Source organism: Janthinobacterium sp. 78 (assembly GCF_003096775.1).
Lineage (GTDB): Bacteria > Pseudomonadota > Gammaproteobacteria > Burkholderiales > Burkholderiaceae_D > Janthinobacterium > Janthinobacterium tructae.
The window spans coordinates 3,508,113-3,564,032 of record NZ_QENT01000001.1 but is presented as its reverse complement, the minus strand read 5'-3'; the positions used below and the strand labels follow the sequence as shown (position 1 = coordinate 3,564,032).

At 62.0% G+C, this 55,920-nt stretch carries 56 protein-coding genes (2 of these 56 running past the window's edge); 24 read left to right on the top strand and 32 right to left on the bottom strand.

Annotated elements, in window-relative coordinates; genetic code table 11:
* From C8C92_RS15645 to C8C92_RS15630, 4 genes are all read left to right on the top strand, one after another.
* A protein-coding gene (locus tag C8C92_RS15645) for an acetyl-CoA C-acyltransferase (protein WP_116744514.1) crosses the window boundary here: on the top strand, positions 1 to 567 show its 3' portion. 612 nt of this gene lie to the left of the window's left edge; 567 of the gene's 1,179 nt are visible here — the last part of the coding sequence; the start codon falls outside the window, past its left edge; the stop codon is at positions 565 to 567.
* Positions 568 to 807: 240 nt separating this feature from the next.
* Positions 808 to 1,110 (top strand): Dabb family protein, encoded by a 303-nt coding sequence (locus C8C92_RS15640; RefSeq protein ID WP_099763690.1) that lies wholly within the window; start codon positions 808 to 810, stop codon positions 1,108 to 1,110.
* Between the two features lie 99 nt (positions 1,111 to 1,209).
* Positions 1,210 to 2,205, top strand: coding sequence for an NADP-dependent oxidoreductase (locus tag C8C92_RS15635; RefSeq protein WP_116744513.1), 996 nt, complete (start codon positions 1,210 to 1,212; stop codon positions 2,203 to 2,205).
* A 60-nt stretch (positions 2,206 to 2,265) separates the two neighbouring features.
* On the top strand, positions 2,266 to 2,715 hold the full coding sequence (locus C8C92_RS15630) for a GNAT family N-acetyltransferase (protein ID WP_116744512.1): 450 nt from the start codon (positions 2,266 to 2,268) through the stop codon (positions 2,713 to 2,715).
* 73 nt (positions 2,716 to 2,788) lie between these two features.
* On the opposite strand, the gene C8C92_RS15625 is transcribed toward C8C92_RS15630, so the two are convergent.
* The 9 genes from C8C92_RS15625 to C8C92_RS15585 form a co-directional block, all read right to left on the bottom strand.
* Entirely contained in the window at positions 2,789 to 3,796 is a 1,008-nt protein-coding gene (locus C8C92_RS15625; RefSeq protein ID WP_099763693.1) for a ribose ABC transporter permease, read from the bottom strand.
* 26 nt (positions 3,797 to 3,822) lie between these two features.
* Positions 3,823 to 5,322 carry a sugar ABC transporter ATP-binding protein gene (locus C8C92_RS15620; RefSeq protein ID WP_116744511.1) on the bottom strand — a complete coding sequence of 500 codons (1,500 nt, stop codon included), beginning with the start codon at positions 5,320 to 5,322 and terminating at the stop codon, positions 3,823 to 3,825.
* Between the two features lie 77 nt (positions 5,323 to 5,399).
* A complete protein-coding gene (locus C8C92_RS15615) occupies positions 5,400 to 6,335 on the bottom strand; it encodes an ABC transporter substrate-binding protein (protein ID WP_099763695.1) in 936 nt (311 codons plus the stop codon).
* A gap of 56 nt (positions 6,336 to 6,391) precedes the next feature.
* The gene (tal, locus tag C8C92_RS15610) at positions 6,392 to 7,339 is read right to left on the bottom strand and encodes a transaldolase (protein WP_116744510.1); all 948 of its coding nucleotides are present in this window, start codon (positions 7,337 to 7,339) and stop codon (positions 6,392 to 6,394) included.
* On the bottom strand, positions 7,339 to 8,826 hold the full coding sequence (xylB, locus tag C8C92_RS15605; RefSeq protein WP_207781090.1) for a xylulokinase: 1,488 nt from the start codon (positions 8,824 to 8,826) through the stop codon (positions 7,339 to 7,341). Before xylB ends, tal begins: the two co-directional genes overlap by 1 nt.
* Before the next feature lie 30 nt (positions 8,827 to 8,856).
* The gene (locus C8C92_RS15600; protein WP_116744508.1) at positions 8,857 to 9,864 is read right to left on the bottom strand and encodes a LacI family DNA-binding transcriptional regulator; all 1,008 of its coding nucleotides are present in this window, start codon (positions 9,862 to 9,864) and stop codon (positions 8,857 to 8,859) included.
* A 301-nt stretch (positions 9,865 to 10,165) separates the two neighbouring features.
* Positions 10,166 to 10,903 (bottom strand): NRDE family protein, encoded by a 738-nt coding sequence (locus tag C8C92_RS15595; RefSeq protein ID WP_099763699.1) that lies wholly within the window; start codon positions 10,901 to 10,903, stop codon positions 10,166 to 10,168.
* Positions 10,894 to 11,184 carry a DUF4936 family protein gene (locus C8C92_RS15590; protein ID WP_071077248.1) on the bottom strand — a complete coding sequence of 97 codons (291 nt, stop codon included), beginning with the start codon at positions 11,182 to 11,184 and terminating at the stop codon, positions 10,894 to 10,896. The genes C8C92_RS15595 and C8C92_RS15590 overlap by 10 nt, the downstream gene beginning before the upstream one ends.
* 7 nt (positions 11,185 to 11,191) lie before the next feature.
* A complete protein-coding gene (locus C8C92_RS15585) occupies positions 11,192 to 12,307 on the bottom strand; it encodes a folate-binding protein YgfZ (protein ID WP_116744507.1) in 1,116 nt (371 codons plus the stop codon).
* A 176-nt stretch (positions 12,308 to 12,483) separates the two neighbouring features.
* Here C8C92_RS15585 and mltG point away from each other — a divergent pair, with 176 nt between their 5' ends.
* The 3 genes from mltG to C8C92_RS15570 are packed head-to-tail and all read left to right on the top strand — an operon-like array spanning position 12,484 to position 15,182.
* Entirely contained in the window at positions 12,484 to 13,470 is a 987-nt protein-coding gene (mltG, locus tag C8C92_RS15580; RefSeq protein WP_116744506.1) for an endolytic transglycosylase MltG, read from the top strand.
* 24 nt (positions 13,471 to 13,494) lie between these two features.
* On the top strand, positions 13,495 to 14,136 hold the full coding sequence (gene tmk / locus C8C92_RS15575) for a dTMP kinase (RefSeq protein WP_099763702.1): 642 nt from the start codon (positions 13,495 to 13,497) through the stop codon (positions 14,134 to 14,136).
* Positions 14,137 to 14,153: 17 nt separating this feature from the next.
* Positions 14,154 to 15,182 (top strand): DNA polymerase III subunit delta', encoded by a 1,029-nt coding sequence (locus C8C92_RS15570; RefSeq protein WP_116744505.1) that lies wholly within the window; start codon positions 14,154 to 14,156, stop codon positions 15,180 to 15,182.
* A 70-nt stretch (positions 15,183 to 15,252) separates the two neighbouring features.
* Here the strand turns inward: C8C92_RS15570 and C8C92_RS15565 are convergent, their stop codons facing one another.
* A complete protein-coding gene (locus tag C8C92_RS15565) occupies positions 15,253 to 15,612 on the bottom strand; it encodes a hypothetical protein (RefSeq protein ID WP_116744504.1) in 360 nt (119 codons plus the stop codon).
* 154 nt (positions 15,613 to 15,766) lie between these two features.
* Here C8C92_RS15565 and C8C92_RS15560 point away from each other — a divergent pair, with 154 nt between their 5' ends.
* From C8C92_RS15560 to C8C92_RS15530, 7 genes are all read left to right on the top strand, one after another.
* The gene (locus C8C92_RS15560) at positions 15,767 to 16,153 is read left to right on the top strand and encodes a VOC family protein (protein WP_116744503.1); all 387 of its coding nucleotides are present in this window, start codon (positions 15,767 to 15,769) and stop codon (positions 16,151 to 16,153) included.
* A gap of 57 nt (positions 16,154 to 16,210) precedes the next feature.
* Entirely contained in the window at positions 16,211 to 16,843 is a 633-nt protein-coding gene (locus C8C92_RS15555; RefSeq protein WP_096235528.1) for a carbonic anhydrase, read from the top strand.
* Between the two features lie 90 nt (positions 16,844 to 16,933).
* Entirely contained in the window at positions 16,934 to 17,713 is a 780-nt protein-coding gene (locus C8C92_RS15550; RefSeq protein WP_116744502.1) for a TatD family hydrolase, read from the top strand.
* A 16-nt stretch (positions 17,714 to 17,729) separates the two neighbouring features.
* Entirely contained in the window at positions 17,730 to 18,380 is a 651-nt protein-coding gene (locus C8C92_RS15545; RefSeq protein WP_116744501.1) for an ankyrin repeat domain-containing protein, read from the top strand.
* A 267-nt stretch (positions 18,381 to 18,647) separates the two neighbouring features.
* A complete protein-coding gene (locus C8C92_RS15540) occupies positions 18,648 to 19,571 on the top strand; it encodes a methyltransferase domain-containing protein (RefSeq protein WP_116744500.1) in 924 nt (307 codons plus the stop codon).
* A gap of 100 nt (positions 19,572 to 19,671) precedes the next feature.
* Positions 19,672 to 19,920: a hypothetical protein gene (locus C8C92_RS15535; protein ID WP_116744499.1), complete on the top strand. Its 249-nt coding sequence runs from the start codon at positions 19,672 to 19,674 to the stop codon at positions 19,918 to 19,920.
* Positions 19,921 to 20,083: 163 nt separating this feature from the next.
* Positions 20,084 to 20,281 carry a hypothetical protein gene (locus C8C92_RS15530; protein ID WP_096235523.1) on the top strand — a complete coding sequence of 66 codons (198 nt, stop codon included), beginning with the start codon at positions 20,084 to 20,086 and terminating at the stop codon, positions 20,279 to 20,281.
* A gap of 65 nt (positions 20,282 to 20,346) precedes the next feature.
* Here the strand turns inward: C8C92_RS15530 and C8C92_RS15525 are convergent, their stop codons facing one another.
* Entirely contained in the window at positions 20,347 to 21,381 is a 1,035-nt protein-coding gene (locus tag C8C92_RS15525) for a phospholipase A (RefSeq protein WP_243420234.1), read from the bottom strand.
* A gap of 371 nt (positions 21,382 to 21,752) precedes the next feature.
* Between C8C92_RS15525 and fusA the strand changes: the two genes are divergently transcribed.
* The gene (gene fusA / locus C8C92_RS15520) at positions 21,753 to 23,861 is read left to right on the top strand and encodes an elongation factor G (RefSeq protein WP_116744498.1); all 2,109 of its coding nucleotides are present in this window, start codon (positions 21,753 to 21,755) and stop codon (positions 23,859 to 23,861) included.
* 189 nt (positions 23,862 to 24,050) lie between these two features.
* Positions 24,051 to 24,581 carry an SRPBCC domain-containing protein gene (locus C8C92_RS15515; protein WP_116744497.1) on the top strand — a complete coding sequence of 177 codons (531 nt, stop codon included), beginning with the start codon at positions 24,051 to 24,053 and terminating at the stop codon, positions 24,579 to 24,581.
* Between the two features lie 285 nt (positions 24,582 to 24,866).
* Here the strand turns inward: C8C92_RS15515 and C8C92_RS15510 are convergent, their stop codons facing one another.
* The 7 genes from C8C92_RS15510 to C8C92_RS15480 form a co-directional block, all read right to left on the bottom strand.
* Complete coding sequence (locus C8C92_RS15510; RefSeq protein WP_133250768.1) at positions 24,867 to 25,196, bottom strand: hypothetical protein; 330 nt, start codon at positions 25,194 to 25,196, stop codon at positions 24,867 to 24,869.
* 88 nt (positions 25,197 to 25,284) lie between these two features.
* The gene (locus C8C92_RS15505) at positions 25,285 to 25,578 is read right to left on the bottom strand and encodes a YrhB domain-containing protein (RefSeq protein ID WP_116744495.1); all 294 of its coding nucleotides are present in this window, start codon (positions 25,576 to 25,578) and stop codon (positions 25,285 to 25,287) included.
* Positions 25,579 to 25,790: 212 nt separating this feature from the next.
* On the bottom strand, positions 25,791 to 27,032 hold the full coding sequence (locus C8C92_RS15500) for a hypothetical protein (RefSeq protein ID WP_116744494.1): 1,242 nt from the start codon (positions 27,030 to 27,032) through the stop codon (positions 25,791 to 25,793).
* Positions 27,033 to 27,172: 140 nt separating this feature from the next.
* On the bottom strand, positions 27,173 to 27,778 hold the full coding sequence (locus C8C92_RS27255; RefSeq protein WP_133250767.1) for a DUF6624 domain-containing protein: 606 nt from the start codon (positions 27,776 to 27,778) through the stop codon (positions 27,173 to 27,175).
* Between the two features lie 111 nt (positions 27,779 to 27,889).
* Entirely contained in the window at positions 27,890 to 28,060 is a 171-nt protein-coding gene (locus C8C92_RS27485; RefSeq protein WP_165829455.1) for a hypothetical protein, read from the bottom strand.
* A 212-nt stretch (positions 28,061 to 28,272) separates the two neighbouring features.
* Entirely contained in the window at positions 28,273 to 28,782 is a 510-nt protein-coding gene (locus tag C8C92_RS15485; protein ID WP_116744491.1) for a hypothetical protein, read from the bottom strand.
* Positions 28,779 to 29,684 (bottom strand): alpha/beta hydrolase, encoded by a 906-nt coding sequence (locus C8C92_RS15480; RefSeq protein WP_116744490.1) that lies wholly within the window; start codon positions 29,682 to 29,684, stop codon positions 28,779 to 28,781. Before C8C92_RS15480 ends, C8C92_RS15485 begins: the two co-directional genes overlap by 4 nt.
* 139 nt (positions 29,685 to 29,823) lie before the next feature.
* Between C8C92_RS15480 and C8C92_RS15475 the strand changes: the two genes are divergently transcribed.
* A complete protein-coding gene (locus C8C92_RS15475; RefSeq protein ID WP_243420233.1) occupies positions 29,824 to 33,024 on the top strand; it encodes a PAS domain-containing protein in 3,201 nt (1,066 codons plus the stop codon).
* A 3-nt stretch (positions 33,025 to 33,027) separates the two neighbouring features.
* Here C8C92_RS15475 and C8C92_RS15470 read toward each other — a convergent pair whose 3' ends face one another.
* The 6 genes from C8C92_RS15470 to C8C92_RS15445 all read right to left on the bottom strand — a co-directional run bounded on the left by C8C92_RS15470 (position 33,028) and on the right by C8C92_RS15445 (position 43,346).
* Positions 33,028 to 33,327 carry a response regulator gene (locus C8C92_RS15470; protein ID WP_133250766.1) on the bottom strand — a complete coding sequence of 100 codons (300 nt, stop codon included), beginning with the start codon at positions 33,325 to 33,327 and terminating at the stop codon, positions 33,028 to 33,030.
* On the bottom strand, positions 33,324 to 35,936 hold the full coding sequence (locus tag C8C92_RS15465; protein WP_165829454.1) for a PAS domain-containing protein: 2,613 nt from the start codon (positions 35,934 to 35,936) through the stop codon (positions 33,324 to 33,326). The genes C8C92_RS15470 and C8C92_RS15465 overlap by 4 nt, the downstream gene beginning before the upstream one ends.
* Before the next feature lie 7 nt (positions 35,937 to 35,943).
* Entirely contained in the window at positions 35,944 to 37,134 is a 1,191-nt protein-coding gene (locus tag C8C92_RS15460) for a hybrid sensor histidine kinase/response regulator (protein WP_243420232.1), read from the bottom strand.
* Positions 37,124 to 38,005, bottom strand: coding sequence for a CheR family methyltransferase (locus C8C92_RS15455; protein WP_116744485.1), 882 nt, complete (start codon positions 38,003 to 38,005; stop codon positions 37,124 to 37,126). Before C8C92_RS15455 ends, C8C92_RS15460 begins: the two co-directional genes overlap by 11 nt.
* Entirely contained in the window at positions 38,005 to 41,484 is a 3,480-nt protein-coding gene (locus tag C8C92_RS15450; protein ID WP_116745980.1) for a response regulator, read from the bottom strand. The genes C8C92_RS15455 and C8C92_RS15450 overlap by 1 nt, the downstream gene beginning before the upstream one ends.
* A 515-nt stretch (positions 41,485 to 41,999) precedes the next feature.
* The gene (locus C8C92_RS15445) at positions 42,000 to 43,346 is read right to left on the bottom strand and encodes an MFS transporter (RefSeq protein WP_116744484.1); all 1,347 of its coding nucleotides are present in this window, start codon (positions 43,344 to 43,346) and stop codon (positions 42,000 to 42,002) included.
* Between the two features lie 217 nt (positions 43,347 to 43,563).
* Between C8C92_RS15445 and cyoA the strand changes: the two genes are divergently transcribed.
* The 7 genes from cyoA (at position 43,564) to C8C92_RS15410 (ending at position 50,338) form a co-directional block, all read left to right on the top strand.
* Complete coding sequence (cyoA, locus tag C8C92_RS15440; protein WP_243420231.1) at positions 43,564 to 44,547, top strand: ubiquinol oxidase subunit II; 984 nt, start codon at positions 43,564 to 43,566, stop codon at positions 44,545 to 44,547.
* A gap of 84 nt (positions 44,548 to 44,631) precedes the next feature.
* A complete protein-coding gene (gene cyoB, locus C8C92_RS15435) occupies positions 44,632 to 46,635 on the top strand; it encodes a cytochrome o ubiquinol oxidase subunit I (RefSeq protein WP_099763721.1) in 2,004 nt (667 codons plus the stop codon).
* Positions 46,628 to 47,266, top strand: coding sequence for a cytochrome o ubiquinol oxidase subunit III (gene cyoC, locus C8C92_RS15430; RefSeq protein WP_071077269.1), 639 nt, complete (start codon positions 46,628 to 46,630; stop codon positions 47,264 to 47,266). The genes cyoB and cyoC overlap by 8 nt, the downstream gene beginning before the upstream one ends.
* On the top strand, positions 47,263 to 47,649 hold the full coding sequence (gene cyoD, locus C8C92_RS15425) for a cytochrome o ubiquinol oxidase subunit IV (protein WP_099763722.1): 387 nt from the start codon (positions 47,263 to 47,265) through the stop codon (positions 47,647 to 47,649). Before cyoC ends, cyoD begins: the two co-directional genes overlap by 4 nt.
* A gap of 77 nt (positions 47,650 to 47,726) precedes the next feature.
* On the top strand, positions 47,727 to 48,479 hold the full coding sequence (locus tag C8C92_RS15420) for an SURF1 family protein (protein ID WP_243420230.1): 753 nt from the start codon (positions 47,727 to 47,729) through the stop codon (positions 48,477 to 48,479).
* Positions 48,463 to 49,812, top strand: a complete 1,350-nt coding sequence (locus tag C8C92_RS15415) for an ATP-binding protein (protein ID WP_099763724.1) — start codon at positions 48,463 to 48,465, stop codon at positions 49,810 to 49,812. The genes C8C92_RS15420 and C8C92_RS15415 overlap by 17 nt, the downstream gene beginning before the upstream one ends.
* On the top strand, positions 49,802 to 50,338 hold the full coding sequence (locus C8C92_RS15410) for a response regulator transcription factor (RefSeq protein ID WP_099763725.1): 537 nt from the start codon (positions 49,802 to 49,804) through the stop codon (positions 50,336 to 50,338). The genes C8C92_RS15415 and C8C92_RS15410 overlap by 11 nt, the downstream gene beginning before the upstream one ends.
* Here the strand turns inward: C8C92_RS15410 and C8C92_RS15405 are convergent, their stop codons facing one another.
* From C8C92_RS15405 to selD, 8 genes are all read right to left on the bottom strand, one after another.
* Complete coding sequence (locus tag C8C92_RS15405; RefSeq protein WP_133250765.1) at positions 50,339 to 51,253, bottom strand: hypothetical protein; 915 nt, start codon at positions 51,251 to 51,253, stop codon at positions 50,339 to 50,341. It lies immediately after the preceding gene.
* Positions 51,229 to 51,729 (bottom strand): GNAT family N-acetyltransferase, encoded by a 501-nt coding sequence (locus C8C92_RS15400; RefSeq protein WP_116744481.1) that lies wholly within the window; start codon positions 51,727 to 51,729, stop codon positions 51,229 to 51,231. The genes C8C92_RS15405 and C8C92_RS15400 overlap by 25 nt, the downstream gene beginning before the upstream one ends.
* A 97-nt stretch (positions 51,730 to 51,826) precedes the next feature.
* Positions 51,827 to 52,192, bottom strand: coding sequence for a hypothetical protein (locus C8C92_RS15395; protein WP_099763728.1), 366 nt, complete (start codon positions 52,190 to 52,192; stop codon positions 51,827 to 51,829).
* A gap of 27 nt (positions 52,193 to 52,219) precedes the next feature.
* Complete coding sequence (gene phnE / locus C8C92_RS15390) at positions 52,220 to 53,020, bottom strand: phosphonate ABC transporter, permease protein PhnE (protein WP_116744480.1); 801 nt, start codon at positions 53,018 to 53,020, stop codon at positions 52,220 to 52,222.
* Entirely contained in the window at positions 53,017 to 53,847 is an 831-nt protein-coding gene (locus C8C92_RS15385; protein ID WP_116744479.1) for an ABC transporter permease, read from the bottom strand. The genes phnE and C8C92_RS15385 overlap by 4 nt, the downstream gene beginning before the upstream one ends.
* Positions 53,841 to 54,653 (bottom strand): ATP-binding cassette domain-containing protein, encoded by an 813-nt coding sequence (locus tag C8C92_RS15380; protein WP_116744478.1) that lies wholly within the window; start codon positions 54,651 to 54,653, stop codon positions 53,841 to 53,843. The genes C8C92_RS15385 and C8C92_RS15380 overlap by 7 nt, the downstream gene beginning before the upstream one ends.
* Positions 54,654 to 54,817: 164 nt before the next feature.
* The gene (locus C8C92_RS15375; RefSeq protein WP_116745979.1) at positions 54,818 to 55,684 is read right to left on the bottom strand and encodes a putative selenate ABC transporter substrate-binding protein; all 867 of its coding nucleotides are present in this window, start codon (positions 55,682 to 55,684) and stop codon (positions 54,818 to 54,820) included.
* A gap of 26 nt (positions 55,685 to 55,710) precedes the next feature.
* Positions 55,711 to 55,920, bottom strand: partial view of a selenide, water dikinase SelD gene (gene selD, locus C8C92_RS15370; protein WP_116744477.1) — the final stretch only. Its footprint extends 855 nt past the window's final position; the window shows 210 of its 1,065 coding nt (coding positions 856–1,065); the start codon falls outside the window, past its right edge; its stop codon occupies positions 55,711 to 55,713.

The following is a 55,920-nucleotide window of genomic DNA, read 5'->3' as shown; positions in this document are numbered from 1 at the left end:
GGCATGCTGGTGTCGCGCGAAGTGACGATCTCCAGCGACGAAGGCATCCGCTTTGATACCACCTACGAAGGCGTAGCCAAGATCCGTTCCGCCATGCCCGGTGGCGTCATCAGCGCCGGCAATGCCAGCCAGTTTTCCGACGGCGCTTCGATGGCCATCGTCATGAATGCGAAAGTGGCCGAAGCAAAAGGCTTGCAGCCGCTGGGCATTTTCCGCGGCTTCGCCGTGGCCGGCTGTGAACCCGATGAAATGGGCATCGGCCCCGTCTACGCGATTCCGAAACTGCTGAAAAAGGCGGGCTTGACGGTGGCTGACGTCGGCCTGTGGGAACTCAACGAAGCGTTTGCCGTGCAAGTGCTGTATTGCGCCGACACCCTGGGCATCCCCATGGAGCGCCTGAATGTGAACGGTGGCGCGATTGCCGTTGGCCATCCGTACGGCGTGTCGGGCGCGCGCCTGACGGGCCACGCCTTGATCGAAGGCAAGCGCCGTGGCGTCAAATATGTGGTGGTGACCATGTGCATCGGCGGCGGGCAGGGTGCGGCCGGGCTGTTCGAAGTCGTCTAAGTAATCCTCAGGAAATTATTGTGAATTTATGACGAACAGAACCGGATGCTATGCAAGGCGCCCGCTGCGACGCAGTGCGAGCACTGCTAGCAGAGGGCAACGCCGCAGAGCGCCGGTTATGGAAGTCAGAAATCGCAAGAATTTATTGGGGGTTACTTGGTCTGGCGTGGTGGCGTGCGTGCTGCAGAGTGGGCCGATAGCGGTTACAGTATCGGCTCCCTTTGCCTACTCGCACCCGCCATGATCAAGCACATCGTTTTCTGGAAACTCAAAGACCACGCCGAAGGCGCCGACCGCGCCACGAACGCCTTGAAGCTCAAGGCCCTGCTCGATTCCTGTTCCGGGCTGGTACCCGGCATCCTGAAATTCGAAGCGGCCGTGGCCCAGCCTGGCCTGGAAGCGACCTACGACATCGTCCTGTACAGCGAATTCGCCAGCCGCGCAGCGCTCGACGCTTACCAGAACCACCCCGAGCACGTCAAAATCAAGCCGTTTTTTGGGGCCGTGCGGGAAGCAAGGCAGTGCATGGATTACGAAATTTGAAAACCCGTTAACCCCAAAGCGAAGGGCTGGGGTCGAACCCTCAGGGTTCGACCCCAGTAGTCGCCTTTGGGTTTCATTTGATTAATAACAGGAGCATTCATGACCACCTACCAATGCATCGTCCTCGCCTCGCGCCCCACAGCCGAAGTGCAGCCAGATAACTTCCGCCTGGAAACGAAAGACATTCCCGCCATCACGGATGGCCAGTTATTGGTGCGTAACCAGTACCTGTCGCTCGATCCCTACATGCGCGGGCGCATGAGCGCGAATAAAAGCTATGCGGCGCCGCAAGCGCTCGATGAAACCATGATCGGCGGCACGGTGGGCGTGGTGCTGGAATCGAAGCATCCGAAGTTCGCCGTGGGCGACACGGTCGTGGGGACCTTGGGCTGGACGGAAGTGGCCGTATCGGACGGCACCATGCTGCGCAAGGTCGACACGACGCATATTCCCGCCTCCGCCTACCTGGGTGCCGTCGGCATGCCCGGCATGACGGCCTGGTATGGCTTGAACCAGATCATGGCGCCGAAAGCGGGCGAAACAGTCGTCGTGTCGGCCGCCAGCGGCGCCGTGGGCAGCGTCGTGGGCCAGCTGGCGAAACTGAAAGGTTGCCGCGTGGTCGGCATCGCCGGCGGCGCGGAAAAATGCCGCTATGTCGTCGAAGAACTGGGTTTCGATGCCTGCGTCGACTACAAGGCGGGCAGCTTGGCGTCCGACTTGGCGGCGGCGACGCCGGACGGCATCGACGCCATCTTTGAAAACGTGGGCGGCGCTATCTTTGATGCGGCCCTGGCGCGCACCAATGCGTTTGGCCGCGTGGCCGTGTGCGGCTGGATTGCCGGCTACAACGGCGAACCGACGCCGCTCGACAATGCGCGCCTGATCCTCACCAACCGCCTCACCGTGCGCGGTTTCATCGTCTCGGAACAGCCGGAATTCTGGCCGCAAGGCCTGGCAGAACTGGGCACCCTGGTGGCGACGGGCAAGCTGACATTCCGCGAATCCGTGGCCGACGGCCTGGCCAGCGCACCGGAAGCCTTCATTGGCCTGTTGAAAGGCCGTAACTTCGGCAAGCAGCTGGTCAAGCTCAGCTGATCTCTCTGTGGACAGGCAGGCCGTGCGACAATAACGGCCTGTCTCTTTCTACATTACACCATGACCAAGCACACCATCCGCCTCGGCGACTGGGCCACCCTGGGCCCTGACGCGACCGCCATCCGTTTTGAAGTTTTCGTTGATGAACAGAAAGTGCCGGCCGAGATCGAACTCGACGACATGGACGCCGTCTGCCTGCACGCCGTCGCCTATGACGGGGCCGGCAAGGCCATCGGCACGGGCCGATTATTGCCGGACGGCCATATCGGCCGCATGGCCGTGCGCCAGCCGGGCCGCGGTACGGGCGTGGGCGGCGCCATCTTGACCTTGCTGATGGACAAGGCGCGCGCACGCGGCGATGCCGCCGTGGTGCTGAACGCGCAAACCGTGGCCGCGCCATTTTATGCGCGCCACGGTTTCGTGCAGCTGGGGGAGCAATTTGAAGAGGCGGGGATTGCGCATGTGGAGATGCGGCTGGTGTTCCAGGGTGTTGTCGGATTACGCGCGTAGCGCTAATCCGACCTACGACGTCAACGGTAGGTCGGGTTAGCGCGCAGCGCGTAACCCGACACCACCAGCACCATCAGTTCTGCGCGTGGCTCTGGCGCCATTTATCGAGAATTACGGCCAGCACGATCACGACACCCTTCGCCACATACTGCCAGAACGACGACAGGCCCAAGATCGTCAAGCCATTGTTCATCACGCCGATGATCAGCGCGCCGATGACGGTGCCCCAGACGGAACCCACGCCGCCCATCAGGCTCGTGCCACCGAGTACGACGGCCGCGATGGCATCGAGTTCATAACCGGTACCCCAGTTACCGTTGGCCGCATACAGGCGGCTGGCCGACATGGCGCCGCCCAGGCCGGCGAACAGGCCGCTGATGGTGTAGACAAACATCAGCACGAGGCCGACCTTGATGCCCGTCAAGCGGGCCGCCTGGATATTGCCGCCGACGGCGTAGATATGCAGGCCCAGGGTCGTCTTGCGCAAAATAAACCACGTCAGCACGACGACGGCCGCCGCCAGCCAGATCAGCCAGGGGATGGCCAGGAAGCTGCCGTTGCCCATCCATTCGAAGCTGGGGATTTCCGTGTTCAGCACGCTGGTGCCGTCGGCGAACAGGTAGGCGGCGCCGCGCAGGGCCGTCATGGTGCCCAGGGTGACGACGAAGGGGTTCAGGCCGACGAGGGCTACCAGCACGCCGTTCAGGGCGCCCAGCAGCAAGCCGACGATGAGGAAGGTGGGAATCGAAAAGCCGGCGAACTGCGCCGACAGCGACATCAGCATGCCCGCCACGGCCGAGACGGCCAGCACGGAGCCGACCGATAAATCGATGCCACTGGTCAGAATGACGAAGGTCATGCCGGACGCCAGCACGATGTTGATCGATACTTGGCGGAAGATGTTCATGGTGTTATTGCTGGTCATGAAGGTCGACGTGCCGTCGGCCGAGAAATACACGGTCAGGCCGTACATGGCCAGGTACAGCACGACCAGCACGGGCAGCATGCCCAGGCGGCGCATCAGGTTCGAGGCATTGAAGGGTTCGCCGGCGCGTGCGGCGCCGCGGGTGGTAGTTGTCATGATTTGCTATCTCCTGTTGATTATTCTTATGCCGCTTCCAGCTGCGTGGCATAGGCGAGGATGTTTTCCTGCGTGATGTCGTCGCCCGTCACTTCGCCCGTCAGGCGTCCTTCGCACATCACCATCACGCGGTCGCAAATGCCGACCAGCTCGGCCAGTTCGCTGGAAATGCACAGCACGGCCGTGCCCGCATCCGCCAACTGGTGGATGATTTTATAGATTTCGCTCTTCGCGCCCACGTCCACGCCGCGCGTCGGTTCGTCGAGGATCAGCACTTTCGGTGCAATGGCCAGCCAGCGCGCCAGCAAGACTTTCTGCTGGTTGCCGCCAGACAATCCCCCCACGATGCCTTCCGGGCCCGAGACTTTCACGTTGAGGTTGGCAATCGCCTCGCGCGTCAGCTGCGTCAGGGCGCCACGGTTGACCACGCCCGCCGTGGAATGCCTGGACAGGATATTCATCGACATGTTTTCCATGGCCGACAATTGCATGAACAAGCCCAGGCTCTTGCGGTCTTCGGGCAAATAGCCGATGCCGTGGCGTATCGCCGCCAGCGGTTGCTTGATGTGTACTTCCTGGCCGTCGAGCCACACTTGCCCCGATTGCTTCTTGTCGGCGCCAAAGATCAGCCGCGCCAGTTCCGTGCGGCCCGCGCCGACCAGGCCGGCAAGTCCCGTCACTTCGCCCGCATGCAGGGCGAACGAGGCAGGCTTGACCTTGCCGCCGCCCACGTTTTCCACGCGCAGGCGCTCGGCGCCCCGCGTGGTGCGCCGCTGGTGTGCATAAAAGTCGTCGGCGGGGCGGCCTACCATCATTTGCACGACTTTCTTTTGATCCAGTTCATCCTTGCCCAGTTCGCCCACATAGGCGCCGTCGCGCAGTACCGTGATGCGGCGCGCCAGGCGCTCCACCTCGGCCATGCGGTGGCTGATGTACAGCACGGCCAGGCCCTTGTCGCGCTGTTCTTCGATGATGCGGAACAATTGTTCGGTTTCCCGGTCGGACAGGGCCGCTGTGGGCTCATCCATGATCAGGATGCGGCTTTCGTGCACGAGGGCGCGGGCGATTTCCACCTGCTGCTGCTCGGCGATCGACAGGCTGGCCACCATGGTGTCGGCGTCGAAACGGGAACCGAGGTCGGCCAAGATGGCGTTGGTGCGCGCGCGCATTTCGCCGCCCTTGACGGTCCAGAACGGTCCTTGTGGTTCGCTGCCCATGAAGACGTTCTGCGCCACCGTCATGTTCTTGGCCACGCTCAGTTCCTGGTAAATCAGGTTGATGCCCAGCGCGCGGGCCTCGCCCGGGTTGCGGATCTTGATCGGCTTGCCGTCGAGGATGATTTCACCTGCGTCCGGCGTGTACACGCCCGAGAGGATTTTCATCAGGGTGCTCTTGCCGGCGCCATTCTCGCCCATCACGGCATGGATTTCGCCGCTGCGCACCGTCAGGTGCACGCCGCGCAGCGCGCGCGTGGCGCCAAAGCGCTTCTCGATGCCGCGCATTTCAAAAATAATATCGTCGCTCATGACTGTCCTTCCTTGCTGGTGAAACTGGCGCCGCCGGCTTGCGGGCAGGCGGCGCCACGTGGTTCAGGTCAGGCAGATCAGTTCTTTACCCAGCCCGTGTAGGTGGCGACGTTTTCCTTGGTGATGGCCGGGGTCGGCAACAGCACCATGGTCTGTTTCGGCGTGCGGCCGTTCATGATGTCGTAGCCCATTTGCACGGCGTCGGTGGCCATGCGGTACGGGTTTTGCGCCGAGGTGGCGGCAAACAGGCCGGCCTTGTTTTTCAGGGCGTTCTGGCCGTCGGGCGCGCCGTCGACGGCCGTGATCAGTTTGACGTCCGTGCGCTTCGATTGCTTGATCGCCAGTTCGGCGCCGATGCCCGTCGGGTCATTGATGGCGAACACGCCATCGATCTTCGGATAGGCCGTCAGCAAGTTCGACATCACGGTCATGCCGCCGTCGCGGCTGCCGCCCGCGTTCTGGTTGTCGGACAGGATCTTGATATCCTTGAAGGCGGCCAGGGTTTTCTTGCAGCCGTTGACACGGTCGATCACGGACGTGACCGGTGGGCCGTTGAGGATCACCACATTGCCCTTGCCGCCGATCTGCTTGGCCAGGTAGGCGCACGACACGTCGCCGGCCATGGTGTTGTCGGACATCACCGTGGCCGAAGCGCCCACGGCGCCCACGTCGACAGCGATCACGACCACGCCCGCGTTGCGCGCTTTCTTGATGGCCGGTGCGATGCCCTTGGAATCGACGGCGTTCAGGATGATGATGTCGGTCTTGTTGGCAATGAAGTTCTCGATCTGGTCCACCTGGGTGTTCAGGTCATACTTGCTCGACACCGTGGTGACTTTCACGCCAGGGCCACCGAGCTTTTTCGCGCTTTCTTCCGCGCCGCGGCCAATCGCCACGAAGAACGGGTTGGCCAGGTCGCCGACGCTCACGCCGATCGATTTCAATGGCTTGTCGGCGGCAAAGGCGCCGCAGGCGGCGGACAGCAGCAGGGTGGCGGTAATGACTTTTTTCATGAGGATCTCCAAGGGTTTTTATTGTAAAAACAAACGGTGCTACGGGTGAAAAACTATTAAGTTCTTAACTTTTCAATCATGGCGTCCAGCTTGCCCGCATCGACGGCAAAGCCGCGTATGCCTTCGGCCAGTTTCTCTGTCGCCATCGCATCGTCGTTCAAGGCGTAGCGGAAGGCCGCTTCGTCATACGTGATGGCCGGCTGCGCCGCGCCCAGGTCGCCGCCCAGCGCGCGCTCGAACGGTTCGCTTGACGCTTCGAGTTTCGCCAGCAAGTCCGGGCTGATGGTCAGCAAGTCGCAGCCGGACAAGGCCGTGATCTGGCCCACGTTGCGGAAGCTGGCGCCCATCACTTGCGTGGCGATGCCATGTTGCTTGTAGTAATTAAAGATGCGCGTGACCGATTGCACGCCTGGATCGTTGGACAAGCTGCGCGCCGCTTCGTCCCATGCCGCGCCCAGCGATTTTTTATGCCAGTCGTAGATGCGGCCCACGAATGGCGAAATCAGCCGTACTTTCGCATCGGCGCAGGCGACGGCCTGGCAAAATGCGAACAGCAGGGTCAGGTTGCAAAAGATGCCGTCCTGCTCCAGTTCGCGCGCCGCCTGGATGCCTTCCCAGGTGGCGGCGATCTTGATCAGCACGCGCTCGCGTTTTACTCCAGCCTGCTCGTACAGGGCGATCAGCCGGCGCGCCCGGGCCACGGTGGCGGCGCGGTCAAAGCTCAAGCGGGCATCGACTTCCGTCGAGACGCGGCCCGGCACGACTTTCAAAATCTCCAGGCCGAAGCGCACCAGCACTGCATCGACGATATCGTCCAGCGAGGCGGATGTATGCGCGGCAACTGTGCTTTCCAGCAAAGGCGCGTAATCGGGCTGCAGCACGGCTTTTAAAATCAGCGACGGGTTGGTGGTGGCGTCTTGCGGCGCGAAACGGGCCAGTTGCAAGAAGTCGCCCGTGTCGGCGACGACGGTGCTGGTCTGTTTTAATTGTTGCAGCTGATTCATTACTCTTCCTTATCACTGAGTTGGTGCAAGGCTTGCACGGCGGGAAACAGGCTACGGTAGCGGCCGTAGCGGATGCTCAAGGCTGCGCTGTGCGCGGCATTGGGCAGGAAAGTGTTTTTGATGGGCAAACCCTGCGTCAGCAGGCTGGCGTCGCCGATGGCGGCAAAGCCCAGCTTGGCCGCGCCCAGGCTGGCAGACAGTTCGCTGTTGTGCAGGGTGCGCATTTCGCGCCCCAGCACATTGGCCAGCAATTGTGCCCAGCACTGGCTGCGCGCGCCGCCGCCCACCAGCATGCAGTGGGGAACCACGGCTCCCGTCGAGGTGACGGCCGCCATGGCGTCGCGCAAGGCAAACGCCACGCCTTCGAGCACGGCGTAGCCCAGCTGCGCCGGCGTGCTGTCATGGCCCAGTTGTAAGAAGGCGCCGCGCACTTTCGGGTCGTTATGCGGCGTGCGCTCGCCCGACAGATAGGGCAGGAACAGCGGTGCCGATGGCGCGATGGGGGCGTCGAGCGGCAGGGCGCTTTCCACCAGTGCCAGCAGGGCCGCTTCGTCGGGGAAGCCCAGCACGCCAGTGGCCCAGCGCAGGCAGCTGGCGCCGGACAGAATCGCGCCCATCGCATACCAGCGGCCGGGCAGGGCGTGGCAAAAGCTGTGCACGCCGCCGGCCGGGTTGCCCAGCGGCGCTTCGGTCACACTGACGATGGCGGCGCTGGTGCCCAGTGAAATGAAACTGTCGCCACCATTGACGGCGCCGATGCCCACGGCCGAGACGGGGTTGTCGCCGCCGCCACCAGCCACCACCACGTTTGCTGGCAAGCCCAGCTGGTCGGCGACGGCGGCCAGCACGGTGCCCGTGGCGGCGTCGCCTTCGGCCAGCGCCGGCATCTGTTCCACACGCAAACCGCAGGCGTCCAGCATGGGGGCGAACCAGGCGCGTTTGGCCTCGTCCAGCCACAGGGTACCGGCCGCGTCGGACATGTCCGTCAGTTTGATCCCAGTCAAGCGCAGGCGCAGATAGTCTTTCGGCGACAGCAAACAGGCGATGGCGGCAAAGGCATCCGGCTCGTGCTTTTGCAACCAAAGCAGTTTCGGCGCCGTCAGGCCCGCCATGGGCAGGCTGCCCGTCACGTCCGCATACGCCGGATAGTCGCGCGCCAGGCTGGCCGCTTCCGCTTCGGCGCGCGCATCGTTCCACAGGATGGCGGGACGGATCACGTTGTCGTTACTATCGAGCAGCACGGCGCCATGCATCTGGCCCGACAGGCCGATGCAGGCGATCTGCGCATAGTCTTGCGGCCAGGCGGCGCGCAGCTGGCCCAGCGCGCTGATGCAGGCGGCCCACCAGTCCTGCGGCGACTGTTCGGACCAGCCCGGCTGCGGCCGGCTCACGTCCAGGCGTACGGAAGCCTGGCCGCGCACGGCGCCGGTGCTGTCCATCAGCACGGTTTTCAGTTCGGAGGTACCGAGGTCGATACCGAGGGAAATCGCTGGATGCATAGTGTGTAGAGTAAAAAGTCAGGGGCAGCCGCAGGAGTTGCGTACGCGCAAGGTTGGCGATAGGCGCTGCACGTGCTGGACACGCTCAGGATGGGCGATACGTTCGATCAACAGGTCGACGGCCATGGCGCCCAGCTCTTCGAGCGGCTGGGCCATGACCGTCAGGCGGGGGCTGAAGTAATCGGCCCAGTCGAAATCATCGAAGCCGGCCAGCGCCACGTCTTGCGGAACCGCAATATGGGCGTCGCGCAAGGCATGCATGGTGCCGATGGTCATCAGGTTATTACCGGCCACGATGGCCGTTGGGCGCTGCCCAGGTGGCAGGGCCAGCAGTTCGCGCGTCGCCGCGCCACTGCGTTCGAGATTCGAGTCGCCCGAGCGCAGCAGTTCAGGATCAAAGGCGATGCCGGCGCGCTGCAAGGCCAGGCGGTAGCCGTCGATACGCTCGTGCGTCGTGGACAGGCCGGGCGCGCCCGCGATAAAACCGATGCGGCGGTGGCCGTGGGCCGCGATCAGATGGCTGACCAGTTCGGCCGTCGCCTCGGTGTTTTCCACGCCCACCTGGTCGAACGGTTGCGGCAACATGCGGTCGACCAGCACGGAAGCGATCTTGTTGCTGGTCAAATAGTCGAGCGTGCGGTTGTGCGGATCGCCGGACGGCGCCAGCACGATGCCGTCGACGCGGCGCTGGTGCAAGTTCTGCACCACTTTGAGTTCCTGCGCGGGATCGTCATGCGTATCGGAAAACAGCATCATCAAGCCGTGGCGCGTGCAGGCCGCCTCGATGGCGCGCACCGTTTCGCTGAAATAATGATTGGTGAAGGCGGAAATGGCCACGCCGATGGTGCCCGAGGACGAGCCGGCCAGCGCGCGCGCCAGCATGTTCGGCACATAGCCGATCTGCTGCATGGCCGCGTTGACGGCGGCGACGGTTTTCGGGCTGACCTTGCGGGTGCCGTTGAGTACGTGCGAAACGGTCGACAACGATACGTCCGCCGCCCGCGCTACATCTTCCATGGTGGCCATGGTGTCTCCTGATGGTTTTTTATTATTATGTGCTGCGATAGTGTGCGGCTGTGTCGCCGCGTTTGAATCTATCGTAAACAAAAGAAAGCGCTTGCGCAAGCGCTTTCTTTTTTGTGCGGACGCCTGCCGAGTGGCTTTTCGATGAAGAGAGGGGAAGCTTGCGTAGGTCGGATTAGCGCGCCAGAGGCGCGCGTAATCCGACATCGGGGACGGTGGTGATGTTGGTTGAGTGTGGTGGTGTTGTCGGGTTACGCGCTTGCGCGCTAACCCGACCTACCCGACCTACCCGACCTACCCCGACCTACTGAATCACCAGCTCATGCAATTCGCCGGGAGAATCCGGGAACAGTTTGACGACGGTGGACGTGCGCGTGCCGTAGCCCGGCGTTTCGATGCAGACGGCGGACAGCACGCGCTCGAGGTCGAGCGGCACGCCCGTGTCCGGCAAGCGGAAGTCGGGTGCGCGCGTGGTGTCGGCCAGCATGTCGAAATACGCATCGTCGGGCGCGCCCTGGCACAGCAGGCTGGCGAACTGGGCCTTGGTCTTCAGGACTTTCGGCCACGGCGCGTCCAGCAGGGCGTTCGACAAGCCGTAGATGCCCGGTTCCAGAGGCTGGCCATTGCGCGCGTCGCCGTCGCCGCGGTTGGAAAACCAGATCAGCGTCTGCGCGTCGCCCAGCACCAGATTAAAACCGTTGTAGGCTTTGCAGCCGGGGCGGATTTGCGCGATGTAGTCTTGCGGCGACATATTGCCGGCCAGATAGTCGGCCACCAGGGCGCCGCGCGAGGGGGCGTCCGGGTTGCGGTCTTGCGGGCTGCGGATGTTGGTGATGGCGGCAAAGCGCGAACTGCCGCTGCCGGCCTGCGTGATGCCCATCCAGCTGCCGCCCGCCTGCAGGTCGCGGCCCGCATACACTTGCGGGTGTTCGGGCCAGGCACCGGCGGGGGCGCTGGCGCGTTCATAGAATTCGTCGCGGTTGGCGGCGGCAATCAGCGGGATGTGCGGATTGACTTTCCAGGCAAAAACGATCAGGCACATGGAGGTAAATCCATGAACACTTCCGTATGCCGCGCGCCGGCCGTCAATGACAGCAAGCCCGCCTCGTCGGCGGCAGCGGCCAGCAGTTCGGCAAAACCTTCGCCGACGACGGGATAGATTTCCATCCACGTCTGCAAGCCATCCTTGACTTCCGGGCGGCGCTTCAGTTGCGGCGCTACGCCAGAGGCGGCCGCCAGTTTCGCTTGCAAGGCACGCACGCGCGCTTCCAGCGCCTGGGCGTGCTCTTCCTTTACCTGATAGTAAATGTACAAATCTTTCATGGCATTCTCACAAATCGAGTGCGTCGAGCACGTAAGGCATGGGCAGGAATTGCACGGCGGCGCCCTGGGCCGAGCCGTAGCGCACGGCGCCAGCGGCGCTTGAACCTTCCGCTATCGCCCCCAGTTTCATTTCAACGAGGGCGTCGATGCCGCCTACGCCATTGGGCGCGGCGTTGACGAGCATGCCGCAAGGCTGCACGGGGTCGCTGACGGTGTACAGTTCGCCACCGGCCACTGCCGCTGCGTCAGCGATGGTGACGAGGGTGGTGCGGCGCTTGAGCTTGCCCAGATACTGGCTGCGCGCGACGATTTCCTGGCCCGGATAGCAGCCTTTCTTGAAATTGACGCCGCCCAGCAGCTCGAAGTTGACCATTTGCGGCACGAATTGCTCTTGCGTGGCGGCCGTGATCTGCGGGATGCCTGCGTGGATGTCCGACAACTGCCAGGCATCCGTTCCGCCTTGCGCCAGCTGTTGCGCCAGTTGCGTCCACACGTCGCGCGCCGTGGCGGCCGACGTCAGCCATTCATAGCGAGCGCTGCCAAAGGCATCGGCTACGCGCAGCAGCGTGCCCAGCGCATGGTCGACCTTGCTGAACGGCGTGGCGGGCAGGGTGGGGAACCAGGCGGCCAGGGCGGCGCTGGCTTGCTTGCCGCCGAGGCCCAGGATCACTTGATTGGCCTCATCACAGGACGCATCGTGCAGCTTGGCCTTGGCGCGCAGCACGAACATCTGCAAGCGCTTCTGGATGGCCGGTTGTATGGCGCGCGGCAATTGCAGATAGATCGTGGTGGCGTTGCGCCACATCAGGAAACTGGCCAGCAAGCGGCCTTTCGGCGTGCAGTAGCCGGCCAGGCGCACTTGCTGCTGGTCCAGGTGTTCCACATCGTTGGTCAGCTGGCCGTGCAGGAAACTGGCTGCCTCGTCGCCGTTCAGGCCGATCAAGCCCTGGTCCGTGATGGCCGCGACAAAACCTTCTTGCAGCTGGGACACTGTCAGGGATTGGCCAAAATCATGGATAAGGGCGGCGGCGATAGGGGCGGTGCCGTCAGGCGCGCCATCGACGACGACGGGGCGGGCGCCTTGTGCGGTTAAAAATTGATTCCAGTTATTCATAATTTCCATTAGATCAGCGATTAAGCATTATCATTACGGGTTCATTATAGTGATGTCGCGCAGATCGCGTCGGCAGCGGCAAAATTGCCAGTGTTGGCGCCGCTTTGCACGCACTTGCTTCACAAATGAACGATCATAACAAGCGCGCGCTGCTCGCCAGCGGGCGCATCACAAGAATCGGAACAATGGCTTTCTTTAAAAAACTTGTAGTCAGTTCGGTCATCGCCGCCATCGGCGTCGGTGGTACTTTTGTGTACTGGGCGCAGCAGCCGATCACCACGGAAGGCGAGGCGATCCCGTTTACGATCACGCCGGGCAGCGGCGCGCATGCGGCCGGCCAGCAGATCGCGGACGCGGGCGTGCCCATCGTGCCCATCCTGTTCAACCTGCTGGCGCGCGTCGAAGGCAAGACGTCGAAGATCAAGGCCGGTTCCTACGAGCTGAAACCGGGCACGACGCCGCAGCGCCTGATCACGCAGCTGGCACGCGGTGAATTCGCGCAAGAGTCGCTGACCATCATCGAAGGCTGGACTTTCAAGCAGATGCGCATGGCCATGGCCAGCCATCCGGGCCTCAAGCACGATACCGTGGGCTTGTCCGACAAGGAGCTGATGGCGAAAATCAGCCCCGAGTTTGTGCAGCCGGAAGGCCTGTTCTTCCCGGATACCTATCTGTTCGCCAAGGGCGCCAGCGAAATGCAGATTTTCAAGCAGGCGCACACGGCCATGATAGGCCGCCTGTCCGAAGCGTGGGACAAGCGCGATCCGGCCCTGCCCTATAAAAACCCGTACGAGGCGCTGATCATGGCGTCCATCGTGGAAAAGGAAACGGGGCAAAAGTCCGAACGGGCCATGATCGCCGGCGTGTTCGTCAACCGCCTCAAGACGGGCATGCTGCTGCAGACGGACCCCACCGTGATCTATGGCATGGGCGACAACTACCAGGGCAAGATCCGCAAACGCGACCTGGAAGCGGACACCCCGTACAATACCTACACGCGCGGCGGCTTGCCGCCCACGCCGATTGCCCTCGCTGGCGCGCAATCGCTGACGGCGGCGCTGGCACCGGCCCGCACGCAAGCGCTGTATTTCGTCGCGCGCGGTGACGGCACCAGCCAGTTCTCGGCCAACTTGCTCGACCATAACCGCGCCGTGAACCAGTATCAGCGTTAATATAATTACAAGATTAAGAGTTTCATGACACAACACCATCAACCCCGTTTCATCACCTTCGAAGGCATCGATGGCGCGGGCAAGTCGACGCATATCGGCTTTGTGACCGACTATCTGCGGCAAAAGGGCGTGGCCCTCGTGTCATCGCGCGAACCGGGCGGCACCAGCCTGGGGGAAAAGCTGCGCGAACTGCTGCTGCATGAAAAGATGCACCTGGAAACGGAAGCCTTGCTGATGTTCGCCAGCCGCCGCGAACATATTGCGCAAGTCATCGCGCCGGCGCTCGAGCGTGGCGAGTGGGTCATTTCCGACCGCTTTACCGATGCCAGCTTCGCCTACCAGGGCGGCGGGCGGGGCATGGACTTGCGCAAGATGGAAGCGCTGGAAGCGTGGGTACATCCGCATCTGCAGCCGGACCTGACGTTCTTGTTCGACGTGCCGCTGGCTGTGGCCAGAGCCCGCCTGGACGCCACGCGTGAGCTCGACAAGTTCGAGCAGGAGCGATCGGACTTCTTTGCCGCCACGCGCAACGAGTACCTGCGCCGCGCCGCCCAGTTCCCGGAACGCTTCCGCATCATCGATGCCACGCAAAGCATCGCCGATATCCAGGTACAGCTCGCGCAACTGCTTGATGTTTTGCTTGAGCAAAGCGTTGCAACCGTATGATTTTATAGAAATAAAGAATGATCAGTTCTCTCTATCCCTGGCAGCAGGACGCCTGGCAGCAATTGCAAGCTTTGCGCCCGCGTATGCCGCACGCCATTTTGTTCCATGGCGCGCAAGGCATCGGCAAGGCCGACTTCATCGAGCATTTCGCGCAAGCCTTGCTGTGCGAGGACGTGCGCGCCGACGGCCATGCCTGCGGTGCGTGCGCCTCGTGCGGCTGGTTTAGCCAGGGCAACCATCCCGATTACCGCCGGGTCCGTCCGGAAGCGCTGGAAGATGAAGTGGCGGACGACGGCGAAGAGGGCGAGGGCGCGAAGAAAAGCGCCAAGACCAAGACGCCGTCGAAAGACATCAAGATCGAGCAGATCCGCAACCTGGCCGACTTCATGAACATTTCCACGCACCGCCAGGGCTTGCGCGTGGTGGTGCTGTACCCGGCCGAGGCATTGAACACGCCGGCGTCGAACGCCTTGCTGAAAACTCTGGAAGAACCGCCGCCGGGCACCGTGTTCCTGCTGGCATCGAACAGCCTGGACCGATTGCTGCCGACGATATTGTCGCGTTGCCGCAAGTTTGCCTTGCCCATGCCCAGCCACGAGCAGGCCCTGGCCTGGCTCAAGGCCCAAGGCTTGAACGATGCGGACAGCTGGCTGCGCGAGCAGGGCGGCGCGCCGCTGGCCGCGCTGGCCCAGTCCGAATCGGGTGGCCGCGAAGAAACGGAACAGTTGCTGCAAGTGCTGGCCAATCCCGGCGTGGAAGCGGCGTTGAAAGCGGCGGACAAATTGCAGAAGGCCCCGCTGGCGCCGCTGGTGGCATCGTTGCAGCGCTGGCTGTACGACGTGTTTTCCGTCAAATTGTCCGGCACCATCCGCTACTACCCGCGCCACCGGCGCGAGCTGGAAGCCTTGGCAGGACGCATCAACGTCAGTCGTTTGATGGCCGCCATCAAGGCCGCCAACGAGCGCCGGGCGATCGCCGAGCATCCTTTGTCGCCCAAGCTGTTTCTGGAAGATATGCTGCTCGATTACGCATCAAGTTGCCAATAGAATCAAGCACTTGCATTGCCAAGTTCATCCAGATTGTTTGGTGCTTGGCGCGCTTGGCGATTGGAGTGACTCAGCCGCAGGCGCGCGTGCAACTGCGGTAGCGTACTTCACACGCTTGCTGGCGTTCGGCGCGCCGGGCACGGAAGGCCTGGGCTTCTGTCGGGCGCAGCTGCTCCGCTTGCGCGTCGACATTCCTGCCGGCGGCAACGTAGGGATTGCTGCTGGGTTTCATCGACAAGATGGGGCTGGTGTCGTTTTCCGTCGCGCCTTGCACTTGCGCGCGGCAATCCTGGCGTGCCGACGCGCACACAGGTGCGCACAAGCCCGCCTCGGGGATGGCCTTGGGCGCGTCGCGCTTGTCTTGTGCATGCGCAGGCGCTGTCAGGGCCAGGCAGGCCAGCAGTATCAAAGGGCCGGCAACTTTCAGCATGAACACTCTCCACGTTTCCGCGCACAACCCCATGGCTGCGCACCGGCCGCTCACTATACATCTTGATAATTTTTTTGACCAGGGCGCCATGTCCGTTTGCCACGCCCGAAACCCGGTGTTACAGTCAATGCACTGGACAGCAACGGAGGCGGGCATGAAACGGGTCACTGGCATCGGCGGCATCTTCTTCCACGCGCAAGACCCGGCCGCGCTGCGCGCCTGGTACCAGCGCCACCTGGGCCTGGACGTGCAGCCGTGGGGCGGGGCCGCCTTCAGCTGGACGGATGCCGAAGGCCAGCCCACGGGCGGCACCACCATCTGGTCCGTGGCATCAGCGGACAGCGGGCAGTTCGCGCCCGGCAAGGCTGCCTTCATGGTCAATTACCGGGTCGACGACCTCGACGCGCTGCTGCAAGCCTTGCGCGACGAAGGCTGCACGGTGCTGGAGAAGGCGCCCGAGTCGGAATATGGCCAGTTCGGCTGGGTCATCGATCCCGAGGGCAACAAGGTGGAGCTGTGGCAGCCGCCCGAGGGGCAATAGGCCAGCCAGGCGCCAGATCAGCGATAATATCGGCTCTGCCAACCATTCTATTTATTTATGCGCGACATTATTGCTGGATTTCTACGCTTCCAAAAAGAGGTTTTTCCCGCGCGCCGCGAGTTATTCAAGACCCTGGCCACGGGACAAACCCCGAAGGCCCTGTTCATTTCCTGCTCGGACAGCCGCATGGTGCCGGAACTGGTGACGCAGCGCGAGCCAGGCGAACTCTTCGTGATCCGCAACGCGGGCAACATCGTGCCCTCGTACGGCCCGGAACCGGGCGGCGTCAGCGCCACGGTGGAATTTGCCGTGTCCGCCCTGAACGTGAGCGATATCGTCATTTGCGGCCATTCCGATTGCGGTGCGATGAAGGCGATCGCCACCTGCGCCTGCCTCGACCACATGCCGGCCGTGCGCAGCTGGCTGCACCATGCCGACGCAGCGCGCATGATCAACGAGTCGATCGAGCATCCGACGGAACAGTCGCGCATCGACGGCATGGTACGCGCCAACGTGGTGGCGCAACTGAATAACCTGCGTACCCATCCCTCGGTGGCGCTGGCCATGGCGCAAAACCGGCTGACCCTGCACGGCTGGGTGTACGACATCGAGAACGGCTCCCTCGACGCGCTCGACGAGTCGACCGGCAATTTCGTTCCGCTGGCGGAACACCCGGCCTCGCAGCTGTAATCGGCTGCCAGCATCCGCACCGCCACGGCAGGGGGCTGCGCCCAGCGCTTCCCCTGCCAGTTTTTGCTCCCTCCGGTACAATCCCGCCTTATGTATATCGATTCCCATTGCCATATCAATTTCCCCGAGCTGGCCGCTCGCATGCCCGAGATTCTCGCCAAGATGGCCGAGAACAAGGTGACGCACGCGCTGTGCGTGTCCGTCGACTTGCCGGACTTCCCGCAGGTGCTGGCTTTGGCCGAGCAGTATCCGCACATTTTCGCTTCCGTCGGCGTGCATCCCGACTACGAAGACACGCCTGAACCGTCCGTGGAAGACCTGGTGCGCCTGGCCGACCATCCGAAGATCATCGCCATCGGCGAGACGGGCCTCGACTATTTCCGCCTGACGGGCGACCTCGAATGGCAGCGCGAGCGTTTTCGCACGCACATCAAAGCTTCAAGAATCACGCGCAAGCCCTTGATTATTCACACACGGGCGGCCAGTGAAGACACCATCCGCATCATGCGCGAAGAGGGCGCGGGCGTATCCGACGGCGGCGTGGCCGGCGTCATGCATTGCTTTACGGAATCCCTGGAAGTGGCGCGCGCCGCCATCGACATGGGTTTCTACATTTCCTTTTCCGGCATCGTCACGTTCAAAAGCGCGAAGGATTTGCAAGCCGTGGCGCTGGAAGTACCGCTCGAGCGCATCCTGATCGAGACGGACTCGCCGTATCTGGCGCCCGTGCCGTTCCGCGGCCGCATGAACGAACCGGGCTACGTGGCCCACGTTGCGGAATACCTGTCGACCCTGAAAGGCATCCCGCTGGCCCAGGTGGCGCAGCAGACGACGAATAATTTCTTCAAGCTATTCAATCAGTTGCCATAATTTCTTAAGGTAAAACATGATGAAAAAACTCGCGCTGGCGATGCTGCTGTGCTGTGCCACCGCCAGTCATGCGGCGCCGGATCCGGACAGCTTCTTCCGTGCCGTCTCCGTCAACAACGCCAGCGGCGTGCGCAGCATGCTGGCGGACGGCATGAACCCGAACCAGCCTGATACGCAGCGCGGCGACATTCCCCTCGTGCTGGCCCTGCGCGACGATGCGGACAAAGTGTTCAAGCTGCTGCTCGATGCGCCGGGCATCGACCTCGAAGCGCGCTCGGCGAATGGCAACACGGCGCTGATGATGGCCGCCTACAAGCACAAGCAGGACGCCGTGAACGCCTTGCTGGCCAAGGGCGCCAAGGTCAACCAGAGCGGCTGGACGGCGCTGCACTATGCGGCCTCGGCCGGCGACTTGCCCATCATGAAGATTTTTCTGGAGCGCGACGCCGTGGTCGATGCGCGCGCGCCGGCCAACGTCACGCCGCTGATGTTCGCCGCCCGCGAAGGACAGGAGGGCGCCGTCAAGCTGCTGCTGTCCTGGGGCGCGGACGCCAGCCTGAAAAGCGATCATGGCTGGACGGCCGCGCAGTTCGCCCAGGCGGGCGACAAGCCCGGCGTGGTGGCCATCATCGAAGCGGCACAGAAGGCGCGCGCTGGACGTAAATAAGGACATGTAAGTAATCTTTCCAGCAATATTTTCCATGCCAGCGCTGAAACTGGCATGGAATTGCCTCTCACCTCAGCCCTTTGTTCTCCCTGCCGATTAACGATAATGAGTATGTCGCATTAATCAGGAGATCGTCGCATGGGCCATCACATCAACGTCAGGCGCCGGCTGTACTGTCGCCGCCCCGCGCGCAGCCCGTGCAATATCACTGCTTTCTGGAATGACAAAACCGATCGGCCATCGGAGCCAGACTCCAAGAGGACAGACATGCTGAATGAACGAGAAATCGAGAGTTGTTACCTGGGGCAATTTATCCCCGTCCATTACCATCACAATATGTTGATGGATCAGAACCGCATGCACGGGTTCAAGTCGGCGATCGATTACGCGGTGAAACCTGGCATGAAGGTGCTGGAACTGGGCGGAGGCACGGGCGTGCTGTCGTGGTTTGCGGCCGCGCGCGCCGACAAGGTGTGGTGCGTGGAATTCAATCCGGACATGGTCAAGGAAGCGCGCAAGATGCTGGCGCTCAATCCCAACGGGGAAAAAGTCGAAGTCGTCCACGCGGACGCCTTTGAATACCTGCCGCCCGAGCCCGTCGACGTGGTCATTTGCGAAATGATCCATGTGGGCATGCTACGCGAAAAGCAGGTGGAAGTGATCGAATCGTTCAAGCGCCGCTACCTGGCCCGTTTCGGCGGTCCGCTGCCCATCTTCCTGCCCGAAGCCGTCATCATGGCCGTGCAGCCGATGCAGCAGGAATATGACTTCGAGGGCTTTTACGCGCCCATCGTGCAATTCCAGGAAACCGCGGCCATCCACCCGGGCGTGCAGGAACTGGCGCCGCCTGCCGTGTACAGCATCATCGACTTCAGCCAGCCGACGGACAGCGTATTCGGTTTCGACGGCAAGTTTGTCGTTGAGCGCAGCGGCACCCTGAACGCCTTGCGCTTCGTCACCAAGAACATCCTGGCCGTGGTGCCCGAGCGCTCGACCACCATCGACTGGCTGAACCACTACATGTGTCTGCCGCTGGCCGCGCCGGTGGCCGTGAAGGCGGGCGACGTGCTGCAAGTGAGTTTCCAGTACCGCGCGGGCGGTTCGATCCCCTCGCTGGAAGCGTCGATCCGCGCCCAGGTGATCTACGATGTCAACTTGCAGCCAGTAGTACAGAACGCCGTCTACGCCTGAATTTCATTGATGTAAAGGCAACGCCGCAGCGATTTCGTTCTGCGGCGTTTGTCCATTCAGGGTATATTCCGTGTTTTACCCACTGGACAGCTTTATTATCATGGAACAGATCGATCAGCGTTACCTCGTGCAACAGAACAAAATCAGCGATGGCGAGACCAAGCCGCCCGTGTTTGCCAAGGTAATGCGCAGCAAGGAAGGCGTGTTTGAAGGCGTGTCCTTCATCAAGTCGAAGGAAAAGGCCTCCATCCTGACCATCGAAGAGGCCAACCAGGCCATCAGATGGGCCGGCAGCAAGAAGCCGAATGCGCATGAGTACATCACGAAAGTGATTTGCGTCGGCCAGTAAGCTGCGCGCCAACTACCGCTCATCCCCGTTTTTATCCAGTCCATCCCCGCATGGTGCAGTTCATCGCATGGTCGTTGCCGCCGTGGCGGCGCTTGACTATAGTGCTGTCACGGTAGCGGGGCAAGCACGGCTTGCTCCGCACATTTTATTCGAGGGGAACGCGATGCTGGGATTTGTGCTGTGGTTGCTGCTCTTGCTGGTGTGCTGGCCCCTGGCCTTGCTGGCGCTCGTGCTGTATCCGCTGGCCTGGCTGCTGTTGCTGCCATTGCGCCTGATCGGCATCGGCGTGGAAGGCGTGTTCGAACTGCTGCGCGCCATCGTCATGCTGCCGGCCCGCGTGCTGGGCGGCGGCCGGCGTTGAAATTTACTTCCCAACAATAAAAAATGGCGCCCTTGGCGCCATTTTCATTTCTCTCACTGTGCTGCTTACAGGTCGACCATGAAACCGGCGCCGATCGATTTCTGCGAATAGTTGTAGTCGATCAAGCTCTGGCCATAGCCGGAAAACAGTTGCAGATAGCCTTTCAGGTTGGCTTTCAATGGGAAAGCCCAGCTCGCCTGCATGGAACCATGTTTCTTGCTGAAATTGCGGCGGGCCGTCACGGCATACTCGTGACCCTTATTGCGGTAGCTCACGCGCAAGTCGCCATGTCCCATGTAATCGGTGATGTCGATATTGTCATTGTCGGACTTGCCATTGTCGAGGCGGTGCCAGACGCGCGTCGTGACGGCCAGGTTGTCTTTTTCCACGCCCAGCTCGGCATACACGCGGTTCCAGCTGCGCGACAGGGTCGAGGTCTGGCCATTCGACTGGTGCACCACGCCGAAATTCAGGTAATTGAATTCCACGCCGGCAAAGTTCTTGTTGATCGGCAAGACCAGCATCAATTCCGGCTGATAGTTGGTCTCGCGGAAGGGGCTCGAAGCCTTGCGGTTATACGCCTGCCAGAAGCTTTGCTGCGTGTAGCCGAACCACATGTCGATGGGCGTGCCGGCGATGTCTTCCAGCAACTTCATCTTGAAGCTCAGCTGGAAGGTCAATTCCACGTGCTGGCTCTTGACGCCGCCTGGCGTGAAATCCTGGAACGGCTCGTCGTTCGAGGCGTCGCTGTAGTTGGCCAGCAGCAGATAGGTGTCGCGGTGCGGGCGGAAGTTGAACAGGCCGCGCTTCGAGGCATCGTTGAGTTCCCACGATTGCTGCGTGCGCGAAATCGGTGCTTCCGGCGGCGCCGCGCCAGCCTGGGCGATGGCGGGAATGGCGGCGTTGACGGCGTCCGGCGTGGCCACGCCAGGCGGGCTGACAAGCGTGAGGGGGGCGACCTCGGCGGCCGCTGCCAGGGTCACTGCCGCTGCGGCGGGATCGCCACCGGCGGCGATGGTGGCCTTTTCCGCCGCCTTGGCCAGGGTGTCGAAGCAGCCCAGACGGGCGCTGGCGTCACCGAGCACGGCGCAACGTTGCATTTGCTGTTCCAGTTCGCCGGCCATGGCCAGAGCTGGCGACGCCAGCAGGGAGGAGAGAATTATTTTTCTTAGTCGGATAGTCATAGGCTGAGTGGGGCATGTCATTCGGTGCGCACCTGGGCTGGCATGCCGGCGGCGTCGCCTTGCACGAAAATTTACGGTGCGTGTTGATTTTGATTAATCTTTACTGGATTAATAAAGTTGAAAGTATAGCCGAAACTCTTGTTTGTCCTGTGCAACGCGCGTGCGCGTTAGTGTGAGTGTTGCGCGCACGGTAAAAACGGGTCACTGGACGCCCTCCAAATCGATGTCTGCTACACTGAAAAACCGACGCAAACCCGGTCGTGCCGGGGTAAGCCATGGAGATTGTGATGACCCGCAAAACACCTATCGAGCGCTACCGAAACATCGGCATCAGCGCCCATATCGACGCCGGCAAGACCACCACCACCGAGCGCATCCTTTTCTACACCGGGGTGAATCACAAGATCGGCGAAGTGCACAATGGCGCCGCCACCATGGACTGGATGGAGCCGGAGCAGGAACGGGGCATCACCATCACCTCGGCCGCCACCACGGCGTTCTGGAAAGGCATGGCCGGCAACTTCCCCGAACACCGCATCAACATCATCGACACGCCCGGCCACGTGGATTTCACGATTGAAGTCGAACGCTCGATGCGCGTGCTCGACGGCGCCGTGATGGTCTACGATGCCGTTGGCGGCGTGCAGCCGCAATCGGAAACCGTCTGGCGGCAAGCCAATAAATACCACGTGCCGCGCATCGCCTTCATCAACAAGATGGACCGGGTGGGCGCCGATTTCCTGCGCGTGCGCAAGCAGATCGGCGAGCGTCTGAAAGGCGTGGCCGTGCCCATCCAGCTACCCATCGGTGCCGAAGAGCATTTCACGGGCGTGATCGACCTGTTGAAAATGCGCGCCATCACCTGGGACGACGCCAGCCAGGGTGTGCAGTTCAGCTATGGCGAGATTCCCGCCGAACTGCGGGAACAGGCGCAGGAGTGGCACGAGCACATGGTCGAGCACGCGGCAGAGGCCACCACCGAGATGACGGAACGCTACCTGAATGGCGACACATTCACGGAAGCGGAACTCAAGCAAGCCTTGCGCGCGCGCACCATCCGCAACGAGATCGTGCCCATGCTGTGCGGCAGCGCCTTCAAGAACAAGGGCGTGCAGGCGATGCTGGACGCCGTCATCGAATACCTGCCGTCGCCGATGGAAGTGCCACCCATCATGGGCCACGACGAGCACGACAACGAGGTGGAGCGCCATCCGACGGACGAGGAGCACTTTGCCGCGCTGGCCTTCAAGATCATGACGGACCCGTTCGTGGGGCAACTGACCTTCTTCCGCGTGTATTCGGGCGTCGTGAACTCGGGCGACATGGTCTACAACCCCACCAAGAGCGCGCGCGAGCGGCTGGGGCGCATCTTGCAGATGCATGCGAACGAGCGCAAGGAAATCAAGGAAGTGTATGCGGGCGACATCGCCGCCGCCGTGGGCCTGAAAGCCGTGACCACGGGCGACACCCTGTGCGCCATCGACCACATCATCGTGCTGGAAAAGATGATTTTCCCGGAACCCGTGATTTCCCAGGCGGTCGAACCGAAGACCAAGCCCGACCAGGAAAAGATGGGTATCGCCCTGAACCGGCTGGCGCAGGAAGACCCGTCGTTCAGGGTGCATACGGACGAGGAGTCGGGCCAGACCATCATGTCGGGCATGGGTGAATTGCACCTGGAAATTCTGGTCGACCGCATGCGGCGTGAATTCGGCGTGGAAGCCAATGTCGGCAAGCCGCAGGTGGCGTACCGCGAAACCATCACGCGCACGGTGGACGATATCGAGGGCAAGTTCGTCAAGCAGTCGGGCGGACGGGGCCAGTACGGCCACGTGGTGCTGAAACTGGAACCCTTGCCGCCAGGTGCGGGCTACCAGTTCGTCGACGCCATCAAGGGCGGCGTGGTGCCGCGCGAATTCATTCCCGCCGTCGACAAGGGCATCGCTGAAACGTTAAAGGCCGGCGTACTGGCCGGCTACCCGGTCGTCGACGTGAAGGCTACCTTGACGTTCGGTTCCTACCACGACGTCGATTCGAACGAAAACGCGTTTCGCATGGCCGGCTCCATCGCCTTCAAGGATGGCATGCGCAAAGCCCACCCTGTGTTGCTGGAACCGATGATGCAGGTGGAGGCGGAAACGCCGGAAGAGTTCATGGGCAACGTCATGGGCGATTTGACGGCCCGGCGCGGCATGGTGCAGGGCGTCGACGACATCCCCGGCGGCGCGGGGCGCATCGTCAAGGCCCTGGTGCCGCTGGCCGAAATGTTCGGCTATTCCACCACCTTGCGTTCGCTGACCCAGGGCCGCGCCACTTACACGATGGAATTCAAGCACTATGCGGCCGTGCCCAAGCATATCCTCGATCAGGTGGCGGCGGCGGGCAAAGCGAGGTAGGTCGGATTAGCGGGGCCGCCGAGGCGCGCAAGCGCGTAATCCGACACCACCACCGGCTGTGGCAACAATGTTGTCGGCTTACGCGCTGCGCGCTAAGCCGACCTACGCTCAATGGGCTGGCGTACAGGGCTTTCCCATTTTCGGCGCTACTGTTACATTCACTGCCAGTCTACCAACACAGGAGAGAGCATGGCCACCGCAGAACAGAAGCAGGAAGGACAGCACCGCGACAGCAGCGACTTTGTCATCACGCAAACCTTCGACGCGCCGCGCGAACTGGTATTCCAGTCGTGGGTGGAGCCGGAGCGCCTGGCCCAGTGGTGGGGGCCCGTCGGCTTTGAATTGAGCGTGCTGGCGCTGGACTTGCAGCCGGGCGGCGTTTTCCACTACGGCATGCGCGCCGACAATGGCTACGAAATGTGGGGCAAGTTCACCTACCAGCAGATCGAAGCGCCGGAAAAGATCGTGTCGATCCTGTCATTCGCCGACCAGCAAGGCAATGCCGTGCAGCACCCCGTCAGCGCCACCTGGCCGCTGGAATCGTTCAATACCATGACCCTGACCGAGGAAAACGGCAAGACGACGATGACGTTACGGTCGACGCCGCACAAGGCGACGGATGAGCAGCATGAGACTTTCCTAGAAGGGCATGAGTCGATGAAGCAGGGGTTCAAGGCTACTTTCGGCCAGCTGGCACAGTATCTTGCCCGTGTTCAGTAGGATTGTATTGAACGCTGGCTATTAAAAACAGCGGGCCGGAGTCGCGGGCCTGAGAAAATGGCCATGGCTGCGTTGCTTGGGCTCGCCGTACATGCGTACTGTCTTCGCCCGCGCGCCTTGCCCTGGCCATTTTTCAGGCCCGCTGGGCCCGGGGAGCCTTGGTTTGAGGGGCGGGCCTGTTCTTGCTATCGTTGCCAGTTTGCGGTTGAGGGACGTCTGCTTTCGCCCCAAAGCGGACGCAGCGAATTCGCTGGATTTACATGTTTGGGTAACAAACGCTGTTGTTCAACGCATCCACAAAGGTTTTGAGCTTCCATTGCTCGTCCATCCCCAATCCGAAAACATTTCCAAATAGTTATCCAAATCGAACTCTTCATTTGGCAATGGTTCGGAGAAAATCGAATACCCAAATCCTTGCGTCACCCAATGACGCAAAATAGATGCATCGATCGCCTCACTAATCACGATGATGCCTAGTGCCCCGCCAAGGTCGGGAAATAGCGCCTGCGTTTGAATGGAATTTCCATCGGGGAGTTTGGCGCAGTATCCGACAAAAATACGAATACCTAACTCCTCGGCCGCGCGCGCCAACGATTCTTGCATACGATTCATCATTTTGGTTCTATAACTGGAATGTGATCGACTGGGGTGAACAGGGGGAGGTCCGCTTTTGGCCGGTTGCCGCTGTTGGCGGGGTCAGCCCCTAAGCGGACCTTTCAATGATGACCTCGAACTCGCGAACATAGTGTTCGGTAGGAAGAGCAGTTCCTGCTTCCTTGATCTCCCCAGTCAACTTGCTCACCATGAGCGGTCCATTGCCTGCCAGCGCATAGACATAGTCACCTGTAGCGACGAAACTCGCCGTGTTATAACCGTAAGCGAGAGTACCTGATGTCTCAAGTGGTTCAGGTATCAGCACTAACTCTTCTCCCCCCTGTCGTGCCAACCTGAGCAAATACTGCTCGGCAAGAGCGCGGCACTCTACATTGCTAAGCATTTTGGGCTCCTTGTGAATGACTGCTTCTGGCCGAACCCGGCCGACGGCGTGCAGGATAGCGGTTTGCCCATCTGTAAACGCACTAATTCTCACTCCAGGCTGGTGCCGCCCTGGAGCGAAAGGGCCGCATTTCCATGCACGTGTGGCCGTTTCGCGGCGGGGAAATCAGTTTAATTGCAAAATTACAATTATTGAAATACCCTCCACCCCTTCTACGGTGTCACGAGCTGCGCAGAAGCGCTGCCTTCGGGGATAAGCAGGGCAAAGTCGTAGCCGTTGATCAGGTTGAACATTTCAATGTCGCCCCCCGCCAGTTTGCGCGAGTCTGGCCGCAGTGACCGCAGATCAAAGAGAGACCAACTGCCGTCGGTGGCGCCTGCACTGGCCAGCAGTTTGAAGGCCGGGCTGTCAAGTTCGACTGGTGCCGGCTGATATGGCTTGCCAGCTCCCGCGAATCTCAGTTGCGTCCCCTTCGCCGCCAGCACGATCAGGTGCAGCGAGGTATGGCCCTGGCCATCGGCGCGTTCAGCCAGAAAGTTGCCAATGTCACGATTGTTGAGTGGATTAATACCCTTGTATGCGTGATTGGCGCCGACCTTGACCAGCAGCTTTTGCTCTTGCATGCCGAGCCGGGTTTCCAGGGTCCGCTTTAACAGCGTCAAACGCAGGCGGTTCGATAGGGCGCGATCGCCGGGCACTTTCGAGGCGCTTTTCTGATAGATGGCGCGGGTGGCCAGCAATGCATCGAGCAGGCCTCGCGCGGTGTGCTCTTTGGGGCTGGCAAGTAGTGGGCGCAACGAGGTCAGGTCCTCGGTTGAGGCCGACAGTATGAAGTACTCGAAGGGATTGCCGGTGGCTGCCGCCTTTTGAGAAGCGACAGCTTCCATTTGACGCAACGCTTCCAGCTTCGCGCGGGCGGCCGGATTCACCGGCTGGGCCAGCATCAGGGTGATCAGGTATTTGGCCGCACCGATGAATTCCTGATCGATGCCCCAGTACTCGAAGCGCGGTCCTGCGGCCCGGGCAAAGCCGGCGAGCATCTCTGCTTCCTGACGCATGGTGTAGAAAGCAATGGAGTCCGGATAGGTGGCGTCGAATCTGCCGATGGCCGCAACCGCGTCGGCGCCCTTGAGCATCGCTTCGAGCGCGCCCGTCACGGCTGGACCATTTTCAGTGACCAACGTCGTGAAGCCGGCCGGGGGCAAGGCATTGAAGTAGGCGGATGAAAACTGGGCAATCTCGGCGACACCGTGATTCTCGCCGAGGAGGACGTACTGCGCTTGGCGCGAAGCTTGCAGCAGCAGTGCCGCACCGGGTCCCGATAACGTGCCTTTGTCAACGGTGATAGCGAGCCGGCCAGCGGTGAGTTTTTCAAGGACGGCGGTATCGGCGACGGCCGAACCGGCAAAGCCGAGCGTCAGGGTGGCGGCAAGGAAGGCGAGACGGAAGAGCATAGTAGTGTGGGCCGGTCAGGGCGGTCAGTGAATGAGTCAACAGTGTAAACTGTCGCTAGCCAGGAACGTCGGCTCTTGGCCGGTTGCTGTCGTTGGCAGGTTACGCCCCAGAGCAGTCATTAGTTTTTCTGCTCATTCATTTAACTTTGACAATCAGGCGGAATAAAACGCCTGCGTCCTTCGGCCTCGTATTCCTCAAGACTTTGCAGTCCAATAGCCAAGCGGCGACGGTTGACCAGCTTTCGGTTATCGACCGGATCAAGTATTAAATGACAGCGATCCGACTTTGAAAATTGCGTCCCATACTCTTGCGGACGGCCTTCGTTGGCAGCGATGCGGTCGGCAAGATAGGCAAGATCACGCGGTGCTGCGATGCCGACTTTGACAGACGCCTCGAGAAGCCCTCTCGCAAGGCGTTGAAAGGCAAGGTCGCTGTCCGCATGTTGAGCCAGCAACCAGGCACTGTTACTGTCCTTCTTCGTTTTTGGCCAGCCACATGCTGCAATGATTTCCTTGAACTGCTTCAAGTTTTCGCTATCGATAGTGCGCCAGCGCCGTTGCAGGTCATCTCTTTCGGCGGCGGTGTTTTTAGGGTTCTGCTCAAGCAAGTTCGACTCTTGTCGGATTTGCTGGTCCGCACTGGCCAGCTCATTCAAGTGGGTGCCGACATTTTCACAGTCGAGTTGGTGAGCTGCTGCCTGCAAGGCAAAACCTAAAAGAACTAAAAAAACGAGTCGTTTCTGCACTGGCATCCTTTCAAGTTGGTACCGGATTGTCCGCTCCTGGCCGCTTGCCGTCCTTGGCTGGTTCTGCCCTGAAGCGTATTGATACGCTATCGAGCAAAGTGAGGTTTGAACTTAATTCTTTTTTGATGGCCAGATAAAAGCTATTGTTGCGCAAAATATACCGACAAAGGCAGCACGCCCCCAATCGAACTCATGAGCTTCCCCAAGGAAGCGAGTGTAAAGCAAGGTTCCGGTAGCAACGCCCAAACCAACACTGACGAACTGTGGAAATGTTTTTTTCATATGTACCCTCAATGATGCGATCTGCATCGTCACTATTTCAATAGACACTGCTGCATCTCTGAAAGGAGACCGCAGATTTACCACTCCAAGCGCAAGAATCTGGCAACGACCTCGTGTGGGCGGTAGCGGCTGACTGCGGCAATGAGCATAACGAATTAGTGAGCGAGAAAAGTCACGCATTGTCACGTCAACGTGATTGGCCGCTTCTGGCCTCACGACTCATCGCGCTCGGCATCGCGCTCGCGGCAGCTCAGGGACGCATAGTGCGCCTTGGGAACCTTGTTCTTGATCGCCACTTCGCGCAGGTTATGTGCAAAATCAATATGATCGGTCAGGGTGCAGCGGCTGGCGCGGGCGAACTGCTGCAGATTCTTGATGCTGCCATGGACTTTCAGCGTGATCCCGACGCCGGGGCTGGCGCAGCAGCCTATGTATTTGCTGCGGTATTCTTCTTCGATCAGCACCAGTTCGTGGCCCATGAAGGGCACTGGCTTGTCCAGCAGATAATAGTCGGTGTAGTCGAAGCGCTGGCGGGGCGTCTTGCTGACCAGGCCCGCGTGCTGGTAGGCGCGGATGGCCTGGCCGGACGTGCCCGTGCGCTCGGTCGTGCCCTTTTTGAGCTGCATGGCATGCAGCAAGCCGCTTTCGAGCGAGTGGGTATCGGCGGCGAACGCCAGGGCGGAGCAGGTGGCAAGCAGGGTGAAGGCGAGGGCGCGCTTCATTTCGCCTCCATTGCCAGCATCTGTTTGATCACCGGCAAGATCATCGGCCACGCATTCGACGTGGCCGCAATCTCGTCATAGTGGCTGGCGCCGGGCAAGATCAGCACTTCTGCATGGTCGCCGGCCAGCTTGGCTTTGGCCGCATAGTCATGCGCGACTCTGGGCGGGGAGATGGTGTCGAGTTCGCCCGTGGCCAGCACGGTGCGGCTGCCGTTGGGCATCAGGTCGGCGGCGTTGGTGTCGCTGTAGATGTCGGGACGCTCAGTGCTGGCGCTGCCTGCCAGTTGCGCGATGTCGCGCTCGCAACTGCTCTTGATCAAGTCCTTTTCATGGCGCAGGTCGGCCAGGCCGCCCAGGCTGAGGATATTCTTGATTGGCAGGAAGGTGTCGCGGTACAGGGGGCTGCTCTTCGGCAGTTTGTCCCTGCCGGCGATCCATTGCACCAGCTGGCCGCCGGCCGAATGGCCGATGGCGACGATGCGCTTCACGTCCAGCTGGTATTCGGGCGCGTGCTGCTGCAGGCTGTCCAGCGCCGCGTGCATGTCTTCATACGTGCCCGGATAGCCGCCGCCCGGCTCGTCGACGCGCCGGTACTCGACATTCCATACGGCGATGCCTTGCGCCACCAGGGCGCCGGCCACGCTGCGCATCTGCTTGATGCCGCCAAAGGCCACCGTCCAGCAGCCGCCATGCACCAGCACGACGACGGGGAACGGTCCGCTGCCCTCGGGCCGGAACAGCTGCGCGTATTGCGACGGCGCGGGGCCATACGCGATCTGCGCCGTGGGGACGGGGCCGTTCAGGGCCAGGTAGTCGTCCAGGCTCATGGGGGCGGCGACGGCGCCGTGGACGCAGGCGAGCAGGGCGGTGGCGATCAGGGAGGATGGCAGGGACGTGGGCATCGTTGGTTTCGCTTGAGAAGAGAGCAACACTTTAGCATAGGGCCGCGTGGACGCCGGGATCAAGCGGCACGCTGTTTTCCCCTAGAAGAGGGGTGCCCCATGGTATATTCCGGGCATCAGTTTTCCCCATATCGACACGGTGCACGCAAACAACATTCTTTCCTTGCTGGACGCCGAGCATAGTGCGCTGGGCAGTATCGCGGCAGGCGCCGACCTGGCCCATGCATTGGAGCATTTGTTGCTGGCGTTGCAAGACCTGGCCGATGGCGGCGCGCATGCCTGCCTGCTGCTCATCGACGAGGCCGACCGCTTTTGCGGCTTGGCCGCGCCCAGCCTGCCACAAGACCTGTGCCTGGCCTTGCGCCACGGCGGTGAGCAGCCTTCGCCGTTCGGCACGGCGGCCTTTTCCGGCGCGCCCGTGTATTGCGGCGACATCACGCGCGACGTGCACTGGAGCGCGGGCCGCAAGGAAGCCATGCTGCACGGCTACCGCGCCTGCTGGGTCGCCCCCGTGTTCGGCGCCAAAGGGCATATCCTGGGCGTGCTGGGCCTGTTCTTCCCCGCGTCATGCCATCCCACGCAACCCGAAATCGAATTGCTGGCGCTGGCTGCGCGCGTGGCCGCGCATGTCATCGAGCGGGGCCAGCTGGAAAGAGCGCTGCACGACAGCCGCGAACACTTTCATTACGCCATAGAACTGAACACGCAAGTGCTGTGGACGGCCGACATCGACGGCAAGCTCGACTATGTGGCGCAGCGCTGGCGCGAATGGACGGGCGGCAATGGCTTGGGCACCAGCTGGATGGACGCCATCCACCCCGACGATGTGCCCCGCGCATTGGCGGCGTGGAGCGCAGCGGTGGGCAGTGGCCAGCCCCTGGACCAGGAAATGCGCGTGCGCCGCCAGGACGGCCGCTACCGCTGGGTGCACTCGCGCGCGTATTGCCGGCTCGACGAGCGGGGCCAGCCCGTGAAATGGTATGGCTCGTGCGAAGACATCGACGAGCACTGGCAGGCGCGCAATGCCTTGCTCGACAGCGAGGCACAATTCCGTTCGCTTGCCTCGACCATGCCCAACCAGGCCTGGCTGGCGCATGGCAGCGGCGCCACCTACTGGGTCAATGAGCAGGTGTGCGAGTACACGGGGCAATCGCTGAAGTCGCTGGTCACCAGCGGCTTTCGCCAGTGCGTGCATCCGGACGACGTGCAGGCCACGCAGACTAGCTGGGAGCGGGCCGTCGCCACGGCCAGCGCCTACGAACACGAGTTCCGCATGCGCCGCGCCAGCGACGGCGCCTACCGCTGGTTCCTGGCGCGCGCCTTGCCCCTGTTCGACGAGGCGGGCACGGTGCTGCGCTGGGTGGGCACGAATACGGACGTGCAGGAACATAAAAACGTGCTGGAAAAGATGGCCTACCTGAATTCCTCGCTGGAAGTGGAAATGGCCAACCGCACGGCCGACCGTGACCGCATGTGGCGGCTGTCGACCGACATCATGCTGGTGGCGGACCTGGCCGGCATGATCATCGCCGTCAATCCCGCCTGGAGCAAGATCCTGGAGCGGCCGGAAATCGAATCGCTGGGCATGGATTTCATCAGCCTCGTGCATCCGGACGACCGCATGGCGGCCTTGCAGGATTTGTCGCGCCTGGCCCATGGCGCGCCCACCTTGCGCATGGAAAACCGCTACCGGCGCCGCGATGGCGGCTACCGCTGGATTTCCTGGACGGCCGTGCCGGCGCAAAAGCTGATCCACGCCATCGGCCGCGACGTCACCGATGAAAAAGAGGCGCGGCTGGCGCTGGTGCGCAGCGAGCAAGCGTTGTTGCAGGCGCAAAAGCTGGAATCGATCGGCAAGCTGACGGGCGGCGTGGCCCACGATTTCAATAACGTGCTGCAAATCATTTCCGGCAATTTACAGTTGCTGAAACTGACGGTGGCCGATAATCCTCAGGCCGCCAGACGCCTCGATTCGGCCGCCTCGGCCGTCGAGCGGGGCGCCAAGCTGTCGTCGCAACTGCTGGCCTTTGCGCGGCGTCAACCGTTGAAGCCGCTAGTGACGGACCTGGGCCGCCTGCTACGCCGCATGCATGAGCTGATCCGCCGCGCCCTGGGCGAAGCAGTCACCGAGGAAACCTTCATCAGCGACGGCTTGTGGCATACCCTGGTCGACCCGAACCAGATGGAAAATGTGCTGCTGAACATGGCCATCAATGCGCGCGACGCGATGGAAGGGGGCGGACGCCTGACGTTCACCTTGAGCAATGTCACGCTCGATGCGGCCTACGCCAGCCTGCATGCCGACGTGCTGGAGGGACAATATGTGCTGCTGACCATCACCGACACGGGCCATGGCATGGAGCGCGACGTGATCGACCAGATTTTCGAACCGTTCTTCACCACCAAGCGCGAAGGCGAGGGTACGGGCCTGGGCCTGTCCATGGCCTACGGCTTCATCCGCCAGAGCGCGGGCCACATCAAGGTGCACAGCGCGCCCGGTGCCGGCACGACGTTTAAAATTTACCTGCCCCGTTCGCTGGAAAAGCTGGCCGAACCGCCAGCGGACCTGACGGGCCCCGTGCTGGGCGGCGGCGAGACCATCCTCGTGGTGGAAGATGATGCGCCCGTGCGGCACACGGTGGTCGACATGCTGCGCGGCCTGGGCTACGACGTGCTGCATGCGGACGACGGCGCCTCGGCGCTGGCTCTGCTGGGCACGGGCGTGGCCATCGACCTGCTGTTTACGGACGTGGTCATGCCCGGTCCCGTCAGCAGCAAGGAGCTGGCGCAGCAAGCGCGGCTGCTGCTGCCGGAGCTGGCCGTGCTGTTTACCTCGGGCTACACGCACAACGCCATCATGCAGGGCGGGCGCCTGGACCCGGGCGTGGAGCTGTTGAGCAAGCCTTACCAGCGCGAAGACCTGGCGCGGCGCATCCGCCATGTGCTGGCCGACCGCCGCCTGGTGGGCGCGCCCGACCCGTCGGGGCGACGCATCCTGCTGGTGGAAGACAATGACGATGCGCGTGAAATGACGACCGAGATGCTCAATATGCTGGGGCATACCGTGCATGGCGTGGCCAGCGCCGAGGCAGCCTTGCCCCTGCTGGCCATGCCGGGCCTGGAAGTGCTGGTGACGGACATCAGCCTGCCCACCATGTCCGGCCTGGAACTGGCGCGCCATGCGCGCGCCCACTGGCCGCAATTGGAGGTGGTGTTTGCGTCCGGGCACGACTGGGGAGCCAGCCTGATGCAGGACGCCAGCGCGCGCTTCCTGCGCAAACCGTTTGGCCTGGAAGAGCTGGCCGGCGCACTGAAGGCGCGCCGGCTCGACGTTTACTAAGCGCTAAGCCGGCGGCAGCAAGGCGTGCTGCAATTGCTCGACGGTAAATGGTTTGACGAGGAAGCGTGCGGCCGGGTCCAGTACGCCGGAATTGGCCGGTGCATGGCCCGTGGAAAAAACCACTTCCAGTTGTGGATAGTCGCGCGCCGCCAGCTCGGCCAGCTCGACGCCCGACATGTGCGGCAGGCTGATATCGGTCAGCAGCAGTTCCAGTCCCGGTGTGCCCAGCAGGGGCAATGCTGCCTCGGCCGTGCCCACGGCCAGCACCGTGTGTCCCAGCATGGCCAGCAGTTCGCTCGTCATGGCGCGCGCATCCGCATTGTCTTCCACCAGCAAGATGTGCGCATACCTGGCCGCACACCCGTCCGCGCCCCCGGCAGCGCCGGCGTGAGCGGCTGCGGCGCCAGTTGCGCGCGGTACTGGTGCAGGGCAGTCACGTGGCGGCCGTTGGCCAGCAGGTGGCGGATGCGCCGCGCCAGGTCTTCGCGCCGGTACGGCTTGCTCAACAACTCGACGCCCGGCTCCAGGCGGCCGCCCTGCATGATGGCGTCCTGCGTGTAGCCCGAGGTAAACAGCACGGCCAGATGCGGCAGCAGCAACCGGGCCTGGCGCGCCAGTTCCGTGCTGGCGACCTTGCCAGGCATCACCACGTCCGTAAACAGCAAATCGATGGGGACGCCGCTGCCGACGATGGCCAGCGCGCTTTCGCCATCGCTGGCGCGCAGCACGCCATAGCCGAGGCCGCGCAACATGTCCACCACCGTCGTCTGCACCTGCACGTCGTCTTCCACGACGAGTATGGTTTCCTTGCCACCGAGAACGGGGCCGCTCAATTGCAGCGGCAATTCCGTTTCCGCTTCGAGCGAGCGCGGCAGGTAGATGCGGAAGGTGCTGCCATGGCCGGGCACGCTGTCCACCGTCAGGTGGCCGCCGCTCTGGCGCAGGAAGCCGTACGCCATGCTCAAACCCAGGCCCGTGCCTTCGCCTTCCTTCTTCGTCGTGAAGAACGGTTCGAAAATCTTGTCCAGCAAGTCGGCGGGAATGCCCGTGCCTGTATCCGAGACGGTCAGCTGCACGTAATCGCCGGGCGCCACGTCCGCATGGCGCGCCGCATAGTCGCTGTCCAGCACGCTGTTGCCCAGTTCGATGGTCAACTGGCCCTGGCCATCCATCGCGTCGCGCGCGTTGATGGCCAGGTTGAGGATGACGTTTTCCAGCTGGTGCGGGTCGACCAGGGCGCGCCAGCAGTCGTCGGCCAGCAGCAAACGTGTTTCGATGCTTTCGCCCGTGGCGCGCCGCAGCAGCTCTTCCGTCGAACGCAGCAGTTGCGCCAGGTCCGTCACCAGCGGTTTCAATGGTTGACGCCGCGCAAAAGCCAGCAGCTGGGCCGACAGCTTGGCGCCCCGTTCCACGGCGTCCGAGGCGCTGGCGATGCGTTTGGCGGCCAGCGGGTCGTCGTCCAGGGTCATTTGCAGCAGTTGCAGATTGCCCGAGATAATTTGCAGCACGTTATTGAAATCATGGGCCACGCCGCCCGTCAGCTTGCCCAGCGCTTCGAGTTTTTGCGATTGCAGCAGGGCCATCTCGCTGTGGCGCAACGATTCCTGCATGCTGCGCAAGGTGCTTTGCGCTTCCTTTTCCAGCGTGACATGGCGCCCGGTGGCAAACACCAGGTCGCCTTCGGGCGCCGCTACCCACGACAGCCAGCGGTGGCCGCCCTCGCGGTGCCGGTAGCGGTTTTCAAAGCTGGGCATGGCTTCCTGCGTCACGTGCGCCAGCGCCAGGCGCGTGGCGGCGGCATCCTCGGGCAGCACGAAGTCGAACAGGCTGCGGCCCAGCATTTCCTCGGGCAGCCAGCCCAGGATGGCGGCCGAGGCCGGGTTGACGGCGGCAAAGCAGCCATCGGCATCGATGGCCACCATCAGGTCTTGCGCGCTGCGCCACAGCCGCTCGCGCTCGCTGTTGCGCGCGGCCAGGTCCGCTTCCAGCTTCTTTTCCACGGTGATGTCACGCGCGCTGCAATACACCTTCTCGCCCTCGGGCACGGCCACCCACGACAGCCAGTGCCAGCCGCCCAGCTTGTGGCGGTAACGGTTTTCGAAGCGCAGCGCCGGCTGGCCCTGGTTGGCCGCCTCCCAGGCCGCATGGGTGCGCGGCAAATCGTCCGGGTGGACCAGTTCCAGAAAGCGCGTCGTGCGGATTTCCTCCACCGACCAGCCCAGCGTGGCTTGCCAGGCGGGGTTCGAGTGCTCGAAATAGCCGTCGAGGTTGAGCACGCCCAGCAAATCGGGGCTGACGTTCCAGGTGCGGCCAAATTCGCGCGTGCGCTCGGCCACCTGCATTTCCATGCTGGCACTGAGCGCGCGCAAGCGCGATTCCGCCTGCGCCCGCAAGATGGTCGACCAGACCCGTTCCGACACTTGCACCGCCAGTTCGATCTCGTCCGCATGCCACAGGCGCGCCGCGCGGCTGTGCACGACGAACAGGGCGCCCAACCGGCCCTCCTTGGCGATGGGAATGTTCAGGAAGGCACGGATGCCCAGGCGCGCAAACGTGGCCAGCGCGGCCGGCGTTGCCGTGCGCGGGTCGCTGGCCACATCGCTGACGGCCAGCGCCTGGCCCGCGGCCAGCGCATCGGCCAGGCGGGCGGCATAGTCGCCAAGGAAATATTCGCCGGCGGCACCGGGCGCCAGGCCATCGCTCCACGCATGCTGCAGGGTGGAGCATTGCAGGGTCTGGTCGATATCGAAACAGGCCACTTGCTGTGCGCCCAGGCGCTGGCCCAGCAGCTGCGCCGACAGCGAGAGGATTTCGCCCGTGTCTTGCAGCAGCCGGAGCCGGCGTTCCAGTTGCAGCAAAAAGGCCACGCCGCTGGTGCCGGCCTGGCTGCGGGGGGCAGGTGTGCTGCTCATGCCGGCCTCAGCTGCCGGCCAGGGGCAGGGTGACGCTGAACAGGGCGCCATTGCCGGGCTGGCTTTGCAGGGTGATGGCGCCGCCATGCGCATCGACCAGCTGCTTGGTGATGAACAGTCCCAGGCCCAGGCCGCCCGTGCGGTCCTGGTGCATGACGCGCTCGAAAGCGTCGAAGATGCGTTCCTGATCGCGCGCATTGATGCCAATGCCATGGTCGCGCACTTCGATGACGGCGCTGTTCTGCGTGTGCGCCAGGCTGATTTCCACGGGCTGGCCCTGGCCGTAGCGCACGGCATTGCTGATCAGGTTGACAACGATCTGCTCGACGCGGAAGGCATCCCAGAAGCCCTGGATCGGCTCGAAGGCCATTACTTCCAGCACGCTGCCCGTCGTAGCCGCATACGGTGCCAGGTCGTCCGCCACCCGGCGCACCAGGCTGGTCAGGTCGACGGCTTCGCGGCGGATCGACAGCTTGCCGCTGGTGATGCGCGACACATCGAGCATGTCGTCGATCAGGCGCACCATGCTGCGGATTTGCCGCCCGTCGCGCGCCACCATCTTGTTCAGCTTGTCCGGTTCGAAGGCGGCCAGGTTGCCCCGCTCCAGGTTGACGGTGCGCATCTGCGTTTCCAGGAACAGCGTGTTCAAGGGCGTGCGCAGTTCGTGCGCCACCATGGACATGAATTCGTCGCGCAGGCGCAGCGAGCGCTGCAGCTCCGCCTGGGTGGCACGTAATTCTTTCAATAACGCTTCCTGCTGCTGGCGGCTGTGTTCCAGCGCCTGCACCTGGCGCCGCGTCTCGCTGCGCTGCTGGTGCAGGGCGACGAAGACGTTGACCTTGCTTTGCACGGCATTGATATCGAGCGGCTTGTGCAGGAAGTCGACGGCGCCGCTTTCATAGCCCTGGAAGGCGAAATTCATTTCCTTGCCGGCCGCCGTGACGAAGACGATGGGGATGTGACGCGTCTTTTCCGTACCGCGCATCAATTGCGCCAGCTCAAAACCATCCATTTCCGGCATTTGCACGTCGAGGATGGCCAGCGCGAAATCGTGTTCCAGCAGCAATGCCAGCGCTTCTTCGCCCGAGGAGGCCTGGTAGACGCTGCGGTCGCTCTCGCGGATCAGCGCATTGAGCGCGCGCAAGTTTTCCGGCAAATCGTCGACGATCAGCAGTTTGGTGCTTGTTTCATTCATCATGTTTCATTCCTGGCATGTGCCGTCCAGCGTAATGGGAAGCGGCGTGCGACGGCGCACGCTTGCGGTAGAGCTTTTCGGCACCCGGCAATGGCTCGAAGTCGGCGGCAAAGCGGGTGAAATGCGTGCTTTCCTTGCTGCCCAGGCCCAGGAAACCCCGGTGGCACAGCGAGTCGTGGAACAGGCCCAGGGCCCGTTCCTGCAAGGTTTTATTGAAGTAAATCAGTACGTTACGGCACAAAATCAATTGCGTTTCAATAAAGACGCTGTCCGTGGACAGGCTGTGGTCGGCAAAGTTGATCCGGTCGAGCAGGCGTTGCTGGAAATGCGCGGTGGCATGCTCGACCGTGTAGTACTCGCCCAGCTGGCCCAGGCCGCCTGCGGCCAGGTAATTGTCGCCGTAGTCAGCCATGCGGTGCAGCGGATACACGCCGCGCGCGGCCGTGGCCAGCGCTTGCGGGTTGATGTCGGTGGCGTAAATCGTGCTGCGCTCAAGCAAGCCTTCCTCGTGCAGCACGATGGCCAGCGACAGCGCCTCTTCGCCCGTGCAGCAGCCGGCCACCCAGAGCGTCGGCGACGGATAGGTTTTCAGCACGGGCACCACGTGTTCGCGCAAGGCGCGGAAAAACGCCGGGTCGCGGAACATTTGCGTGACCGGTACGGTCAAAATCTGCAGCAGCTTGCCAAAGGCGGCCGGGTCGTCCAGCACCAGTTGCTGCAGGGCGGGCAGGTCGGCGCAATGCAAGCGCTCCAGCGCCTGGTTCAGGCGCCGGCGCTGCGAGGGTAACGAGTAGTCGCGAAAATCATAGCTGTAGCGCTGACAGATCGCGTCCATCAGCGCATGCAGTTGCGCGTCCGTGGTGCGCAGGGACATCACATGCGTTCCATCTTCGGCATCCATACGCGCAGCAGCGAATACAAACGGTCCAGGTCGATCGGCTTGGCCAGGTAATCGGACGCGCCCGCCTGCAGGCATTCTTCCTGGTCATTTTTCATGGCCTTGGCGGTAATGGCGATGATGGGCAGCTTGTTGTAGCGGCCATCGGCGCGGATCAAGCGCGTCGCTTCCAGGCCATCCATGCCCGGCATCATGACGTCCATCAAGACCAGGTCGATATCCTCCACGCTGTTGAGCTTGCTGATGGCTTCGAAGCCGTTGCGGCCGATTTCCACCACCACGCCTTTCTGTTCCAGCGCATTCGTCAGCGCAAAGATATTGCGCACGTCGTCGTCCACCAGCAAAATCTTGCGGCCTTCAAACACGCGTTCGCGGCTGCGCACCTGCTGCAGCATGCCCTGGCGCTCGCTCGACAGTTCCGACTCCACCTTGTGCAGGAACAAGGTCACTTCGTCGAGCAGGCGTTCGGGCGAGCGGGCGCCCTTGATGATGATCGAGCGCGAGTATTTCATCAGGTCCGCCTCTTCCTCGCGGCTCAGGTTGCGGCCCGTGTAGACGATGACGGGCGGGAACGAGCACAGTTCTTCATGTTCCATGCGTTCGAGCAATTCGTTGCCCTGGATATCGGGCAGCTTCAAGTCGATGATCATGCAGTCGAAAATCTGCGTCTTCAGCAGGGCCAAAGCCTGCTCGCCCAGCGCCACGGCCGTGATTTCCACGTCGTCGTCGCTGATCAGGTGCACCACGCTTTCGCGCTGGCGTTCGTCATCTTCAACCAGCAGGATGCGCTTCATCTTTTGCGTGAATTTCGATTCGAGCTTGCGGAACACTTCCTTCAGTTGATCGCGCGTGCGCGGCTTGGTGGCATAGCCGATGGCGCCCAGCTGCATGGCTTCCTGCATCTGGTCATTGCCAGAGACAATGTGCACGGGAATGTGGCGCGTCAGCGGGTTTTCCTTCAATTGCTGCAAGACCAGCAAGCCCGGGCGGTCCGGCAAGCCCATGTCGAGCAGGATGGCGTCGGGCAGGAACTCTTGCGCCAGGCGCAAGCCTTCGTCGGCGCCGTGCGCCACCAGGCAGCGGTATTGCATTTCATGCGCGAGGTCGAACAGGATGCCGGCAAACGACGGCTCATCCTCGATCACCAGCACGGAACGCTGGCCCGTCTTGCCTGGGGGCGCGCTGTTCCGGTCATCCTGGAAGGTGGGCAGCGGCACGGGCTTGGCGGCTGGCGCCGCCTTGGGCACGGCGGCGATTTTTGCGGGCACCTGCGGCGCGGCGACGGGCACGCTTGCCGCTTCCACGGCGCGTTCCGGCATGACGGCCGGCAGCACCAGGGTAAACGTGCTGCCCTGGCCTGGCGTGCTGGCCAGCTCGATGCTGCCGCCCAGCAAGGCGGCCAGATCGCGCGAAATCGACAGGCCCAGGCCCGTGCCGCCATAGCGGCGGCTGGTGGTGCCGTCGGCCTGGTGGAAGGCGTCGAACACCTTTTGCTGCTGCTCGTCGGCGATGCCGATGCCGGTATCTTGCACCTGGAAGCGCACCTGGCCCGCCGCATCGGTGCTCACGTGCAGGGACACGGTGCCCGTATCGGTGAATTTGATGGCGTTCGACAGCAGGTTTTTCAAGATTTGCTCGAGGCGCTGGCGGTCGCTGACGAAGGACGGCGGTGCGTCCGGCGCCACGCTGATATTCAACGCCAGTTTCTTTTGCTGCGCCTGGGCGCCGAACAGCATCTTCATGCTGCTGAGCAGCTCGTCGAAGGGCACGGCTTCCGGCGTCAATTCCAGCTTGCCCGCCTCGACCTTGGAAATGTCGAGGATATCGTTGATGAGGGTCAACAAATCATTGCCGGCCGAATAAATGGTTTGCGCAAACGTCACTTGCTCGGCCGTCAGGTTGCCGCTGCTATTGTCCGACAGCAGCTTGGACAGGATCAGCGAGCTGTTCAACGGCGTGCGCAGCTCGTGCGACATGTTCGCCAGGAATTCGGATTTGTAGCGGCTGGCACGCTGCAGCTCTTCCGCGCGGGCTTCCAGCTGGGCGTGCGCCTGGCCGATGGCCATGTTCTTCTGGTCCAGCGACAGCGCCTGCACGGCCAGCTGTTGGTTCGACTGCTCCAGCGCCGCTTTTTGCTCTTCCAGGTGGGCTTGCGACTGTTCCAGCACGCGCGACTGCTCGCCCAGCTCTTCATTGGCCGTGCGCAATTCTTCCTGCTGCACTTCCAGCTCTTCATTCAGTTGCTGGGTTTCTTCCAGCACATTTTGCAGGCGCTGGCGGTACAGGGCCGCTTCCAGCGACGTGCCGATATTGGCTGCAATCAGGTCCAGCCATTCCTTGGTGCGGGCGCTGACGGGATGCGTAAAGCCCAGTTCGATGACGCCGTTGACGACGCCTTCATTGTTGACGGGTGCCAGGACCAGTTCCAGCGGCGCGCCGCTGCCCAGGCTCGAAGTCACGGTCAGATAATTGTCGGGTACTTGCCGCACATGCTTGAGGCGTTTTTCGCGTGCGGTCTCGCCCACCAGGCCTTCGCCCAGCTTGAAGACCTGTTTTTCTTTCACGCCCTGTTCATTGAAGCCGTACACGGCCGTGCGGCGCAGGCTGCCATCCTCGTCGACGACGTACAGGGTGGCGACGGCCACGTCGAGGCGGTGGGCCAGGAAGTCGAGCACGTGCCGTCCCAGTTGCGGCAGGCCCAGCTGGCCACTCGTATGGGCCGCCAGCTCCGTCTGTCCCGTGCGCAGCCAGGCTTGCTCCTGCAGCACCTCGTTGTCCTTGCCGCGCTGCTCGAGCGCATCGTTGTAGATGTCGGACAGGCGCAGCAGTTCGCGCCGGCCCAGGTAGGCCAGCAAGCCGGACATGCCCAGGCTGAGGATCAGGAACACCACCACGGCCAGTATGGTACGGCCCTCGGCCGTGTCGGACCGTTCCTGGCGCAGCCGTTGTTCCATGGACAGGAAGGCGAGGAATTCGCGGCGGATTTCATCGAATTCCTGCTTGCCTTCACCTTGGCGCACGCGCGCAAGGAATTCCTGGTTGCTGCGGCGCTGGGCGATCACGCCTTCCGCATACTCCATCCACTGGTTTTGCAGCGCGCGGATGCGGCGCAGGCGGTCCGTCTGGATGGGACTGTCGGACACGAGGTCCAGCAGGGTCGTCATTTCCACGGCGATCTTGGCCTTGCCCGATTTATACGGCGCCAAAAACGTTTCGTCGCCCGTCAGCAGGTAGCCGCGCATGCCCGTTTCCAGGTCGACCGACAGCTTCATGACTTCATTCGCATTGCCGATCACCCGTTCCGAATGCTCGACCGAGCGCAGGGCCGAGAGCAGGTAGGCGATCAGGCCGACAAACACGAGGGCGGTGACGACCCCGATGACCAGCGGCAAGGTCACGTTTCGGGCGAGGATGCGGCGAAAGCTGAAGGAATCGATCGGGGTCTTGGTATTCATCATGTCCGTGGTAGGCTGTCGCGAAAAAACAATTTTAATTGAAATGCAAGTTTTCTGAAGCTCAAACAAAGCGTGCGCTAGCATAACAGCCTTGCGCTCAATTGCCGACTTGCAAGACGCTGCAAAGCGCGATAGCACACAGATAAAATTTAAGGAAAATCAAGCTTTTTACGATTGAGACAGATCAAAGAGATTGGCTGTTCGCATCCCAAGATGCAGGTGGTGGTGGCGTCCTGTAAACGTCGCCATGTGCAAGCCAGCCCATGCAGGAGGACAAGCAGAATGGCGTGCTGCTGCTGGACTTGCCTAAGAAGGAGGGCACGGCGGGCGGCAACTGGCGATACAGTGAGTCGGGCCGTGCGTAGGTCAGATTAGTGCAGCGTAATCTGACAATCTTCGTTGCGGCGCCTGTCGGCTTACGCCCTGCGGGCTAAGCCGACCTACGAAAAAACGCCGGACGGTGCCGGCGTTTTTTCAATGCTGCGCGCGCTGCGCTGTATATATATATATATATGTCAGTCGCGGATTTCCAGCGCCCGGTTCAGGCTCAGGGCAGCCAGCGAGGCGACGGCGCCCGACAGCAGGTAGAAGCTGACATAGGCGAGGCCGAAGTTGGCTGACAGGCCCAGCGCCACCAGCGGAGCGAAGCCGGCGCCCACCAGCCAGGCCAGGTCGGACGTCAGGGCCGCGCCCGTGTAGCGGAAGCGGGCAGGGAAGTTGGCCGTCACGGCGCCGGCTGCCTGGCCGTAGGACAAGCCCAGCAGGCTGAAGCCCACGAGGATGAACACGTCCTGGCCCGCATTGCCGCCGCCCATCAGGGTCGGCACGAAGGCGCTGAAGATGGCGATCAGCACGGCCAGCACGCCCAGGGTGGTACGGCGGCCCACTTTATCGGCCAGCAAGCCGGAAATCACCACGCCGACGGCAGCCAGCACGGCGCCCAGCATCTGCACTTGCAGGAAGTCCGAAGCGGAACGCGTCTGGTAGACGGAAATCCAGGACAGCGGGAACACGGTGACCAGGTGGAACAGGGCGTAGCTGGCCAGTGCGGCGAGGGCGCCGATCAGCACGTTGCGACCCTGGCCGCGGCCCATTTCAAATACGCTGACCGGTTGCAGCTCGCGTTCGTCCAGCAGGCGCGCATATTCATTCGTCGACACCAGGCGCAAGCGGGCAAACAGGGCCACCACGTTGATGGCGAAGGCCACATAGAAAGGATAGCGCCAGCCCCAGTCGAGGAACTCTTCATCCGTCAGGCTGGTCAGCATGTACCAGAACAGGCCGGCGGCAAGCAGGAAGCCGAAGGGCGCGCCCAGCTGGCCCAGCATGGCGTACCAGCCGCGCTTGTTTTCCGGGGCGTTCAGGGCCAGCAGCGATGGCAAGCCATCCCACGAACCGCCCAGCGCCACGCCCTGGCCGATGCGCAGCACGGACAACCAGATGATGGCGGCAAAGCCCAGGTGCGCGTAGGTCGGCAGGAAGGCGATGCCGGCCGTCGACACGCCCAGCAGGAAGAGGGCGATCGTCAGCTTGGCGCTGCGTCCCATGCGGCGCTGGATTTCCATGAAGATCACGGTACCGAACGGGCGGGCGATGAAGGCAAACGAGAAGATCAGGAAGGCATATAATGTGCCCTCCAGGCGTTCTTCGAATGGGAAGAAGACGCGCGGAAACACCAGCACCGAGGCGATGGCGTAGACAAAGAAGTCAAAGTATTCGGAAGCGCGGCCGATGATCACGCCGACGGCGATCTCACCGGGGTCGATATGCGATTCGACCGTGCCGGCCCCGCTTGCGTCGCGCAGGGAGTGGGGGGAAAAGTCGGCGGGTACATCCCCGCTGTGTGTGCGCGTGCTGGACATGATGATCGTCTCCAATATAGTTTCGAGTTCGGCCAACGCGTAACATACTCCGGGTGTCTCACGCCCGGAGTAGGACTATTCATCAGGTAGTCGTAGGAAAACTCCGCGCCTACGCAGTGAAAGTCCGAGCAAGGGGTAGGACAAAACGTCCAATTGCCAACGCGCTCCAGTGAGAATACAGTACCATATCTTCATCCCCTGTACTGGACTTTCCTGTATGTTTTCATTAAAAGTTCGTCGCGGACTGCTACTCTTACCTCTCGCATTGTTGGCTGGTTGCAATACGGTTGTACTGAATGCGTCCGGTGACATCGCAGTTCAGCAAGGCAATCTGATTGTCATCTCGACATTGCTGATGCTGTTGATTATCGTTCCGGTAATCGCTCTGACCCTGCTGTTTGCATGGCGCTATAGAAAAAACAATACCGCGGCCAAATACGAGCCGGACTGGGACCACTCGACTCGCCTCGAGCTGATTATCTGGGGCGCGCCCCTGCTGATCATCATCGTGCTGGGCCTGCTGACCTGGATCAGCACCCACACCCTCGATCCATATCGCCCATTGAGCCGTATCGACGCCAACCGCCCGATTCCTGCCAGCCACAAGCCGATGATCGTCGAAGTCGTGGCGCTGGACTGGAAATGGCTGTTCATCTACCCGGAGCAAGGCATCGCTTCCGTGAATGAACTGTACGCGCCCGTCGATCGTCCGATCCGCTTCAAGATCACCGCCTCGTCCGTCATGAACTCGTTCTTCATCCCCGCACTGGCAGGTCAGATCTACGCCATGCCGGGCATGGAAACGCAGTTGAATGCCGTCATCAACAAGCCTGGTGTCTACAAGGGCTTCTCCGCCAACTACAGCGGTGCCGGTTTCTCGGGCATGCGCTTCAAGTTCCATGGCGTCAATGATGCGGACTTTGACAAATGGGTGGAATCGGCACGTGCCGGTGGCGGCGCGCTGAACCGCGACGACTACCTGTCGCTGGCCCAGCCTAGCGAACGCGACCCGGTGCGCCGCTACAGCGCCGTACCTAGCGATCTGTACAAGGCAATTCTGAACCGCACCATCGTTTCCGACGCGCTGTGCGTGACGCCGGTCGAGCCATACAAATTGTCGATGGCAAAAAGCCCGGTAGCGCTTGTCACGCCAGCAGTTGCTAGCGTTGCAGTGGTTGAAAAGGGCGTTCAAGCCAAGTAACAACTGCATGAATCCCGCAGCGCATTGCGCTGCAGATACTGGCGCCGCTTGCCTGGCGCCTCCCTTTTTTCTCTGAGAGTAACAATGCTAGACCATATTGATCTGACGAAGCTTATCTTCGGCCGTCTGACTTGGGATGCAATTCCATTTCACGAACCTATCCTGCTGGCGACCTTTGCGATGGTTGCCCTGGGCGGTATCGCACTCGTTGCGGCACTGACGTATTTCCGCCTCTGGGGTCCCCTGTGGCGCGACTGGATCACCAGTATCGACCATAAAAAAATCGGTATCATGTACATGATCCTGGGCCTGGTCATGCTGCTGCGCGGCTTTGCCGACGCGCTGATGATGCGTACCCAGCAGGCGATCGCCTTTGGCGACAATGCCGGCTTCCTGCCACCGCATCACTACGACCAGATCTTCACCGCCCACGGCGTGATCATGATCTTCTTCGTCGCAATGCCTTTCGTGACGGGTCTGATGAACTACGTGGTGCCGCTGCAAATCGGCGCGCGCGACGTGGCTTTCCCATTCCTCAACAACTTCAGCTTCTGGATGACCACCATGGGCGCCGCCCTGGTCATGGCTTCGCTGTTCGTCGGCGAATTCGCCCGCACGGGCTGGCTGGCCTATCCGCCGCTGTCGGGCATCGTCGGCAGTCCGGACGTGGGGGTAGACTATTACATCTGGTCCTTGCAGATTGCCGGGGTCGGGACGCTCTTGTCCGGTGTCAACCTGATCGCCACCATCGTCAAGATGCGCGCGCCAGGCATGACCTGGATGAAAATGCCCGTCTTTACCTGGACCGCACTGTGCACCAACATCCTGATCGTCGCCGCCTTCCCGGTGCTGACGGCTGTGCTGGCCATGCTGTCGCTGGACCGCGTTGCAGGCTTTAACTTCTTCACGACGGAACTGGGCGGCAACGCCATGATGTACGTCAACCTGATCTGGATCTGGGGTCACCCAGAAGTCTACATTCTGATTCTGCCACTGTTCGGCGTGTTCTCGGAAGTCGTCGCCACGTTCAGCAGCAAGCGTCTGTTCGGTTACGCCTCGATGGTGTACGCCACCTGCGTCATCATGATTTTGTCGTACCTGGTCTGGCTGCATCACTTCTTCACCATGGGTTCGGGCGCCAGCGTCAACTCCTTCTTCGGCATCACGACGATGATCATCTCGATCCCGACGGGCGCGAAGATCTTCAACTGGCTGTTTACCATGTACCGCGGCCGTATCCGCTTTGAACTGCCTATGCTGTGGACGATCGGCTTCATGGTCACCTTCACCATCGGCGGCATGACCGGCGTATTGCTGGCCGTACCACCAGCGGACTTCGTGCTGCACAACAGCCTGTTCCTGATCGCCCACTTCCATAACGTGATTATCGGCGGCGTGGTCTTCGGTGTGTTCGCTGCGATCAACTACTGGTACCCGAAAGCTTTCGGCTACAAGCTCGACGCGTTCTGGGGCAAGTGCTCGTTCTGGTTCTGGTTCGTCGGCTTCTACCTGGCCTTCATGCCGCTGTACGTGCTGGGCCTGATGGGCGTGACCCGTCGTGTCAACCACTTTGAAGATCCATCCTTGCAAATCTGGACCATCATCGCCTGGTTTGGCGCCGTCTCGATCGCGCTCGGTATCGCTTCCATGCTGATCCAGTTCTATGTCAGCTACCGCAACCGTCACGCCCTGCGCGACGTGACCGGTGACCCATGGGGTGGCCGTACGCTGGAATGGTCGACGTCGTCGCCTCCGCCAGACTATAATTTCGCCTTCACGCCACAAGTGCACGAACTCGATGCATGGACTGACATGAAGAAACACGGTTACCAGCGTCCGACGTCCGGTTTCACGAAGATCCACATGCCGAAGAACACCTGGGCTGGTTTCGTGATCGCCGCACTGTCCGCACTGGTTGGTTTTGGCCTGATCTGGCAAATGTGGCTCGTCGCCAGCATCGGCTTCGTGATCATGATGATTACCATCATCGTCCATACCTTTAACTACAAGCGCGATTACTACATTCCTGCGGAAGAAGTGGTCCGTACCGAAGACGCGTATACTAAATTGCTGAGCAGCCATGTCTGATACCATCGCCCATAACACCGGCGCCGCTGGCGCCGCACCAAGCACGCGCAGCTACTTTGTGCGCGAGCACCACCCGGAAAACGGCAGCTTGCTGGGTTTCTGGCTCTACCTGATGAGCGATTGCCTGATCTTCGCCTGTCTGTTCGCTACGTACGCCGTGGTGGGCCGCAACTACGCGGACGGCCCGACGGGCGCCGCGCTGTTCGACCTGCCGCTGGTGGCCGTCAACACGGCCATGCTGCTGCTGTCGTCGATCACTTACGGTTTCGCCATGCTGGCCATGCAGCGCAAGCAATTGCGCAGCACCCTGGTCTGGCTGGGCATCACGGGCCTGTTCGGCCTGGCCTTCCTGTCGCTGGAAATGTATGAATTCATTCATCTGATCCACGAAGGCGCCGGTCCGCAGCGCAGCGCGTTCCTGTCGTCGTTCTTCGCCCTGGTCGGTACCCACGGCTTGCACGTGACGTTCGGCGTGATCTGGCTCGTGACCCTGATGTTCCAGTTGAACAAGCATGGTCTGACCCCGGAAAACGGCCGTCGCATGATGTGTTTGTCGCTGTTCTGGCATTTCCTGGACGTCATCTGGATCGGCGTCTTCACCTTTGTCTACCTGATGGGAGTGCTGCCATGAGCGACCACCACACACACGGCGATAGCCACCACCATGACAATCACGATCATGGCAGCCTGAAAAGCTACACCATCGGCTTCATTCTGTCGGTGATCCTGACGGCCATTCCTTTCTGGCTGGTGATGGCGAAAGTCATCACCAACTCGGGCACCATGGGCCTGGTCCTGCTGGCGTTCGCGGCGGTTCAAGTGGTGGTGCACATGGTGTACTTCCTGCACATGAACACCAAGTCCGAAGGCGGCTGGAACATGATGGCGCTGATCTTCACGATCATGATCGTGGGCATTGCCATGGCCGGTTCCCTGTGGGTCATGTACCACATGAACCACAACATGATGCCGGATCTGATGCCTGAGTACATGCATACGAAAACGGCTCCATGATGAGTCAACCGCGCCCAAGCAACACCGGGCGCGCCCCTGGCGCCGCATCGCAAGATGCTGCGCCAGGCCCACGCGGCATGGCTGTGCACTATTCAAAAATTGCGCTAGCCATACTCGCGGGGATCGTTTTTGCCGGTTTCTGTGCCCTGGGCACCTGGCAAGTCAAGCGCCTGTTCTGGAAGCTTGACCTGATCGAGCGCGTCGAACAACGCGTACATGCGCCCGCAACGGACGCCCCTGGACCTGCAGCCTGGGCCAGCATTACGCCACAAACGGATGAATACCGCCACGTGCGACTCTCCGGTACCTATCTCCCCATTTTCAATACCCTGGTGCAGGCAACGACGGCACTGGGCAGCGGTTACTGGCTGGTGACGCCCTTGCGCCTGGCCGATGGCAGCACCGTGCTGGTCAACCGCGGCTTCGTGCCGAAACGCGCCAGCATCGCCGCCAGCACACCGGCCGGCATCGTCAGCGTCGACGGCTTGCTGCGCATCAGCGAGACGGGCGGCGGTTTCCTGCGCGAAAACAGTCCTGCCACGCAGCACTGGTATTCGCGCGACGTGGCCGCCATCGCCGGCTCGCACATGCTCACCAACGTGGCGCCATACTTTGTCGATGCGAAGGCCAAATCGGAAACGGCCGTTGATGCGCCTGTCGGCGGCCTGACCGTGATCTCGTTCCCCAACAGCCACCTGGTGTACGCGCTGACCTGGTTTGCGCTGGCCCTGATGGTGGCCGGCATCACATGGTGGATCGTGCGCGAAGACAAGCGCCGCCGCGCCCGTGGCGCCCAGCGCCAGGAAAGCGACCATGCCGGGCAGGATTGAGATCCTGCCCAACCGCGAAGTCTTAGAGCGCGGTGCGGTGGCGGCCGAGATGGAACATCCGGCCGGCCACCAGAACATGAAGCTGCTGATCCAGCTGCGCTGGCTGGCCGTGATCGGCCAGATCAGCACCATCTTCGGCGTGGGCGTGGGAATGGGCATCGCCTTGCCCGTGCCCTACATGCTCGAAGTGCTGTCCTGCCTCATCGCTTTCAACCTGGCCAGCCTCTTGCGCTGGCACGAACGCCAGCCCGTTTCCAACACGGCCCTGTTCCTCGCCTTGCTGGTCGACGTCACCGTGCTGACGGCCCAGCTCTACCTGAGCGGCGGCATCAGCAACCCGTTTGCCTTCCTGTACTTATTGCAAGTCATCCTCAGCGCCGTGCTGCTGGAAGTGTGGTCGACCTGGATCATGGTGGCCATTACCAGCCTGTGCCTGGCTGGCCTGGCCTTGCTGCCCGGCCCCTTGATTCTGCCGATCGACCCCGAGCGGGGCTTTGCCAGCCTGTACGTGCAGGGCTTGCTGATCTGTTTTATCCTGAACGCCGCCTTGCTGGTGGTATTCATCACGCGGATCAACCGCAACCAGCGCGCCGGCGACGCCAAGGTGGCGGATTTGCGCCAGCGCGCGGCGGAAGAAGAGCACATCATCCGCATGGGCTTGCTTGCCTCGGGCGCGGCGCACGAGCTGGGCACGCCGCTGGCGACGCTGTCCGTCATCCTCGGCGACTGGCGCCGCATGCCGGAATTGAGCAAGAACAGCGAATTGCTGGAAGAAATCACGGAAATGCAGGCGCAGTTGCGGCGCTGCAAGAGCATCGTCAGTGGCATTTTGTTGTCGGCGGGCGAGGCGCGCGGCGAATCGTCCGTGAAGACGACGATCAACACCTTCCTCAACGACCTGGTCGATGAGTGGCGCAGCAGCCGCCCGATCCAGAGTTTCGAGTACGATAACCGCATCGAGCACGACGTGCCCGTCGTCTTCGATTCGACCCTGAAACAAACCATTTGCAATGTGCTCGACAATGCGCTGGAAGCGTCGCCCGACTGGCTGCGTTTCGAAGCGACGCGCGAAGCGGACGCCTTGCACCTGGTCATTACCGATGCCGGGCCCGGTTTCGAGCCGTCGATGCTGACGCACCTGGGCAAGCCGTATCAAAGCAGCAAGGGTAAGCCCGGTGGCGGCCTGGGCCTGTTCCTGGTGGTGAATGTCGCGCGTACTTTAGGTGGTACGGTGACTGCGCGCAACCGGGTGCAGGGCGGGGCGGTGGTGCACCTGGCCCTGCCGCTGGCGGCCATCAAACTGGAAAGAGAAAGCGACCACCATGCAGGATGACCGTCTGTTACTGATCATCGAAGACGACGCCGCGTTTGCCCGCACCCTGGGCCGCTCGTTCGAGCGGCGCGGCTACCAGGTCATCCTGGCCACCAATTTCGACGAAGCGAGCGCCTTGCTGGAACAGCATTGCCCCGACTACGCCGTGGTCGATTTGAAACTCAATGGCAATACCTCCGGCCTGGCCTGCGTGCAGATGCTGCACCAGCACGACCCGGACATGCTGATCGTCGTGCTGACGGGCTACGCCAGCATTGGCACGGCCGTCGAAGCGATCAAGCTGGGCGCTTGCCAGTACCTGGCGAAACCGTCCAACACCGATGACATCGAAGCGGCCTTCGGCCACGTGGCCGGCAGCGCCGACATCGAACTGAGCAACCGCGCCACCAACATCAAGACCCTGGAATGGGAACGCATCCACGAAATGCTGGCCGAGACGGATTTTAATATCTCGGAAACGGCGCGAAGGCTGGGCATGCACCGCCGCACCTTGGCGCGCAAGCTGGAGAAGCAGCGGGTGAAATAATCACCGCGCAGTTTGGTTGTTGTCGAATGTCAGCTCGACAACGCTGTCATCGCTCCAGTCCTGCTCGCGTAACGGCGGCGTGAACGACGCGCCGCTGAAGGGCACGGGCGCGCTTTTGCCGTTGAAGCTGATTGTTGCATTGGCGATGCGCCGCCCTTCGGTAAAGCTGTAGGTGCCCTTTTGCGACACGAAATTGCACGGCCCGCCCATCGCGCTCATCGCCGTGCGCATGGCGAAAGGCAAGGTTTCCTTGTCGATGGCCCAATGCACTTCGCAGGCCAGCCGCAGGTCGCCCAGGCGGCGGATGGTGTCGCTGCTTGCCGCACTGCGGATGTAGGGAATCCACCTGACCGACCCCGCCTTGCGGTTCACGGTCAGCTCGGCCTTTTCATACAGCGGACCTTGCCCGACGGGCAAGGTGAAGATATTGCCTTCCCCCAGCTGTATCGCCATGCCCGCCTCGTCGCTTTCCAGCCGCAGCGCGATGGCGTGCATGTCGACATCGGCACGGCGTGGCTCCAGGATGAGGCGCAATTCGGCGCCTGGCGCCAGTGCATGTTTTTCCTCGAAGCGTTTGACGCCCTTGAGCATGGCACTGTAGGGCTTCCAGTCCGGGTCCCGCATGCCCTTTACGCTGACCGATGCCGCCGCCTCCTGGCCCGCTTGCTCCACGGCTTGATCAGTATCAGCATGGGCCTGTACCGCAGCGCCGCACAAACACAGCAGAAGACCAGTTTTTTTGAGTGCACGCATACCCATCCTTCTATTCATGAATGAAAACGTGAGTGTAGAAAAAAACACAGGTGGGAGCAGGCTTTTAAGACGGAATGTCAATTGGGATGAATGAAGTGCTTGAGATCGCTGTTTTTCTACACGATGCGCATTTGTATTTACATCAATGCCGCCGCCAGCCATTCCATCTTCTGCACCTGGATATGCGGATGGCTTTCCAGCGCTTCCCATTCCGGCAGGAATACAAAACCCTGCTTCTGGTAAAAGGCGGCCGCACGCGCATTCTCGGGCGCCACGTCGAGCACGAGCCGCGCGTGGCCATTATTCACGGCGCATTGTTTCACGGCCTCGACCAAGCCTTGCGCCACGCCCAGGCCGCGATATTGCTGCGCTACCCACATGGCGATCAGGTGGCATTCGCCATTGCCGGTCGCCACTTGCGCGGCGAGGCCGACGGGGTGATCGCAGTCAAAGGCGAGGAAAAACGTGCGCTGCGGCGTGCTGATGGCGCGCTGCTGCCAGTCGGCATCGGAAAAACCTGCCGCGCTGGCGTGGCTGGCGCCAAAGGCGGTGGGGGCGTCGAACAGGGCGGCCAGGCGCGTGGTTTTCAGGGCTGGCCAGTCGGTGGCGGTGGCGGGACGGATGATAATCTTGTTCAAATTGTCAATATTCCTGATGCGATAAGAGCAGTCATTGATGTATTTGGCAATACTAACAGGAACGCTTGCTTGCGCATCCGTATTTGTTGCATGTGACTTAAGATTGGTCCCACACTTCGATGGTCAGCAACTGTCCGGGCGCACAGGCGGCGATGCGCTCCCGATGCATGGTGATGCTGCCGGGCCAGCCTGTGAGTTTGTCTTGCGGAAATTCCCCGTCCTGCGCCTCGGCGATGCCCGCCAGCAGCAGGGGCGCGATGACGTCCGCCGAAGCCGTGTAGCGGTTCGGAAAGCCGTTGCAGCTCAGCTGGGTCGCCTTGCCTTGTTCACACAGTTGCGCGATCCAGTCTGCGCCGAACAGGCCCGCTTCCCAGGTGGCGAGAAACGTTTCCTTGTTGACTTTCGTCATATCGGCCATCTGTTCCGGCGTTTGCGTCGAGATAATGGTCCACCAGCCTGACATGGGTATTCCTTGTGAAAAGTGAAAAAATCAGCGGGTCATGGCGCGGCGCAGCACATAGCTGAGGCCATCGACGGCGGCCACCATCAGCAGCATGGCGACGATGACGGTCGCAGCGCTCTGCATCTGGAACAGCGACAGATGGTATTTCAGCATCTGCCCCAGGCCGCCCGCACCGACGACGCCGAGGATGGCGGCGGCGCGGATATTGTTTTCCCAGCGGTACAGCGTATACGACATCATCTGCGGCCCGCATTGCGGCAAGGTGGCGTACAAAAAGGCCACGGCGGGCCGGGCGCCATTTATGCGCAAGGTGGCAGCGGGCACGGGCGGGCAGTTTTCAAACGCATCGGCAAACAAGCGGCCCAGCACGCCCACCGTGTGCAGCGCCAGCGCCAGGGTGCCCGCGAACGGGCCCAGGCCGGCGGCGATCAGCAAGATCGAGGCCCACACCAGTTCGGGGATCGAGCGCAGCACGTTGAGCACCGCGCGCGTGGCGTTGCGCGCCAGCTGGCCGAAACGGCCGCTGGCGGGCAGGGCCAGCAGCGCACCCAGGAGAGCGGCAATCACCGTGCCGATGGCCGACATGGCCAGGGTTTCAAAGGTGGCGATGCCGACCTTGGTGAGAAACGCGGGCGCCAGTTCGGGCGGGGCGAAGCCGTGCAGGAAATCGGCGCTCGTGCGCACGGCATCGGCGCTGAAAAATTCTCCCCATTTCAGGGGCAGGGTGGCGAAGCTGGCGACGACCAGCAGCACCAAGCCGGCCAGCAAGGCCCAGGTGGACCAGCGCACGGGAGGGGAAACCGGCAGCATGGAGGTGTCGCCCTTCATGCCAGCCTCCGGCGCAGCATGGCCGAGACCGCATCGGCGCCCGCCACCAGCAGCACGAACACCAGCAGCATGGTGGCCAGTTCATTGCCGGCCATCATCTTCATCGATTCATCCATGCGCTGGCCCAGGCCGCCCGCACCGACAAAGCCCATGACGACGGAACCGCGGATCGCGCATTCCCAGCGGTAAATCGTATATGACACCAGTTCGGCGGCCGATTCGGGCAGGGCGCCGTACAGCAGGGCCTTCAATCTGCCGCTGCCGTTGTGCAATAGCGCGTTACAGGCGGACGCATCCGACGATTCGAGGATTTCCGCATACACCTTGCCCAGCATGCCGCAATACGTGAGGGCAATGGCGATCACGCCAGCCGTCGGCCCCAGACCCACGATGCGCACCAATAACAAGGCCCACACCAGTTCCGGCACGCTGCGCAGCAGCACCAGCAGCGCGCGCACGGCGTGGCGCAGGGCGGCGGCCAGCGGCGAAACGGTGCCGCTGCCGATGCGCGAAATCGACAAACGCTCCGTCACCAATAAAGTCAGCGGTATGGCCCCCAGCATGGCCAGCGCCATGCCGGCCGTGGCCATGGCGATGGTTTCCCAGCTGGAAATGGCCACCAGTTGCAGAAATTCCAGCGAGTGGGCGGGCGGCACGAAGCTGGCAAGAAATTGCCAGGTGGCTGCCAGGCTTTGCGCATCGAACAGTATCCACGGCTTGAATTCGGCCTGCACCAGCATCGGCCACAACACGAGCAGCACGATGGCAGCGCCGGTCAGGCGGCCGCGCCAGGCGGGGTCGCGCGGCAGGGAGGTGCTCTTCAGCAAAGCGGCCTCGCGGCGTCCAGCTTCGCGTCCACTGCCTCGAACTGCGGCGCCGGATCGGCCTTGTTGCGGTACAGCTGCTCTATCATGGCGTCGCTGACCTCGCTAGCAGGCAAGTCGAAGACGATCTTGCCGTCGCGCAGGGCGACGATGCGCGTAAAACAGGCGCGCGCGATATCGACCTGGTGCAGGCTGCAGATCAGGGTGGCGTTGCGCGCCGTCGCTTCCGCTTGCAGCACATGGATCGTTTGCAGGGCCAGCGTGGGGTCGAGCGCGGACAGCGGTTCGTCGACGAGGAACGCTTGCGCATTCGACACCAGCGCGCGCGCCATGCCGCAGCGCTGGCGTTCGCCGCCGGACAGGCGGTCGACGCGCGCATACAGTTTGTCCTGCAGATTGAATTTACCTAAAGCCTCCCACGCGGCGCGCGGGTCGACGGGTGCCAGCAGGGAACGCATCGCCGTCCACAAGCTCCATTGCGGCAGCCGGCCCGCCAGCACGGCGTTGACGACGCGCTGGCGCGGCGGCAGCGGCGGCGTTTGCGGCGCCAAAAACAGGCGCGCACGCAAGGCGTGGCGTTCGGTGCTGCCGATCTGCCACGGAGAACTGCCGAGGACGCTCAAGGTGCCGGACTCGGGGCGCAGCGCGCAGGCCAGCGTATGCAGCAAGCTGGTCTTGCCGGCGCCGGAAGGGCCGATCAGGGCGATCTGTTCACCCTGGGCCACGTCCAGGTCCAGCTCGCGCAGGGCCAGCGCATTGCCGGCGGCGCCCGCGTGGTGGACGCAGACCTTGTGAAGTTGGAATGTCATGCGATGTTTCGGTTTTTTTGGGGCGATGTCGGATTACGCCATGCAAGGGCAACGTAGGTCGGATTAGCGGTGAAGCCGCGTAATCCGACACAGTGAAGCCAACAATGTTGTCGGATTACGGCCTCCGGCCTAATCCGACCTACGGTGAAACGCGTCGGCGTAAATTACTTCAACAGCTTCGCATCGCGCGCGGCCGCTTCGATATCCTTGTAGTTCTCGGCCTTGGTCGGGATGAACCTGGTGGCGCGCTGCAGGTCGAGGATTTCCTTGCCTTCCGGCGTGGATGGGTCCAGCGCCAGGAAGGCGTCCGTCAGCTTCTTGCGCACGACGGGATTCATGTCGGCGCGCACGCTCCAGTTGTAATCGTAGTAGCCAGGCGTCGTGTAGAACACGCGCACCTTGCTGGGATCGACCTTTTTCGCTTCGACCAGTTTTTCCCACACGGAGATATTCAAGGTGCCTGCATCGACCTTGCCGCCGGCCACTGCCGCCACGGTGGCGTCATGCGCGCCGGAAAATGCGATGCGCTTCATGTCCGTGTCCGGGTTGATCTTGGCGGCCAGCAAGTAGTAGCGTGGCATCAAGTGGCCGGAGGTCGACGATTCCGAACCGAAGGTGAAATTCTTGCCCTTCAGGTCGGACAATTGATTGATGTCCTTGCTGGTGGTGACGAACACGGAGCGGAACTTCGTGTCTTCCTCGCGCTGCACCAGTGGCACGATCTTGCCGCCGCTGCGTACATTGGCTTGCACGAAAGTAAAACCGCCGAACCAGACCATGTCGAGCTTGTTATTGATCAAGCCTTCCACGGAGGCCGCGTAATCGGTGACGGGCGTAAATTCCACCTTCATGCCCAGCTTTTTTTCCAGGTAGCTGCCCAGCGGCTTGAACTTGCGCTGCAATTCCGTCGGCGCTTCGTCGGGAATGGCGGACACGCGCAACACTTGCTGTGCCTGCGCCAGGCCGCTGTGGATGGCCAGGGTGGCGGCGACGGTGGCCAGGATGGCGGGGAGTTTGGAGAATTTGGTCATGGGACTGCCTTTAGAAAAATTGTTCATTAATATACGGAGACCCCGGTACTGCCATCCTGCATCTCGCCGATGACGACGGCGTCGCCAAAGCCTTCGGCGCGGAAAATCGCCAGCACTTGCTCGACGGCTTCCGGCGCACAGGCCACCAGCAGGGGACCGGCCGTTTGCGGGTCCGTCAGGATCGCCTTGTCGATGGCGCTCAGGCTGTCGGCCAGCGCCACTTGCGCGCCATATCC

What these genes read in the sequence shown, in the direction of transcription:
- C8C92_RS15640 (WP_099763690.1), top strand. Translation starts at nt 808, where the DNA reads ATGATCAAGCACATCGTTTTCTGGAAACTCAAAGACCACGCCGAAGGC.
- C8C92_RS15635 (WP_116744513.1), top strand. Translation starts at nt 1,210, where the DNA reads ATGACCACCTACCAATGCATCGTCCTCGCCTCGCGCCCCACAGCCGAA.
- C8C92_RS15630 (WP_116744512.1), top strand. Translation starts at nt 2,266, where the DNA reads ATGACCAAGCACACCATCCGCCTCGGCGACTGGGCCACCCTGGGCCCT.
- C8C92_RS15625 (WP_099763693.1), bottom strand. Translation starts at nt 3,796, where the DNA reads ATGACAACTACCACCCGCGGCGCCGCACGCGCCGGCGAACCCTTCAAT.
- C8C92_RS15620 (WP_116744511.1), bottom strand. Translation starts at nt 5,322, where the DNA reads ATGAGCGACGATATTATTTTTGAAATGCGCGGCATCGAGAAGCGCTTT.
- C8C92_RS15615 (WP_099763695.1), bottom strand. Translation starts at nt 6,335, where the DNA reads ATGAAAAAAGTCATTACCGCCACCCTGCTGCTGTCCGCCGCCTGCGGC.
- tal (WP_116744510.1), bottom strand. Translation starts at nt 7,339, where the DNA reads ATGAATCAGCTGCAACAATTAAAACAGACCAGCACCGTCGTCGCCGAC.
- C8C92_RS15600 (WP_116744508.1), bottom strand. Translation starts at nt 9,864, where the DNA reads ATGGCCACCATGGAAGATGTAGCGCGGGCGGCGGACGTATCGTTGTCG.
- C8C92_RS15595 (WP_099763699.1), bottom strand. Translation starts at nt 10,903, where the DNA reads ATGTGCCTGATCGTTTTTGCCTGGAAAGTCAATCCGCACATCCCGCTG.
- C8C92_RS15590 (WP_071077248.1), bottom strand. Translation starts at nt 11,184, where the DNA reads ATGAAAGATTTGTACATTTACTATCAGGTAAAGGAAGAGCACGCCCAG.
- C8C92_RS15585 (WP_116744507.1), bottom strand. Translation starts at nt 12,307, where the DNA reads ATGGAAATTATGAATAACTGGAATCAATTTTTAACCGCACAAGGCGCC.
- mltG (WP_116744506.1), top strand. Translation starts at nt 12,484, where the DNA reads ATGGCTTTCTTTAAAAAACTTGTAGTCAGTTCGGTCATCGCCGCCATC.
- tmk (WP_099763702.1), top strand. Translation starts at nt 13,495, where the DNA reads ATGACACAACACCATCAACCCCGTTTCATCACCTTCGAAGGCATCGAT.
- C8C92_RS15570 (WP_116744505.1), top strand. Translation starts at nt 14,154, where the DNA reads ATGATCAGTTCTCTCTATCCCTGGCAGCAGGACGCCTGGCAGCAATTG.
- C8C92_RS15565 (WP_116744504.1), bottom strand. Translation starts at nt 15,612, where the DNA reads ATGCTGAAAGTTGCCGGCCCTTTGATACTGCTGGCCTGCCTGGCCCTG.
- C8C92_RS15560 (WP_116744503.1), top strand. Translation starts at nt 15,767, where the DNA reads ATGAAACGGGTCACTGGCATCGGCGGCATCTTCTTCCACGCGCAAGAC.
- C8C92_RS15555 (WP_096235528.1), top strand. Translation starts at nt 16,211, where the DNA reads ATGCGCGACATTATTGCTGGATTTCTACGCTTCCAAAAAGAGGTTTTT.
- C8C92_RS15550 (WP_116744502.1), top strand. Translation starts at nt 16,934, where the DNA reads ATGTATATCGATTCCCATTGCCATATCAATTTCCCCGAGCTGGCCGCT.
- C8C92_RS15545 (WP_116744501.1), top strand. Translation starts at nt 17,730, where the DNA reads ATGATGAAAAAACTCGCGCTGGCGATGCTGCTGTGCTGTGCCACCGCC.
- C8C92_RS15540 (WP_116744500.1), top strand. Translation starts at nt 18,648, where the DNA reads ATGCTGAATGAACGAGAAATCGAGAGTTGTTACCTGGGGCAATTTATC.
- C8C92_RS15535 (WP_116744499.1), top strand. Translation starts at nt 19,672, where the DNA reads ATGGAACAGATCGATCAGCGTTACCTCGTGCAACAGAACAAAATCAGC.
- C8C92_RS15530 (WP_096235523.1), top strand. Translation starts at nt 20,084, where the DNA reads ATGCTGGGATTTGTGCTGTGGTTGCTGCTCTTGCTGGTGTGCTGGCCC.
- C8C92_RS15525 (WP_243420234.1), bottom strand. Translation starts at nt 21,381, where the DNA reads ATGCAACGTTGCGCCGTGCTCGGTGACGCCAGCGCCCGTCTGGGCTGC.
- fusA (WP_116744498.1), top strand. Translation starts at nt 21,753, where the DNA reads ATGACCCGCAAAACACCTATCGAGCGCTACCGAAACATCGGCATCAGC.
- C8C92_RS15515 (WP_116744497.1), top strand. Translation starts at nt 24,051, where the DNA reads ATGGCCACCGCAGAACAGAAGCAGGAAGGACAGCACCGCGACAGCAGC.
- C8C92_RS15510 (WP_133250768.1), bottom strand. Translation starts at nt 25,196, where the DNA reads ATGATGAATCGTATGCAAGAATCGTTGGCGCGCGCGGCCGAGGAGTTA.
- C8C92_RS15505 (WP_116744495.1), bottom strand. Translation starts at nt 25,578, where the DNA reads ATGCTTAGCAATGTAGAGTGCCGCGCTCTTGCCGAGCAGTATTTGCTC.
- C8C92_RS15500 (WP_116744494.1), bottom strand. Translation starts at nt 27,032, where the DNA reads ATGCTCTTCCGTCTCGCCTTCCTTGCCGCCACCCTGACGCTCGGCTTT.
- C8C92_RS27485 (WP_165829455.1), bottom strand. Translation starts at nt 28,060, where the DNA reads ATGAAAAAAACATTTCCACAGTTCGTCAGTGTTGGTTTGGGCGTTGCT.
- C8C92_RS15485 (WP_116744491.1), bottom strand. Translation starts at nt 28,782, where the DNA reads ATGAAGCGCGCCCTCGCCTTCACCCTGCTTGCCACCTGCTCCGCCCTG.
- C8C92_RS15480 (WP_116744490.1), bottom strand. Translation starts at nt 29,684, where the DNA reads ATGCCCACGTCCCTGCCATCCTCCCTGATCGCCACCGCCCTGCTCGCC.
- C8C92_RS15470 (WP_133250766.1), bottom strand. Translation starts at nt 33,327, where the DNA reads ATGACGAGCGAACTGCTGGCCATGCTGGGACACACGGTGCTGGCCGTG.
- C8C92_RS15465 (WP_165829454.1), bottom strand. Translation starts at nt 35,936, where the DNA reads ATGAGCAGCACACCTGCCCCCCGCAGCCAGGCCGGCACCAGCGGCGTG.
- C8C92_RS15460 (WP_243420232.1), bottom strand. Translation starts at nt 37,134, where the DNA reads ATGATGAATGAAACAAGCACCAAACTGCTGATCGTCGACGATTTGCCG.
- C8C92_RS15455 (WP_116744485.1), bottom strand. Translation starts at nt 38,005, where the DNA reads ATGTCCCTGCGCACCACGGACGCGCAACTGCATGCGCTGATGGACGCG.
- C8C92_RS15450 (WP_116745980.1), bottom strand. Translation starts at nt 41,484, where the DNA reads ATGAATACCAAGACCCCGATCGATTCCTTCAGCTTTCGCCGCATCCTC.
- C8C92_RS15445 (WP_116744484.1), bottom strand. Translation starts at nt 43,346, where the DNA reads ATGTCCAGCACGCGCACACACAGCGGGGATGTACCCGCCGACTTTTCC.
- cyoA (WP_243420231.1), top strand. Translation starts at nt 43,564, where the DNA reads ATGTTTTCATTAAAAGTTCGTCGCGGACTGCTACTCTTACCTCTCGCA.
- cyoB (WP_099763721.1), top strand. Translation starts at nt 44,632, where the DNA reads ATGCTAGACCATATTGATCTGACGAAGCTTATCTTCGGCCGTCTGACT.
- cyoC (WP_071077269.1), top strand. Translation starts at nt 46,628, where the DNA reads ATGTCTGATACCATCGCCCATAACACCGGCGCCGCTGGCGCCGCACCA.
- cyoD (WP_099763722.1), top strand. Translation starts at nt 47,263, where the DNA reads ATGAGCGACCACCACACACACGGCGATAGCCACCACCATGACAATCAC.
- C8C92_RS15420 (WP_243420230.1), top strand. Translation starts at nt 47,727, where the DNA reads ATGGCTGTGCACTATTCAAAAATTGCGCTAGCCATACTCGCGGGGATC.
- C8C92_RS15415 (WP_099763724.1), top strand. Translation starts at nt 48,463, where the DNA reads ATGCCGGGCAGGATTGAGATCCTGCCCAACCGCGAAGTCTTAGAGCGC.
- C8C92_RS15410 (WP_099763725.1), top strand. Translation starts at nt 49,802, where the DNA reads ATGCAGGATGACCGTCTGTTACTGATCATCGAAGACGACGCCGCGTTT.
- C8C92_RS15405 (WP_133250765.1), bottom strand. Translation starts at nt 51,253, where the DNA reads ATGGCTGGCGGCGGCATTGATGTAAATACAAATGCGCATCGTGTAGAA.
- C8C92_RS15395 (WP_099763728.1), bottom strand. Translation starts at nt 52,192, where the DNA reads ATGTCAGGCTGGTGGACCATTATCTCGACGCAAACGCCGGAACAGATG.
- phnE (WP_116744480.1), bottom strand. Translation starts at nt 53,020, where the DNA reads ATGAAGGGCGACACCTCCATGCTGCCGGTTTCCCCTCCCGTGCGCTGG.
- C8C92_RS15380 (WP_116744478.1), bottom strand. Translation starts at nt 54,653, where the DNA reads ATGACATTCCAACTTCACAAGGTCTGCGTCCACCACGCGGGCGCCGCC.
- C8C92_RS15375 (WP_116745979.1), bottom strand. Translation starts at nt 55,684, where the DNA reads ATGACCAAATTCTCCAAACTCCCCGCCATCCTGGCCACCGTCGCCGCC.